Below are 55,374 nucleotides of genomic sequence, written 5' to 3'. Positions count from 1 at the left end.
GAGATTCCGCGGCTAATAGAGGAAGCGCTGATCTATGACGATCGTGTTTCCTCTGTATCAGATTTTGAAATAGAAAAACAAGGTGATTCGTTCCATGTTTCCTTTACAGTCGAAACGGACGAGGGAAAATTGGAGATCGAGGAGGTGCTTGGTGAGGATGTTTGAAGATCAAACCTTTGAAGAAATTATGGACCGTATGCTAAACAGCATTTCTGCGGACGTTGATACAAGAGAAGGCAGCGTGATTTATAACGCCTTAGCTCCTGCAGCAGCAGAATTGGCCAAGTCTTATATTTGGCTCGATACTGTGCTGGAACTTGTCTTCTCAGATACAGCACAAGGAGAATTCTTAGATCGACGGGCTACGGAAGCCGGTATTGAGCGTACAGCTGCCACAAAAGCAGTCAGGGCAGCGGAGTTTACTGAAGGTGTAACCATTCCAGTGGGTTCCCGCTTTTTTGTTGACAACCTTTACTTTCAATACACAGCTGACGGAACGCTGGAATGTGAGACAGCCGGAGAAGCAGGGAACGCGAATATTTCCGGTCAGAATCTATTGTCATTAGACACCATTCCGGGACTCCAAAAAGCGATTGTGAAAGAGATTCTGATCCCTGGACGGGAAGAAGAGGATGACGACAGTTTAAGAGAACGCTACTTTACCCGTGTGCGCCGGGAAGCTGTCAGCGCTAATAAAGCACACTACAAACAGTGGGCGGAAGAAGTTGACGGAGTGGGAAAGGCGAAAATTTTTCCGCTTTGGAACGGGGATGGCACAGTCAAAATTGTTGTGACTAATGCTAACTTGGAACCTGCTTCCGATATATTGATTTCTAAAGTTAAAAACTATATTGATCCTGAACCCGGACAAGGCGAGGGACAAGCGCCAATAGGTGCTTTTGTCACAGTGGAGAGTGCGATATGGAAAGAGATTGAGATATCAGCTGAGGTGCTTCCAGAGGTCAATAGCTCTATTGATCAGGTTAAGCAAGAAATCGAATCAGGCGTATTAAATCTATTTAAAAAGATGGCGTTCGAGGACAATGTCATCCGCTTATCTCAGATTAATAATATCGTCTACAATTCGCCTTCGGTAAGTGATTACGCAGATATTAAAATAAACGGTTTGGCTGAAAATTTGGTTTTGAGTGACGTGGAAATCCCTAAATTGGGGCAGGTGAACATCATTGAGCAAACTAGATGAAATGACGGCTTACCTGCCGCCGTTTCTAACCAAGTTGAAGGAAATGGCCGAACTTCTTCAGGCGGAAGCTCCGGAATTTGAAAAGCAAAATAACAGCATCTTTGATCTGACAGATCAGCTGTTTGTTACTACGGCAACCTGGGGGCTCGAACGGTGGGAAAAGATATTAAATGTGCCTCGAGAGTCTGGTGATACGTATGAGATCCGCCGGTTGCGCCTGATTTCGAAAATGTCCAATATTCCACCGGCGACATATAAAGCCATTGAACTGGCATTGAATCGGTTCCTGAAGAATCCGTCCGCTCAGGTCCGGCTGCTTCCCAGGGAATACCGTATTAATGTTGATATTGATATAGATGATATGCAGCACATGAGCGAACTCATAGAGACACTGGAGAACATGAAACCGGCTCACTTGGCGTATACCTTGCGAGCTGCTGTGAATGAGCCACTCCAGATAAAAGATACTGTCATTTTGAATAACAGACGATATCGAAAGGTAAGTGAGCTGATGGTGGGTTATTCCGTCACGCTCAATAATAACGAGGTGGTTTTACCATGATTACGCAAGTTTATAGAGAGCGTACAGCTGCAGATTTGAAAAGTAGAATATCGAAAGTGTTACTGAATGGAAATGAAACAAAGATTGTGGAAATAACCATTCAGGGCGCAGTTGTTACAGTGCTTACCCATCGGGAAGAAGATATCAAACACATTGAGAGTGTTCAGGTCCTTGATGAACAGAACAACGTGATTACGGAAAGAACAACAGATTTAGATGTAAGTAACAATAGAACGCTGGACTTTAGATTTACTTTTGAGGTGGTGTAATAAATGGCATATGAAGCAAAAACAGACTGGCTGCCGGATGATCCGATCAATGAGGATGATGTAAACCGATGGGAGAAAGGGATTGAAGAGGCGCATAAAGATTTAGCTGCGCATAAAAACGACATGAACAATCCTCACAAGATGACAAAGGAACAGCTGGATCTGGGTAATGTTGATAACGTGCAGCAGGCAGCGAAGAAAGATTTTGATCTCCACAATCGAGATAAGGAACGGCATATTACGAATGAAGAGCGAGCTAAATGGAATGGGGCGCAGCTTTCGAAAATGACGAAAGATGATGGATCCATTCTTATTAACATCGGTCAAGGCTATGACTTTCATAGTGTTGCGATAGGGCAGAAAAAGACTTTTACTTTTTACATGTCGAGTGATGCCATTAATGCACCGCCTCAAGCGGTTCGCGGTATTTACTTGTGTTCCTCTTCGACGAGTGGGGAAGCAATGGCCATGGCCGCAGATGGCGGATTTTGGAGAAAGTCCTTAGTTAATGGAACCTGGTCAGATTGGATAAAGTACGAAACTGAAGAAGGATCAATTAAAAGATTGGCTGTTCACACTGATAATAAAGATATCCATGTTACTAAAAGTGATAAAGACAAATGGAATGGAGCTCAGCTTTTTAAAATTACAAATGATGTCGGAGGTGTCTTGGTATCCATAGCTGATACAGACGACTTTCTGGAGAGAATTGTGAAAGCGGGCAAGACCTTCGGAACTTTTTACTCAACAGGGAAGCCGACAAATGCTCCTTCCACCTTATCAACTAGAGGTTTTTTTCACTTCACATCCATTGATAGTAACGGTAACGGTACTTTTGGATATGTCGTGGCTATAGATTATAAGAATAATATGTATTCAAACTATGTTGACGGTAATTCAGGCTGGTCCGGCTGGAATAAGTATGAGACCGAGGTTAACGCCCAGAATAAAGCTGATAAAGCTCTTTCGGATGCAAAAGCCTTTGTTCAAGAAAACTTTACTAATCAAAAACTGACCGTTCTTACAGGAACAAACGCAATTCAGGACGCGAGAACAAGCGGAGAATCATATCCACTCGGTCTTACTCTTATGGATATTGGCCAAGGTAACACGACCGGATATCCTTTGCGATACGGAATTGTAAAAAACGAGAAATATAATAATTCCCGCTTCACACAATATTTTTACGGTACAGGCAATGAATCGGGAACCTATATTGACAGTACAGGGGTATGGGTTCGCCATTGGTGGAGCGGTTCTGGCTGGACTCCTTGGGAAAAAATATCTGGATTTGCACATGCCAATGTTGGTACAACTGGAAAACAGCTTCTTATCAAAGGGGAACAGCAGAAAGTTCGGTTTAATAGAAAGATAAAAGACAGTCATAATGCTTTTGATGTCACTAATAACCGGTTTATCTGTCCTAATAGCGGTATGTTTTTAGTCAATGCAGGTTTATATATAGAGAACGTTCAAAGATATGCCAACTATGAGATGGAGATTTATCTTAACGGAAAGATTTATAAAAATATAGCGCATTACAGAAACAGTCCAGCAAATCCTTCTGATACAACACAATTCAATGTAGGGGTTTATGGAGCCGCCACTGTTCCGGCTAATGCGGGCGATTATATAGAGATTTATCTCTATGTTGGATATGACGGGGATGTTCAACGTTACATTACTGACAACTCAGGATGGTATAACTATTTTGATATCACTGAAATGGGCGGCAGAAATTATCCGAGATTATAGGAGGTACTTTTATGATTTTGTATGATGCGATTATGTACAAGTACCCTACTGCGGTACCGAGAAAGGATTTTGAACTGCGGAACGACGGGAACGGCTCATATATTGAGAAATGGAATCTCCGGGCGCCATTACCTACTCAGGAGGAATTGCAAGCCTGGTGGGAAGAATCGAAAAGCAAACCACCATATGAGCCTCCTGATCAGGTCGATTTGCTTGCACAAGAATTGTCGCAAGAAAAGCTGGCCCGCAAACAGCTTGAAGAATTAAACCAAACTTTAGGAAATGCGCTGTCTGAAATAAAGCTGCAGCTGCTTTCCTTAGAAGGAGGGAATGAAGAATGAATTATTGGGTACTGGCTTTATATTATAACTGGGCTACCCCTGAAATGGTGAAGCAGGCAATCCACTATAAAGATTGCTCGCGCGAAGATTTACAGGAAGGAATAGAAAAAAATCTAATCACTGCAGAACAGTATAAAGAGATCACAGGAGAAGCCATGTAGGGCTTTTTTATTTTGCCTGAAAGGGGGTGGGTACGATGTAACGCCCATGTTAGACCGCTAAAGACTAACAAAAGCAAGGAGGAATTTTAAAATGACGCAGTATAGTTTTCAATTTCCAACAGATGCAGCCGGTAAGCCGGGGGCAGCCAAGCCATACAGAGAAGGGAACAGAGATTTTGTGGTGCCGATGGCTGCCATTTCAGGTAATGCTGAGCTGTTGACAAATGCAGTCTTAAAAGCGACTGAAGTGTATACACAGTATGGCCAAGATCGATTAGGTCAGGTTTTAATTTCAAAAGTAAAAGGACATGCTTATTCTGATCGTGAAGGTACATTATTTATCGAAGAAAGTAACGATCAGAATACATGGACCACAGTATCTTCCTTAGTGGTTAAGGCGGGGACACTTGGCGAGACTGAATGGATCCACTTAACACAACGATATTTCCGCTTCAGGTATGCAAATGGTAACCTGCAGCAATCTGAATTCTTACTTTATCAGTCGCTTGGCGCAGGCGAAGAAGATATAAACATTAAACAAGCCGTTCCAATTACGACATCTGCTCCGCTCACTATGCAAATGGATAAGAGCAGTTTAACCGATGAAGGTCGTTTAAAAGTTCAGACTGAAGGCTTGAATCTCGGCTCATTAGACACTCAAGCAAAAACGATAGATGTTATTTTTCACGATAAAACAGAAACGATTGGGGAAGGTACTCCGTTCACTGTTGGATCATTTAAAACGTTGCTTATTGAGGTTTATGGAACAGCTGAGACAAGTGAATTGAAGTTCTGGGGTAAATCCCTATCAGGAACAAAAAGAGCCCTGAGAGGACAGAAAGTAGATGACGGAACGTATGCCACTAGCACAAAAGGAAAATCGGAAGCCTGGTCTTTTGACATTACCGGTTTTAAAGAAATAATGATGGAGCTCACGGCGTTAACAAATGGAAACTTTTCAGTAAGAGGGACGGCCGTCTCATAAAATCCGGCTGTCCTTTTATTTTGCCTCTAAGGAGGTGATAAAGAAATGGAGGAAACGAGTGTGTTTATTAACTTTGAAACGTTGGATTTAGCAAGGATTTATCTATTCGGTGGTGTGAAATACCTTGATTTATTGTTAGTTCTCAGCATTCTTGACGTAATAACAGGCGTGATTAAGGCATGGAAATTCAAGAAGTTACGTAGTCGGAGTGCTTGGTTTGGTTATGTCCGAAAAATGCTTAGCTTTCTAGTGGTCATCTTGGCAAATATCGTCGATACTATTCTCAATCTGAACGGTGTTCTAACATTTGGAACCGTTCTTTTTTATATTGCAAATGAGGGACTTTCAATTACTGAGAATCTGGCACAGATCGGCGTTAAAATTCCGGCTGCTATCACGGACCGGCTTCATGTAATTGAAGAAGACAACGAAAAAACAACTAAAAACAAAGAACAAGCTGCTGGGTAACTGGCAGCCTTTTTTATCTAAAAAAGAATAGGAGAGGAAGTATTATGGCCATAAAAGTGGTGAAAAATTTAGTTTCTCAAGAAAAATACAGTTTGAAATGTCCGAATCCTATGGTTCCGGAATATATCACTATTCACAATACGGCAAACGATGCTTCAGCGAAGAATGAAATTTCTTATATGAAGAACAACACAAGCTCAACAAGCTATCATTTTGCCGTTGATGACAAAGAGGTTATTCAAGGGCTACCGTTAAATCGCAACGCATGGCACACAGGAGACGGCACAAACGGCACAGGGAACCGCAAGTCGATTGGTGTCGAAATTTGTTATAGCAAGTCGGGAGGTGCTAAATACTACACTGCTGAAAAGCTAGCAATCAAATTTGTGGCGCAGCTCCTTAAAGAGAGAGGCTGGGGAATTGATCGTATTCGCAAGCATCAAGACTGGAACGGCAAGTATTGCCCGCACCGTATTTTAGATGAGGGTAGATGGGATGAAGTGAAGGCGGCTATCGCAGCTGAATTAAGCAAAATCGGCGGTAAAAGCTCAGCGTCTTCAGGCGGCTCTTCAGGATCCGGAACAACATATACTGTGAAAAAAGGTGATACTCTTTCTGAAATAGCAAAAGAGCACGGAGTGAGTGTGGCAAATCTTCAGAGCTGGAATAACATTAAAGACCCGAATAAAATTACAGTTGGCCAAAAGTTGAAACTAAAAGGATCCAGTTCATCCAGCAGCACTAAAACAAGCGGCAAAAAGACATCATACCCGCTTCCTTCCGGAATTATTAAAGTGACAAGTCCGATGACGAAAGGAACGAATGTCAGACAAGTTCAAAATGCTCTGGCTGCTCTTTATTTCTACCCGGATAAAGGGGCGAAAAATAACGGCATTGATGGCGTATATGGGCCGAAAACAGCAAATGCAGTCAAACGGTTCCAGTCAGTAAATGGTCTGACTGCTGATGGCGTTTATGGACCTAAGACAAAAGCGAAAATTGAATCACTTCTAAAATAACAAAAAGCCCTCCCTAACAAGGGGGGCTTTTTTAAAAATTCATTGAAGAAAGTCTGTCACCTGTTCTTTAGTAGACTGATGATTTCATTGTTTTGTTCAATCTTCTTGAAAGAATTTTTTCTAATCGTGAGTAAATACCGCACTACCCACCAAATAACGCTAACTCCAATAAACAAAAAGATAAAAGGTATAATCGTTGTGATCCAAGTTAGAAACATTTCCACTTTAGTTCCTCCTTTTATAAATCACTAACTCCAGCCAATAAACCTATAAGACTCAAAACAATTGTTATAGCAAGGAAAGCCCAGACTAATGCTGCGAATGGAGTGTTAATTCCCATGCCTTCTTTCCATTTGGAAATTCGACTTGTTCTGAATTTTCCTAGCTGAATACATAAAATTACGTTTAATAATACTGATATTACAAGGGCTGTTACTAAATATAAGTTCAAACCCATCAACCTTTCTTTTTAGGCTTTCTCCTAGTGTAACCTAGAAGCAGTTGTAGATTTCAAGTGTCATTATACATGTTTTTTTCGTAGGGATAAATATAGAAAAGTATGTATTTATTTGTATATTTGTGTTAATATGGCATTGTTTCGAAAAAAGTTTGATAGGAGGAGTAGCATGAAAAAGTTTGTGACAGTCGTTATTGCCACGGTTTTAGCTCTCGTTTTGTCAACAACATTTGAAAACACATCAAAGGCTGCGGAAATGCCACAGCAACCGGTTTTACCTGAGAAAGAAGTCGCATTTAACATGGATTCGACCAAACCTCAGGAGCAAAAAATTTATGACGATAATGGAAAGTATGTTGGAACTATGGGGATTATTCCAGAAAAGACTGAAGATGAATTCAGTACTATGGGTACATACCCTGTTCCGGTAGGTACAACAACCTTTAAAATCTACTGGAATACTGGAGTAATAAATCTAAGCTACCGTATCAAAGTAAGTAGACCAAAGCCGAAGAAAGTAATTTCCTACAGCAAAATCACAAAGGCATGGGATGAATGGCATTTTGTCGCGCCGCCATTTACTGTGCAAGGTGATGAGCTAAAGATAACTCGTGCACAAGAAACTTCTAAAGCTTCTGCATCTGCTCGGTATCGATTGAAATATGGTGTTATTGGACAAGGGTCTATCAACTACGATTTAAAATCAAGAGTAAGTAAACATTATTTATATACGTCTGTTTCTAGTTTTGGATAAAAAAAAGGGCCCATGTTGGGCCCCTTTTTTTATATCCATCTCCAGTTTATAGCACCATCAGGATAAACAGCCGGAACAATAATGCCTCTTTTATTCCCATTATCCGAAACGAACCAGTTTTCGTCATTTAGCCATTCTTCGTCGTATTTCGTTTCATCGAAGTCACCATCTTCGTCAATAAGGTCATTAAAAAGGTCTCGAAAGGTCTCAATGTTTTCATATGGGCTGAGAATACCGTACATCCACATACCTTCTCCGCTAACGTCGTGAATTTCGCCTAACTTTTCATCTTTATAGTAAAGGAACACTTATTTTCCCTCCTTTGATTGCAGTTTGAAATACTCGCTTGGTATCTCGCCTCTTATTAAATATTCAGTATCTCTTTTTGTCCAACTAAGAGCTCTTTTCTTCCAATAATCTGAATGCTTATCATTCTTTATTAGACGTTCAATTTTTTTGGGAGATAAAATAGCTACTCCTTTTACTTCTCCTGACTGGATGGCCTTTCGCAAAGCCGGCAAATTTAATTCAATAGAATTATCACCATAATTAGTGATTATATTTTTATTCATTGTGAAACTGGTGTACGGACTATTAGACTTTTGGGCTCCTCTAAATCCGCCTAAAATATGTTCTGTTACTGTGACTTGTCTACCTTTATACATTCCTTCTTTATTTATTGGCACAAGATTTCCGGTGTCCGGATCAATATGTGATTTTCCTAAGCCATTAGCTGCTTTGGTGGAATATAAATCTTTATCCCCGCGATAGAGATTTGAAGATTTTCCGGCTCCTGCGGTTGCTTTCAATACTTTGCCGGTTCCGATTGCTCCTATAGGCCCGAGAGCAGCTAGAGCACTATTAAAGCTGTTTTCACGTCTCTCCTCAGAAATTTTATTCCCGAACATATCTCGACCGGTTATTGCTTCACTAAAACCATTCGCTGACGCAAGACCGTAGAGTCCTTTACTGGAGTTTTGAAGGGCAGGGAATGTCTTAGGTGTTTTATAGATATCAAGCGCTTTGTCTGCCTTATAGATGGCTTTGCTCGTTGAGTAGACAGCCTTTCCGCCTTTGGCTAACTTCCCGGCCCAGCCAACTATAGGGATGTATCCTGCCGCAGCCATTGCGCCAGCTGCCACCCGTTGCCCATTAGTTAATTTTTCACCGGTGACTGGATCGACGCCATCAGCAGCTCTCTTATAATCATAATATCCGGAGACTTCCCCCGTAAAATTACAAACGACATCCCAGGTCTTTTCATACCATGGCCTATTTGCGAGCTCCTCTTGTTCCTTCGCAATTCTTCTTTGTTCGGCCTGCTGATCTTTAAAGGAAATATAGTCAGTAGTTTGTTTTTTTACATCCTCGGTCATCTTATGAATTTCACTGTCTCTATAAGCTTTTGCATTATAGTGGATAGGGGAGGCGTTTTTACCTTTTGCTGTAGCGTTCATGAGTGCTTGATAATCAGCCTGAATCATTTGTTCATTTGCTTCTGAGAGTGCATATTCAGATGTTAAATTTTCATCGACTTCATGAATTTTTTTGATGGTCTTGGTACGTTTGTTGTCGGCTGAAGAGAGTTCGTCTTTAAAAGTTTCTGTGGAGAATAAATCTAGTGGTAGTATATCGTTGATGTCATTTAGAATGTCTTTTATTGCTTTTTTCTGTTCTGACATGATGGATTTTGATTTAGTATAAGCGTTGGCCAGCTCGTGTTCTAAAAAAGATTCTTCTATGTAGGCATCGGATAAGCTTGCGTCTTCCAGGATGCCAATAATACTCGTGAGAAATGCGATTTTCATGTCGATCAAATCAATCCACTGGTCAGCGATCCCTGCTTGATCTTCATAAAATGCCTTTATGTTATTGGCGCCTTTACCTGAAAACTCACTGTCATCAAGATCAGCAACTGATTTGAAGGCATTCTTTAATTTGACCATTTGGTTCCTTGTATCTTTGTATTCCTTTGCACGGTTTTCAGCTTCAGAAAGCAATGATTTAGCTTCAAATACCTTCATGATCATATCCTTTCTTGTTAAGCTTTGTGATTCAATAACTAACAAAATTTTACCATAAAAAGAAAGTGAGAAATACAAAATATCCTTTTATTTGAAATGTGATCAATCAACGAAATGAACCGAAGAAAAAGTTTGCGGTTTTTTTGCGGTTCAAACACCTTTTGGAAATGTTAGAATATTACATAAAAAGAAACAAAAAGGAGGGATCCTGTGAATCCGGTTTTACCTTCCTCACATGTAGGGGTTAAGATTACCGAATGGTATAAGATGATACGTCAGTTTAGTGTTCCGGATGCTGAAATTTTAAAAGCAGAAGTTGAAAGAGAAATTAAACAAATGGAAGAGGATGAGTATTTACTAATTTATTACTCACTAATGAGCTTTCGACACCAACTTATGCTCGACTACTTAGAGCCGGAAAAAAAGTATAGAACAGCACGTCCAACCATCTCAGAATTACTTGAAAAAATTGAAGCTCCCCAAAAGAAATTAACCGGTCTCCTGAAATATTACTCACTATTTTTCCGCGGTATGTATGAATTTGATCAGCAAGAATTCGTGGAAGCTATTAACTATTACCGTAAAGCTGAAAAAGAACTTTATGCTGTTACTGATGAAATCGAACAAGCTGAATTTCATTTTAAGGTGGCAGAAGCTTATTACAACATGAAACAAACTCACGTTTCCATGCATCACATTTTAAAGGCATTAGAGATTTATGATCAGAATCCGCTGTATACTGTAAGGAAAATTCAAAGCTTGTTTGTAATCGTAGGTAACTATCTCGATTTTAAACATTATGAAAAAGGGTTAAAACATCTTGAAGAAGCCCTGAAGCTTTCTAAGGAATTAGGGCACGACAGACTAATAAGTTCTGCTTTGTATAATTTAGGTGAATGTTATCATTACATGGGACAACCAAGTAAAGCCGAAGGATATTTGAAAGAAGCAGCTGAGGTTGCAGAAAAAGCAAAATTAAGGACACTTCCTCATACGCTCCATTCGTTGGCCACAGTTTTATTCAAGCAGGAAAAGTTTAATGAAGGACAGAAGGTTTTACAGCAAGGGATCGAAACAGCACAAAAATTCAATGATGAACTTTTCCTATCGATGAATCAGTTTCTGAATGCCCTATATATTGAGTCTGTTGATAAACAGGGTATCCTCAATATATTGAATCATCTTAATGAAAGTCACATGTTCTCATTTACGGAACACATAACGCTGCTAACTGCAGAATATTATAGAGAAGGCGGAGAATTTGAAGAATCCAGTTTTTTCTATGATAAAATGGTTGAAGCGCAGCTTCAAATTCAGCGAGGTGACTGTTTATATGAGTATTAAAAAAGGTGTTTGTGTATTTCTCTCTGCTGTTATTGTTACCACTGGTTTATTTGCGTTTACTGCAGCTCCTGAGCAATCCAACCAGCATATTGAGGCTCATACGACTAATGCTGAAATGCAGATGGCAGGAATTAGATTACAGACTTGACCGATATTAGACCCTCTCATATAAGAGAGGGTTATTCTGTTTTTACAGCTGTTAGAGAGTCAAACGCTATAAAGTTTGTATCCCCCTTTAAATCCTTCACATGTAACTGTTGTTTGATTTCATTTATGTAATGAACATGCCCGATTATGTCCTCAATAAAGCCATTTCTATAAAAACTAATGGTTATAGCCGTATTGTTCTCCATTGCTTCAGAAATAATCCGCGCCATTTCTTCGAGTTGGTATTCATCAAGAACAGGCTTTTCAATTTTTTTAGTTTCAATCTTTCTATGTAATAAAGCTTCTCTGTGTTCGGGCAGAATAAATTTTTGTTCCCAGCGTTTATCATAAATTCCTTCAGACATGTTCATCACTCCTTGAGTAAATAATACCAGAACAAACATTCGTTTTTCAACTTGAAATAGAACTAATGTTCGTATAAAATAATGGTAAAGAAGGAGGAGGAAAGCATGGAATCGATTTTAAAACGTTCTTTAACAGAGAAAACAGTCCTAGAGATGATTTATATGAGAAATGACGGTTTTATTTCAAAGAGATCAATAATTGTACGGCATATAAATGAGAAATACATACGAGCTTTTTGTTTTAAAAGCCGTCAGACAAAGACGTTTACTATTGAGAATATCCTTGCTGTCTCTCCTACAACATATAAAAGAGGGGTCAGGAATTATGCGTAAAATTACAGCGAGACAGGCAGAGGTTCTTATAACAATTTCTAATTTCATTGAAAAGAATGGTATTCCTCCTACCTATCGGGAGTTAATGACGGAATTAAATTTATCATCTACAGCTTCAATTAAATCTCTACTGGATCGATTAAAGCAAAAAAATTACATAACGTGGCAGGAAGGGTTGCCTCGAACATTAAAAATTATAGAGAGAGCCTATCAAATTTGATAGGCTCTTTTTTGTGTTTTAAAAAAGTAATGCCTTTCAAAACAACGGGAGATCCTGTGGTGGGCGGCCATTTCCTCTACTCATTTGGAGCGGCTGCCGTTGAGGTGGAGGTAGATCTGTTAACAGGCGATGTCAAATTGATAGATTGTGAGCACGCTATTGCGGCAGGTCCGGTTGTCAGTCCCCAGGGTTATCGAGGTCAAATTGAAGGCGGCGCTGTCATGGCACTCGGCTATACGCTGATGGAGGAAGCGAAAATGACGGACGGCCGTTATGCCGCGGAAAATCTAGATCACTATTTGATCCCCGGAGTCAAAGACGTTCCTAACATGAAGGTGATCGCAATAGAAGAACTAATGAAGGGTGATGCATATGGACCGCGCGGTGTTGGCGAAATTGGAACGATCGCCATCACTCCGGCGATTGTAAAGGCAGTACATGATGCGGTCGGATGCTGGATAAACAAGCTGCCAATTTCAAGAGAAGAGCTGCTTGAAGCGATAGACAGAAAGGGGCTGAAGCAATGGACGTAAAAGAGGCCGGGCCATTTCCTGTAAAAAAGGAACAGTTCCGGATGACCGTGAATGGGCAGGAGTGGGAGGTTGCTGCCGTTCCTACGACACATCTGAGTGACCTGCTTAGAAAGGAATTTCAGCTGACCGGGACAAAGGTGTCCTGCGGAATCGGCCGCTGCGGAGCCTGCTCTATTTTAATCGACGGAAAACTGGCCAATGCGTGTATGACCATGGCTTACCAAGTGGACGGCCATTCCATTACAACAATCGAGGGCGTACAAAAAGAGGAACTGGATATCTGCCAAACCGCTTTTCTGGAAGAAGGAGGCTTCCAATGCGGCTACTGTACCCCAGGAATGATAATTGCGCTTAAAGCACTGTTTCGGGAAACCCCTCAACCTTCTGACGAAGATATAGAAGAAGGGCTGGCGGGGAATTTGTGCCGGTGTACCGGGTATGGCGGGATTATGCGGTCAGCTTGCAGGATTAGAAGAGAGTTGAACGGGGGTAGACGGGAGTCCGGCTTTTAAAAGCCGGACTTTTTTAGCCTCAGTCAGACAGCGCGATCAAGACGCAGAAGCGTTGTGGGAAAACATCAAGATAAATCTCGTAGAACTTGACAGCTTCATGATTAGAAAATGATTAGTGAATCCATAGCAAAGACGCCATAAAAACTTCTTATGGCGTCTGTCGGACAGGGAGGTGTTGGATACGGCGGAGGCAAGGAAAGTTAAACTTAATAATTAAAGATAGCTGCTCCAACAATGATCAACAAAATGAATAGCACCACGATCAAAGCGAAGGAGCTCCCGAAACCGTTTGAGTAACCAGAGTTTCCATTGTATCCACCAGAATTGTAGAATCCCATAATGTCACCTCCTTTAGTGGAGATAGTATAAGATATGCCAAACGATCATTTTCGACATAGATTTAAGTCTAAAAAAGAAAAAATGGATATTTTGTCTAAAGGTGTAAGAGAGAACGCATTATCAAAACGATTAAAACCGCAGCAATTGTCTTCAGAGTATTTTTTCGAGAAAAAACGCGGTCTGTTTATAGGATTGGAAAAGGGAACTCGGCTGCTAAGAGCTGACTTATTAGTTTGAAACCCCGATTTATAAATGAAAGGACTACAGGATGTTTTTCTCGTAGGCAATTATCCTGAAAAATATTGGTGAATGTTTATTCAAGCTGTTGTTTCACTAAGCGTGGGATTACTGCAAGTACTGTCCTAGGATCAAAAGTTTACTGAAGTGCAAATAGAAACCCGCCTCACCGGCGGGCTTCCTTCTTAACTCCCCCTATACACCTGATAACCAAACGGCGACAGCAAGAGCGGGATATGATAATGTGCATCTGGATCTGCAAGCTGAAAACGGACGGTGACTATGGTTAAAAACGGCTGGTCGATCGTATTTACGTTTTTATTCGCAAAATAGTCTTCTGCATGAAATTCCATCACATACTCTCCGGAAACCAGCTCTTCACCAGCCAGCAGAGGGACATTGGCTCTGCCGTCATTGTTAGTGTAAACCTCTTTCAAAATACTTTCGCCCAGCCGCTTCACTTCAATTTTTACGTTCGCCGCTGGTTTGCCGCTGGTTAAATCTAAAATATGGGTTGTCAGTTTTCCCATCAGGCTTTCAGGCTCCGACATTTTTCAGCGGCTTTCTGTTTTTCTTTCTCGGCGTCTTCTCTTGTCACGGTAAAATGTTGGAAACCGTATGGCGGGCGCGGTTCGGTGTAGACTTTTCCTTGTGAGCCCGGGATTTCTTCGACAACCGCATCCCACGTGTGATTTTGAGATTGGAAGCTGACATCAGTGAGCTGCGGGAACCTTGCTAATATTCTGCAGCCGATATGATAGATTAAGTTTTGGATTGAAGGGGTTTCGAGCTCGTGAAAAACGGTGCTTGCCAAGTCGCGGACTTGTTCAGCCGCGACGTAGCGGGCTGGATCAGAAGCGTATGCGTCATTTGTATTTTCATATTGCCAGCTGATGTTTAAATAGACAAACAGCGGGCGGTTGCCGTCTTCGGGAAGAGTCGTATATTCGTCCCGGATGAAGCCGACGAAGGAGTTGCCGCTCACCTTGACGAGCTGAAGATCCATGATTTCGCTGTATTGCTCTGTAATCGTTATGGTATTCCCGCTTCGTTCTGCTTTCAGCACAGAGCGGCTTCGTTCATTACGCGATCTTCTGAAGACGAGGCGGCTTGTGCTGAGCTCTTTCTCCTCGTATGCAGGCATTGCTTCAAACGGAATGTCTTCGCCAGTCAGAGTGATCTTGTCCATATGAGAATAGGTATCTAAAAATCGGTGAGCTACATAGTGTAGGAACCCCTCGGTTGTCGTTCCTTCATAGGATGCGAGATGGCGCTGGATAAAGTTTTTCATTGAATCCGTTGCCACGACGAGAGTATTGTCTCCGTCTGTAAATGATGGCAGGAAGGCTTCTCCGCCAATTTCGCATGTCACATCAACGCCGACAACGGTATTGCTTCTCCCGGCAAAAGATGATTCTGGGATTTGCTTCACTCCAGTGAGCGGTTTTAAAAACGTTCGGTATGCAAATACATTTCCTTTGCCATAAGACATGGTTCTTTTCATTTGCGTCTCTCCTTTTTCAGTGATGATGTCAGCCAGACGAAAGCGGGCGATTCGGTAAATTTCTATAAGGGCCTGCTGGAACTCCGTTTCTCGTTCGCTCTCAAGCCTTGCCAGCAGGGCTTGGTGAATGTCCTGTTTCGTCTTTCCTTTCACCGCTAAAATAAAAGGAAAGCCGAAGCGATCATAATAGTGTTCATTCAGTTTGAGAAACTCCTCGTATTCCTGCTGTTCTAATTTGCTGAGCCCCGCGTTCTGCTGCTCTCGTACCGAGTCATTGCTCATTGTTTTCTTTGTTCCGAGCCGGGGATGCTTTTTGATTAAATCAAGCTGTGTCTCGCGATCCGCGGCTTTTACAATCCCAGTCATTTTGCGGTGAAGATCAGAAAGGGACGAAAACGGCCGTAGTGCTGCGGATCTCTCCGCAATCCATGAAGAGTGTTCAAAAATAGAGCCAAGTGTGTCTGTCAGTGTTTGTGTGTCCATTTGGTTCAGGTCATCCATTGTGAACATTGGCATCTTCCTTTACGTTTTTATGTCTGTGCCATTCGGCTGTTTGGTTTGAAAAAAAGCGTGCAGTGCAAAGGCCGTCAAACTGCCGATCACAATTCCGCTTCCTGCCAAGACAGAGGCCGCGCCCGGAAGAGATGAAAACAACGCGGGAACTGTTGTAGCGCCAAGCCCCAAGCTGACGGAAGAGGCGATAATCAGCAAGTTGCCTTGCGAATCAAGGTCAACACTGGATAGCATTTTGATCCCGTAAGAAATGACCATGCCGAACATGACGATCATTGCGCCGCCGAGAACTGGGGTGGGGATCACTGTTGTCAGGGCCGCTGCTTTTGGAACCAGCCCGATCGCGCCCAGTATGATTCCTGTGATGGCGATGACGTTGACACTTTTCATCTTTGAGAGCTGAACGATGCCGACATTCTGCGAGAAAGCTGTATAGGGAAACGCGTTAAATAAGCCGCCCAGCAAAATCGCAAGGCCTTCTGCCCGGTAGCCCTTTTCCAGATCCTTCTCCGACAGCCTGCGGTTTGTGATATCAGCGAGGGCAAAATAAACGCCTGTCGATTCAACGAGGCTGACAATCGCAACGAGAAGCATCGTGACAACAGCCGGCAGCTCAAAGGTTGGCGGTCCGAAATAAAACAGAGACGGAACATGAAGCCAAGACGCCTCCAAAACCTCAGAAAAATCGACCTTTCCCATGAAATATGCAGCCGCTGTTCCTGCGATAAGACCGAGTAAAATCGCTATGGAGCGGATAAAGCCTTTAAAGAAATAAAACAGCAATAAGATAAAAGCTGTGACGCCAAACCCGAGGAGCACGTTGTCGAGTGAGCCGAATTCTTTGCTTCCTTCACCTCCGGCCAGGTTATTCATTGCCGTTGGAATCAGGCTGATGCCGATGATCATGACGACTGATCCGGTTACGACAGGCGGAAAAAAACGGACAAGCTTCCCGAAGAAGCCCGCGGCTAAGACGACAATCAGTCCTGCGGCGATAATGGCACCATATATCGCTGGGACACCGTAAGTGCTTCCGATGGAAATCATCGGGCCGACTGCGGTAAACGTGCATCCGAGCACAACGGGCAGGCCGATGCCGAAATATCGGTTTCTCCAGAGCTGCAAAAGAGTTGCCGCCCCGCACATAAACAAATCAATCGCGATTAAATACGTCAGCTGCCCCGCATTCAGCCCGATCGCCGCTCCGACAATCAGCGGAACGAGAATGGCTCCCGCATACATGGCAAGCATGTGCTGAAGCCCCAGAATCATCAGCTGTAAGGCATTGTGCTGTTCCTTCATCTTTTTTACACCTCTTTTTCTAATGCGAGTGTATGTTCTAATACCGTAAGTTCTGTTTTCTGAGCTGTTTTGTCTTTTTTGCCGCGCAAGCTGAAAAATAGATTCAAAAAGATAGCGGTCAGGCTGCCAGTGATGGTGCCGTCACTGACCAGAATCCGGATCGGAGCGGGGAATTCAGCAAAAATCCCGGGGGCCGTGCTGGCGCCGATGCCGAGTGCGATTGAGCATGCGATGGTCAGGAGGTTGTATTGATTTTTGAGATCCGCTGTGCTGAGCATTTTGACGCCGGAGGCAATCACCATGCCGAACATGACGACGGTCGCGCCGCCAAGTACAGCAGCAGGAACGGCAGATGCAAGGGCGGCAATCTTCGGAATCAGTCCGAGACAGACAAGGATACAGCCTGCGGTAACGACGATGTTTCTTGTTTTCACTTTGGTCAGCTGCAATAAGCCAGCGTTTTGCGCAAAGGTATTATAAGGAAAGGCATTGAACAGCCCGCCGATGAGAATGGCGATTCCTTCCGCTCGATAGCCTTTGACGAGATCTTTTTCAGTTAAAGGTCTGCCGCATATCTTTCCGATTGCGTAGAAAACGCCGGTTGATTCCACAATAATGACGATTCCGACGATCAGCATCGTTAAGATCGGACCGATTTCAAACGCGGGGGCTCCGAAGTAAAAAGGCTTCGGGATTTGGAAGAACGGTGCTTCTGTAACAGAAGAAAAGCTGACTTTGCCCATGATCGCTGCTGCCGCTGTTCCGGCGGCTATTCCGATAAGAACGGACAGTGTTCGGGCAAATCCTTTGAGAAAGCGGTTGAGGACTAAGATCAGAACAAGGACACTGACAGAGAGAAGAAGGTTTTCGAGCGAACCGTATTCGGGGTTGGCACTGCCGTTTATTTTTTCGCCGCCAGCCATATTTTTCACACCTGTCGGAACAAGTGAAAGGCCGATCAAGGTCACAACGGTACCTGTTACGACAGGAGGAAATAACACAGTCAGCTTGCCGAAAAAACGCGCAAACAAAAAGATGAACACACCGGCCGCGATGATGGAACCATAAATCGCGTGAATGCCGTAATTGCTGCCGATTGCAATCATCGGGGTGACGGCCACAAATGAACTGCCAAGCATGACGGGAAGCCCGATGCCGATGTATGCTCCGCGCAAGGTTTGCAAAAGCGTCGCGATGCCGCATGTTAACAGGTCAATCGCCAATAGGTAGGACAGCTGTTCAGTTGTTACATTCAGCGCTCTGCCGACAAGCAGGGGCACCAAAATCGCACCTGCATACATGGCGAGCACATGCTGCAGGCTAAGCGTAAACACCTTAAACGATCTTTTTTTCACTATAGTCCCTCCTTGTATGTGAACTTTAGTAACATGATATCGTGCCGATCGAGGGGTGTCATTGGATACAGTAGCTGAAAAAGACAGGTGTGATTGCTGAAAGTGACGAAAAACGATTCATTTTGTAAGAAAATGTAACAAGCATTAGCTGATCAGCCGCTGCATACGTAAGGCAAGCCGCAAACGCATCGTTGTTTCAGGATCTTTTAAGCTTTTCCCCAGCAGCTCTTCGCATTTTTCAAGGCGGTATATGACCGTATTGCGATGAACGTACAGACGCTTTGCCGTCTCTGAAATTTGGCAGTGTGTCTCTAAATAGACGGAAAGCGTATGAAGCAGGCTTTGATCCTCCTGCTGTTTTTCAGCGAGGCTCTGAAGCGTGGAGTTGTAAAATTTCTTCAAATCCTCAACCGGGAGCAAGCGCAGAAGCTCAGGCACATCTTTGGCGTGATACACCTGGATAAATGCGGTGCTTCTTGACAAATGCCCCGATTGCAGGGCATCAGAAGCTTCTGTGAAAGCGTCGGGAACATCAATGAGCTTTTGGCAGATATTGCTGATGCCAAAGGACACGGTTCGTTTAAATTGAGCGCTGACCTGTGTTTGAAACTGTTCTAAAAAGCTGATCACCGAGGCGTGCATTTCACTCCAGCTGTCTGTCGCCTCGATTAGAATAATGCCGACATTTCCTTTCATAAAGAAGTGAGGCGGAAACGGGAAGGCTGATAATTCACCTTCAAGAAATTCGAATACGCTGTCGGAAGCGAGCTGATTTTCTGTAAAGCTGATTGATTCGTCATTGCGATCGAGTTTGCCGGCAATGCACATGTATTTTTGATCCCAGCGCAGCTTGAATTCTTTCGCCCGGTTTTTGATTTCGTCATCTGAAGAAAAGGACCGCTCAATAAAATTGTTGAAAAACTCATTGCGGGCCCGCCGGCTGAACTGTTTCAGCGCATTTTCCTTCAGCAGTTCAAAGGAAATGACGTTGGCCGCTTGTTCAATAGTGAGGATCAATCCTTTATCGCCGGCCTGCACCATGTCCGGTATCAGCAGGTAGCCGCAGTTTTTTTCGTGATTATAAATAGGCAGGACAGAATATGTTTTCTGATCTGAGATTGTAGAGAAACAAGTAAAAAACGGCCCGGATACGGTATTCAGGGTGCCTTTCAGCTTTTCGGTCTCAACTGAAATCTGATGAGAAGCAGACAGCATTTTGGCATGCTGGTCAAGCAGCAGCACGGGAAGCTGAAGGAGGTCTGACACCTTTTTGAGGAGGGATTGCAGCCCCTTGCCGCTCATAATGTGGTTTGTGAATTTTTTATGCGCGTAAATGGCTTGCTGCAGCTCGTTAGAACGCATATCGAGAATATGGCTGAGTGTGGCATTCACAATATCGCCGAGTCGGATGTGTTCCGGAAGCTCAATGATCGGAAACGCACATGAATCGGCCAGTTCAATGATTTCCTTCGGGATATCTTCCAGATAGCGCTTTGTTTTAATGCCGAGGCCCGCGCAGCCGCGTTTTGCCATTTGCCGAATCAGTTCAGATAATTGATGCGGGTGATCCTTCAGGTGATAGGCGGTGGTGACGAGCAATTCATTCTTATGCAAAAAGTCTGCGATATCCGGAGCGTCCATCATATTGACATGCTGAACCTCTCTTTCCCCTCCTGCTTTTCCAGCGATTAAATTGGCGTTTTCAAAAGCCGGTATTTTCATCACATCAAAAATATTCATAGCGCATTCTCCTTTTCTATAAAAACATTGGTTAAGGTGAATAATTTTCAATAGGAATTCTAGCGGTTTTGCTGATGTAATACGATCATAGTAGCAGTAAACTGTGGAAAATAGAACTGATTGTGTGACATAAACTGACATGAAAAATCATTATCCTTATATGGGGGGATCAATATGGCTTACGATATGGTGATAAAAGGTGCGAAGGCAGTTACGCCAGATGGCGTTATAGAAGCTGATATTGCAGTTCAAAACGGTGTCATTGCCGAGATAGGTTCTGACATTGAAGCAAGCGGGACGGAAATCATCCAGGCAGACGGGAAATACGTGTTTCCTGGTGTGATAGACTGCCATGTTCATTTTAATGAACCGGGCAGGGAGGATTGGGAGGGGTTTGAAACAGGTTCTCAAATGATGGCCGCAGGCGGCTGCACCACCTATTTTGATATGCCGCTCAACTGTATTCCATCAACCGTGACGGCAGAGCATCTTCTCTCAAAAGCTGAGCTAGGCAGGCAAAAATCTGCCGTGGATTTTGCGCTATGGGGCGGCCTTGTGCCAGGCCATATCGAGGACATCCGTCCGATGGCTGAAGCGGGAGCGATCGGGTTTAAAGCGTTTTTATCAAAGTCAGGCACTGATGAGTTCCGCTCTGTTGATGAACGGACATTGCTCAAAGGCATGGCAGAAATCGCGGCTGCAGGAAAAATCCTCGCTCTCCACGCGGAAAGTGACGCGATCACAAGCTACTTGCAGATGGTTTTGGCCAATAAAGGAAAGGTGGACGCGGATGCGTACGCCGCCTCCCGCCGGGAGGAAGCAGAAGTTGAAGCGGTGTATCGCACGATTCAGTATGCGAAGGTGACAGGCTGTCCGGTTCATTTTGTCCATATCAGCACGGCGAAAGCGGTCCGGCTGATCAGAGAGGCGAAACAGGAAGGTCTTGATGTTTCGGTTGAAACATGCCCGCATTATGTCTTGTTCAGCCATGACGATTTACGGGAAAAGGGCTCTGTTGCAAAATGCGCGCCTCCGCTCCGGTCACGGCAATCAAAAGAGGCGCTGATCGAGGCGCTCATTGCCGGGGACATTGACATGGTTTCCTCAGACCATTCCCCCTGCCGTCCATCCTTGAAACGGGAGGATAACATGTTTTTATCATGGGGCGGAATCAGCGGCGGGCAGTTCACTTTATTAGGAATGCTGGAACTGGCGCTTGAGCATCAGATTCCGTTTGAAACCATCGCAGAATGGACAGCGGCGGCCCCTGCAAAACGATTCGGCCTTCAGAAAAAAGGGCGGCTTGAGGCGGGGTGTGATGCAGATTTCGTGCTCGTCAGCATGGAGCCGTACACTGTTACAAGAGAATCGATGTTTGCAAAGCATAAAAAAAGCATTTACGAAGGACATACATTTCCCTGCAGCATTTCGGCCACTTACAGCAAAGGCCGGTGCGTGTACAATGATGGGGAAAAAGTCACTGAAATTGACGGAGCTCTGGTCGTTCCTTCGTAAGCCCGGCGGATTTTACCGCCGGGTTTTTTGATTTCCTCCGTTCTAGTTTTTAAAATCTCATCAACGTGGTATCTTTTTTTAAAGGAGGCGGAGGCAATGGAGCATGTCAAATACATACTTAAGCAATCCTGGTCGCGCCATTCGAGCTCTAAATGGACGGAAGAATGCCCGTCATGCGGCCAATGCGGCGTGACGGCATTGGTGATTCAAGACCATTTCGGCGGCACGATTTTCAAAACAAAAGTCGGTGAGAGCTGGCATTTTTACAACAGCATCAATGGTGTGATGTTCGATTTTACGAGTGAGCAGTTTCATGCGCCTATTGATTATCAGCATATTCCTTCCTCAAGAGAAGAGGCGTTTTTAGATACGAATGAGGAACAATATCAGCATCTTCGCTCTGCATTTTCCCGCCATATGAACAGCATTTCCGAGGAAACCTGAAAACACGTGTGATAAACTGGAAGAGAGGTGAATGAGTGTGATTTATATCGGACTGACGGGGTGGGGGGATCATGACAGCATCTATCCGCCGAAAACGGCCAGCCAGAAAAAATTGCAGGCCTATTCCTCCCATTTTCCGATCGTGGAATTAGACGCGAGTTTTTACGCGATTCAGCCGGCGCGCAATAATGAAAAGTGGGTGAAGGAAACGCCCGAAACCTTCCAATTTATCGTGAAAGCATATCAGGGCATGACAGGGCATCAGCGCGGCGAAATTCCCTTTGACTCAAAAGAGGAGATGTTTGATGCGTTTAAGGTGTCTTTAACGCCATATTTACATAGCAATAAGCTCGCCATGGTGCTGTTTCAATTTCCGCCGTGGTTTGACTGCAAGAAGGAGAATGTCGCCTATTTGAGATGGTGCAAGCACCAAATGGGAGATATCCCTTGTGCGCTTGAATTCAGAAACCGTTCCTGGTTCTCGCCGCCATTTTATGAGCAGACGCTTTCATTTATGAAAGCGGAAGGCTGGATTCACAGTGTCTGTGATGAACCACAAATCGGAGAAGGCAGCGTTCCGACTGTGCTGCGCGCGACCGATGAAAACAAAACGCTCGTCAGATTTCACGGACGCAACAAGCAGGGCTGGATGAAGCCTGATGGCGGGAAAAACTGGCGGGAGGTCAGGTACTTATACCGCTACAACCAACAGGAGCTGGAGGATTGGAAAAAGCACCTGAATGAATTGCAGCAGCAATGTAAGGATGTTTTTGTTCTGTTCAACAACAATTCCGGCGGTGACGCCGCGGATAACGGCAAGCAGATGCTTGAACTGCTTGATATCGAGTACAGCGGACTTGCTCCGAGACAGCTCGATTTATTTTAGAAAAGAGGTTTTTACTGATGTCGTTTGTGATTTTGGTCGTCCTGGGATTAATCGCAGGTACGGTAGGAAGTCTGATCGGGCTTGGCGGCGGAATTGTCATTGTGCCGTCTCTGATGTTTTTAAGCACAGTGACGGAGCTGTTTCAGGATGTGACGCCGCAGGTTGCGATTGGAACTTCGCTTTTGGTCATTATTTTTACGGGTCTTTCTTCAACTTTGGCTTATATTAAATATAAAACCGTTGATTATAAGAGCGGGCTCATTTTCTTTATCGGTTCAGGTCCCGGCAGCATGATCGGGGCTTACGTGTCAAAGCTGTTCAATTCAAACTCGTTTTCCGTTTGGTTTGGCATTTTTATGATTCTGATTTCATTATCCTTAATGCTGAAAGCGAAAGCCCGGCCAATCAACAAAGCGCACAAAGGAATTATCCGGACATTTCAGGATGATGCCGGTGAGCCTTATACGTACTCATATCAGGCCCCTGTCGGTATTGCCATTGCCTTTGTTGTCGGTTTTTTAGGCGGACTTTTCGGTATAGGCGGCGGATCACTGATGGTTCCGGCGATGATGCTGTTATTTCTGTTTCCGCCGAAGGTTGCGGTGGCAACGTCCATGTTTATTATTTTCCTGTCTTCTATGACAGGGTCTGTTTCACATATGATTTCCGGGCACGTCAATTGGCTGTACGCCCTCGCGCTTGTGCCCGGCGCTTGGTTCGGCGGAAAGCTTGGCGCCGCCATCAACAGAAAAATGCAGACGAAAACGATCGTTATGATCATGCGGATCGTATTGATTTTGATCGGCTGCCAGCTCATTTATGAAGGCATTTTCAGCTGAACGATTAGGGAGAGATATTATGAAGGAGAAGCTCCGCTTATATCATACAAATGATTTGCACAGCCATTTTGAAAACTGGCCGAAAATTGTAGATTATATCGAGCAGAAAAGAAAAGAGCATCAGTCAGACGGCGAAGAGACGCTCGTTTTTGATATTGGCGATCATCTAGATCGTTTTCAATTCGTGACAGAGGCGACATTCGGAAAAGCGAATGTCGATCTCTTAAACCGCCTTCACATTGATGGAGCGGCGATCGGCAATAACGAAGGAATTACGCTTCCGCATGAAGAGCTTGCTGCCTTATATGATCAAGCTGAATTTCCTGTCATCGTCTCTAATCTGTTTGATAAAAATGGAAACCGTCCGTCCTGGGCGGTGCCTTACCATATCAAATCATTGAAAAACGGTATGTCCATTGCTTTCTTAGGTGTAACTGTGCCGTATTATCCTGTATATGACAAGCTGGGATGGACAGTAACGGATGCCCTTGAAAGCATAAAGGAAACCATTCAGGAAGTGAAAGGGCAGGCTGATATTATCGTTCTGCTGTCACATTTAGGCATTCTTGATGATCAAGCAGTGGCTGAAGCGGTGCCTGAGATTGATGTAATCCTCGAATCACATACCCATCATTTGCTTGAAGATGGACAAGTGGTTAATGGGGTACTGCTGGCCAGCGCCGAGAAATACGGGCATTATGTCGGCTGTGTAGAAATCACGGTGGACAGCGTACAGCGAAGCATCATCAGCAAAACGGCTTCTGTGCAGAACATGGCGAAATGGACAGGAGAATCCGCAGAAACAAAAGCGTTTCTCAATGAAAAAGAACGTGAAGCCGAGGAGAAGCTGTCCGATGCCGTTGCAGAGCTTGCACAAGATGCTGAGGTGAAGTGGTTTGAAGAATCAGAGCTGCCTTTGCTTTTGGCATACGCCTTAAAGGAATGGTGCGAGACGGACATCAGTATGGTCAATTCAGGTGTCATTCTCGGTCCGCTTAAAGCAGGTCCTGTGACAAAACTGGACCTGCACCGCATCTGTCCGCATCCGATCAACCCGGTGGCTGTCCGCCTGACGGGAGAAGAACTGAAGGAAACCATTGTCCATGCCGCTTCCGAACAAATGGAGCAGCTCCGGATCAAAGGACTCGGCTTCCGCGGAGAAGTGATGGGGAAAATGGTGTATGCCGGCGTTGAGGTAGAAACGAAACGGCTCGATGACGGGATCACCCACGTCACCCGGATCACACTGAACGGGGAAGATATTGAAAAACATAAACAATACTCCGTTGCGGTGCTTGATATGTTTACGCTCGGCAAACTGTTTCCGTTGATTCGCGACGCTGCAGAAAAAGAATATTTTATGCCGGAATTTTTGCGGGATCTGCTTGCTTGGAAGCTTGCGCAATAAGGCAGTCAGCCCACAACAAGCTGTGCCCTTCATCATAAAGTGATGAATGAAGGGAGTGGTTGACGTGGTAAACCTGACACCGATCATGATAGAAGGACAGCCTTTTACAGCTGTGACAGTAAAGCTTCCCAAAACGAATTTTATGGCCGTCACCAATGATCACGGATACATTATGTGCGGCGCGCTTGATGTGGCGCTGCTGAATGAAAAATTAAAGGAGCGCGGCATCGTGGCGGGGCGGGCAGTTGGTGTCCGCACCATTGACCAGCTGTTAGACGCACCTTTAGAATCCGTCACGTACGCCGCGGAAGATCTTGGCATTCAAGTCGGCATGAGCGGCAGAGAAGCGCTTTTAAAAATGGTGAAATAAAATAAATTGGCTCCGGCTATTACTATGTCCCCTCTTACAAGCATACATTGTGATATGTAAGGGGGGATTTTCTTGCCAAGATATCGCGGCCCTTTTCGCAAGAGAGGACCTTTGCCTTTCCGTTACGTGATGCTCCTGTCCGTTGTCTTTTTTATCCTGTCAACAACGGTCAGCCTTTGGATGATCAATGGCTCGATCAAACCTGTTTTAATGGACATCGGCGAGATGGAAACGAAGCGTATAGCGACAGAGGTGATCCAGGATTCGATTGAGGACTATATGTCTGACAGTGAAAATATGAAAGATATGTTTCAAATGAATTCTGATGAAAACGGAAACTTAACGACAATCGATTTTAATACACAGGTTGTAAACAGTGTGAAAACAAAAGTGACAAAGCAGCTTCAGGCTCATTTGAAAGAGATGGAAACCCATACCGGACACAGCGGCGCCAGTGAAAACATTATGATCAACATTCCGCTGGGACAGGTAACCGGCAACAGCCTTCTTGGAAACCTCGGGCCGAAAATCCCGGTCCGGTTCAATTTAATCGGTGACGCTTTTACAGATGTCAAAACCAAAATCAAGCCGTATGGCATAAATAACGCACTTATTGATATCAGCATCTTTGTCGAAATTAAAGTGAAGGTCATCATTCCATTTGCCAGCAAAACCGCTGTCGTCACAAATAATGTTCCTGTATCGATTAAAGCAGTGCAGGGCGAAGTGCCGCAGTTTTATAATGGAAGCGGCGGCTCGGGTGTCACGCCTTCTGTCCAGCTTCCGAGCAGCAAAGAAGAAGACGGTGCTGATTCAAAAAAAGAAAAAAGCAGCAAATAAGCCGCCTGTCGAAGAGGCGGCTTTTTGTTACTTCTTTTTTTGGTATTCATATCGCTCCCACGCCCTCAAATGCGGGTATGGATCAAATGACCATTCGGTTCTTCCGTTATCTTTGTACATGCCATAGTGCAGATGCGGCGGGAACTTCCCGGCGGTTCCCGGCGGGCCGTATCCGGAGCTGCCGACTGATCCGATCACTTGGCCAGGCTCAACGATTTGTCCTGTTTTAATCCCTTTGGCAAACCCATTGAGATGGGCAAAATAATGATACGTATTGTTAATGTCCCTGATGCCGATTCTCCATCCTCCGAAGCGGTTCCAGCCCTTCATTTCAACTACGCCGTAACATGTGGATTTGACAGGAAGGCCGTAATGGGCAAAGATATCCGTACCTTCATGAATCCGCCTTCCACCGAAACCGCGGGCATCTCCCCACGTGCTTCGGTAGCTGTAATCGGTTCTGATCGGAAGCGGGAATGCATGCTCGCCCAGATCAATATGGCCGTAGGCTTTAAACAGCTTCATGAATTCAGATATAATCCCCACTGTCTGATCACGCCGGTAATAATTCCAAAGCCCGATCCGGATGTTGTCTTCATCTGTGCCATACGACAGTAAGTATTGGCTGAACGTATACAAGATATCTTCATCGTTGCTGACCTCGGCTTTCCCGTCTCCATCGCCATCCATTCCGATTCCGTCAAACACTTTAATGCTTAACGGCGCATCGTCTTTCGGATTCGGGTTTTCAGGCCCGCTCCAGATATCATCGGGTATATAGATGCTGATGATTCCCGCCTTTTCAGGCAGATCTTTCCGGTTGCTCCGCACGTTTTCTTCGTATTGATCAACAGCGGCGAGCGCATACCAAGGGATCTGCGTCACAGCTTCGATTTTATGATATAATTCCATCCGTTTCGACAGCACTGGATCTGAAAGTTTTTTTCCAGACGCAGAAGGCTCAAATGCAAACAAAAGGAGAAGAAGAGCTGATAACAAAACTTTCACAAAATAATCTCCTTTCATATTGAATACACATAGTTTGCGGCAACCCGGCTTAAAAATGTCAGTAATCATCTTCCCTTGTCGAGAAATTTTTCCTATGTTAAAGTGTCTAAAGAAAAGACTTTCTTTAGTTAGAAAAACATTATTTTTGTTGCAGAACTAAAACCTGCACCTTTCTCGTTTTCAGAATGTTTCGTGTCAGAAATTGAGTATATTGGATATTGGAGATGATGGGAATTGGCAAAGAAAGACGAACACCTCAGAAAGCCCGAATGGCTTAAAATTAAATTAAATACAAATGAAAACTATACAGGGCTCAAAAAACTCATGCGGGAAAACAACCTGCATACCGTATGCGAAGAAGCAAAGTGTCCGAATATTCATGAATGCTGGGCGGTCAGACGTACAGCGACATTTATGATTTTAGGTTCTGTTTGTACAAGAGCATGCCGTTTCTGTGCTGTCAAAACAGGCCTTCCAACTGAGCTTGATCTGCAAGAGCCGGAACGCGTAGCGGATTCAGTCGCGCTTATGAATTTGAAACACGCGGTCATTACGGCTGTTGCGCGTGACGATCAGAAAGATGGCGGGGCAGGCATTTTCGCGGAAACTGTCCGTGCGATCCGCAGAAAAAGCCCGTTCACAACAATTGAGGTGCTGCCGTCTGATATGGGCGGAAACTACGATAACCTAAAAACCTTGATGGATACACGCCCAGACATCCTGAATCACAATATCGAAACGGTTCGCCGCCTGACGCCAAGAGTCCGCGCGCGTGCGACGTACGACCGTTCATTGGAATTTTTGCGCCGTGCGAAGGAAATGCAGCCTGACATTCCGACAAAATCAAGTATCATGATCGGACTCGGTGAAACAAAAGAAGAGATTATTGAAGTAATGGACGACCTCTTGGCGAACAACGTGGATATTATGGCAATCGGCCAATATCTGCAGCCGACGAAGAAACACTTGAAAGTCCAAAAATACTACCATCCTGATGAATTTGCAGAATTAAAAGAAATCGCGATGCAAAAAGGCTTCAGCCATTGTGAAGCCGGTCCGCTTGTCCGTTCCTCTTACCATGCGGATGAACAAGTAAACGAAGCATCTAAAAAGCGTCAAGCACAAGCATAATGCCAAAACGCCAGATCATCTGGCGTTTTTGTCATTCCTATCGATTTTCATGTCCTGACGCGTTTCTCCATTGGCATTTTCATTCTCTGAGACAGGGCTTCCTTGCGGGGAGGTTTTCATTTCTTGAATCGTCCCCGACATGATCTCTCTAATATCCCTTGAACCAGAGCCGAGATTGCTGTAATTTTCGACGGATTGCATATGGTTTGGATTATCGGAAATATACACGTGATAGTATCGCGGTATCACGGAAGCCGCTGTTTTTTTCACCTGATCGGCGGTCAGCTCCCGGTTTTTAGAATCGGTTTTGTATACGACAAGCGCTTCTCGGTCAGTCACCAATGTCGCAGAATCTTGAATATGGGGGAGCTGAACCGTTAAACTTGATATCATGTGAGCGGTTTCTTCCCGGTTCATCACCGGCGTTTTCTGCTGGTCTCCGTCAAATTGTTCTTTTTGATAGCGGACATAGCCAAATTGTTCGTTCTCATTATGCCTGTTAAAAGCTTCGTTGCGGTCCGACACATGAATGGGTTTGGTTTGATTCTGCGTCTGATTCCGGACATTTTGGGCATTATCCAATCCTGCGCCTCCGCACCCGGATAAAAGTCCGGTCAGCAGGCAGAGGCTGACAGCGGTTCGTTTCATTTATAAATCCCTCCTCATGTGTAGGGTAGCCAAATCGCATGATTTATTCTTTAGCAATTGATGGGGACGGGGCAATGAATTATGATAGGAATGAGTGAAAAAGAGGTGAGATCATGATTCTTATTCAAAATGCCGAATTTGAATTGGTGCACAATTTCAAAGACGGCTTCAACGAAGAGGCTTTTAAAGCCCGCTACTCCGATATATTAAATAAATACGATTATATTGTGGGAGACTGGGGATACGGTCAGCTAAGGCTCAAGGGCTTCTTTGACGACCAGAATCAAAAGGCAACCTTCGAAACGAAAATCAGCACATTAGATGAATATATTTACGAATACTGCAATTTCGGCTGTGCGTATTTTGTCTTGAAACGGATCAGAAAATAAATATACACAAAGGGGATGCTGTCATGTATTTTGTTGACAGAAGCAAAATCGAGAAAACACTAGGGTTCTTCGAGCACCAGCTGGCGCTATTTGACTCACAAACAGACTGGCAGTCTGAAATCGGGGAATTGGCACTTCAGCGTATAGGCCATCTGTTAATCGAATGCATTTTGGATACAGGCAATGACATGATTGACGGCTTTATTATGCGGGACCCGGGCAGTTATGACGACATTATGGATATACTTGTTGATGAGAAAGTTGTCACGGAAAAAGAGGGTGCTGAGCTCAAGAAATTGATCGCCTACCGCAAAACGTTGGTTCAACAGTATCTGTTCGCTGACAGCGGCGAGCTTTACAGGCTGATCAAGGCGCATCAAACAGCTCTTCAGGACTTCCCGAAACGGATCAGAAGCTATTTGGAAACAGAGCTAGGACCTGTTTCCGCGTTTAAATAACAACTGGAAAGCCACAGGAGTGTTGGATATGAAAACATATAAAGGGTATTTAATTGATTTAGACGGAACGATGTACAATGGCACGGAAAAAATCGAGGAAGCGTGTGAATTTGTCAGAACGCTGAAAGATCGCGGCGTTCCTTATCTTTTCGTGACAAACAACTCTTCGCGTACACCGAAGCAGGTAGCGGACAAGCTCGTGTCTTTTGATATTCCGGCAACAGAAGAGCAGGTCTTCACGACCAGCATGGCAACTGCCCAGCACATTGCCCAGCAGAAAAAAAACGCGTCTGTGTATGTGATTGGGGAGGAAGGAATCCGCCAGGCGATTGAAGAAAACGGCCTGACATTTGGCGGAGAAAACGCGGACTTTGTCGTTGTTGGCATCGACCGTTCCATTACATACGAAAAATTTGCTGTCGGCTGCCTGGCAATCAGAAATGGCGCCCGCTTTATTTCCACTAACGGAGATATTGCGATTCCGACTGAAAGAGGACTTCTGCCGGGAAACGGCTCACTGACATCGGTGTTAACCGTATCTACAGGTGTACAGCCTGTATTTATCGGCAAGCCGGAATCAATTATTATGGAGCAGGCGATGCGCGTTCTCGGCACAGATGTGTCGGAAACACTCATGGTCGGCGACAACTACGCCACTGATATTATGGCCGGCATTAACGCGGGGATGGATACGCTGCTCGTTCACACCGGCGTAACGAAAAGAGAACATATGACAGACGATATGGAAAAACCGACTCACGCCATTGACTCTCTGACTGAATGGATTCCATACATTTGAAAAAAGGGCGCCCTAAAAGGGTGCCCTTATTCTGTATGCCGCGCGCGGTGTGCAAGTCTGCTTGAAGCCGCGGCGGAAATCGCTCCGACGATGTCATCTAAAAAGGTATGGCATTCACCGGTTGATTTATCATTCAATCGTTTAAGGATTCCGGGTTTTTCTTTGTCGATGTAACCGTAGTTCGTAAACCCGATCGATCCGTAAATGTTCACAATGGAAAATGCCAGAACTTCATCTACTCCATATAGGCTTTCATCTATTTCCAGCATCGTTTGCAGCGGTTCAGACAGTTTTTTCTGCTCAGCAAGAACATCCAATTCAATGCCCGTTAAAATCGCGTTTTGCACCTCGCGTTTTGCGAGAACACGATTGACGTTCAGCGTGCATTCATCAATGGTTAAATCCGGATGATATTTTTTCTGCAGAAAAAAGACAAGCTCGGCAATGTCTGATACCTCAACGCCGCGCTCCTTCATCCGTGCTCTTGCTTTAGCTTCCATCTGACTGAATTGTTCGTTTTCTGACATCAGCTTCACCCAATCTTTTTTACTAGTTTATACAAAATGCTTGAGAAGTTTACGACTTTTTCTTGCGCCTTCTTCGGATTAAAATATGTATTCATAATTCCGGCTGTGTATGACTACGATGTGATGAGCCCTAATTCAACAGGCAGGTGATCATGGTGAAAGGTACAATAAAAGAAAAATACGGCATTCACATCAGGCAGCTTTCCATGTACCAGCACACATATCAATGCTTTCAGACGCCTAATTCATACTTTCTGATTGTCCCCGTTTCCCAATTCTCAGAAACAGAGCTGGCGGAGCTTTATTACATGAGTCAGTATTTACAAGAACAAAGTGACCCATACGTATCGGTTTTTATCTTTACAAAAGAAGGTGAGCTGACATTTGAACATGAGGGAAAAACGTACGCTCTGCTGAAGGCGGCCCCCCCTTATTCAAATAGGGCGTTCTCCATTGGAGCGGAGCTGGCGGAATTTCACCGAAAAGGCCGAGGATATCCGTATGAGGTGAAGGCAGCCGGAAGAATCGGCCAGTGGAAGGATCTGTGGGGAAAACGAATTGATCAGCTGGAAGCATTTTGGAAGAGAAAGGTTCAGACCCCTCCGCATGAGCCATTCGATAAAAAAATGATCGAATCATTTCCCTATTATTTAGGACTGTCAGAAAACGCGATACAATATTTAGTGGACACTGAGCTGGATGACAAGCCCCAAGCCGCTGATTCAGGAACGATATGCCATCAGCGGATGGAAAGGCATACATGGTCACCGGAATCATTGATCAGGATTCCGGCGGATTGGGTGTTTGACCACGCTTCCCGTGATTTGGCTGAATATATGAGGCATACGTTTTTGCATCACAGACAAGATTTTAATCAGCAGGGCTTTCTCTTTTTACAGGAATACGAGCAAGTCACACCGCTGTCTTCATTTTCGAAACGCCTTTTATACAGCCGTCTGCTTTTCCCGCTTCATTATTTTGAAATCGTGGAAAGCTATTACATGTCATCAGAATCAGAAAAGCATTATTTTGAAGAACAACTTGACTTCATTCTTAATGACTGTGGGCGTTATGAACAATTTCTCAATACAGCGCAAGAATTCATGAATATGCGGGCGCAGAAGCTGTTTGTTCCACGCGTCAGCTGGCTCGGCAAAGGCAGCTCAGGGTGAGGAGAAAATCTGACAAAAATAATTAGAAAATAAAGAATCTTGTCATATCAACGCGTTAAGCGTTTACATTCGCAAAATTCAGCCTAGTGCTGTCTTGTCAAAACAGGAGCGGGCTTATATAATGTTTGTAACTTATATGTCTGTGTTGAGTTAACAATTGTCTTTTTCAAGAGGACAATCAAAAGAAAGGTGGAGTTTTTTTGAAAGCGATTCGTGTAGGGCTTTTAGGTTTAGGTACCGTCGGAAGCGGTGTCGTTAAAATTATTCAAGACCATCAGGATAAGCTTATGCATCAGGTCGGCTGTCCGGTTACGATAAAAAAAGTGCTTGTAAAAGATTTAGAGAAAAAGAGAGAAGTAGATTTGCCGAAGGAAGTGCTTACGACAGAAGTGTATGATGTCATTGATGATCCAGATGTTGATGTCGTCATCGAGGTGATCGGCGGAGTTGAGCAGACAAAACAATATTTGGTCGACGCGCTGAGATCGAAAAAGCATGTTGTCACAGCAAACAAGGACTTAATGGCTGTGTACGGCTCCGAGCTGCTTGCCGAAGCGAAGGAAAATGGATGCGATATCTACTTTGAAGCCAGTGTTGCCGGCGGGATTCCGATTCTGCGCACGTTAGAGGAAGGCCTCTCATCAGATCGAATTACAAAAATGATGGGAATTGTGAACGGCACAACAAACTTTATCTTAACAAAAATGATCAAAGAGAAAAGCCCATACGAGGAAGTGCTCAAGGAAGCGCAGGATCTCGGTTTTGCCGAAGCTGATCCGACTTCTGACGTGGAAGGGCTTGACGCCGCACGGAAAATGGCGATATTGGCGCGCCTCGGCTTCTCGATGAACGTGGATCTGGAAGACGTCAAAGTAAAGGGGATCTCCCAAATTACAGACGAGGACATCAGCTTCAGCAAACGCCTCGGCTATACAATGAAGCTGATCGGGATTGCTCAGCGTGACGGCAGCAAAATCGAGGTCAGCGTACAGCCGACACTGCTTCCTGACCACCATCCGCTTTCTGCTGTTCATAATGAGTTTAACGCTGTTTATGTATACGGCGAGGCTGTCGGTGAGACGATGTTCTACGGGCCGGGAGCCGGAAGCATGCCGACAGCGACATCCGTTGTTTCTGACCTCGTCGCTGTCATGAAAAATATGCGCCTCGGTGTAACCGGCAACAGCTTTGTCGGGCCGCAATATGAGAAAAACATGAAATCGCCGTCTGACATTTATGCACAGCAGTTTTTAAGAATTCATGTAAAAGATGAGGTTGGTTCATTCTCGAAAATTACATCTGTGTTCTCAGAGCGGGGCGTGAGCTTTGAAAAAATCCTTCAGCTGCCAATTAAAGGCCATGATGAGTTAGCTGAAATCGTAATTGTCACACATCATACATCAGAAGCTGATTTCAGTGATATTCTGCAAAACCTAAATGATTTGGAAGTCGTTCAAGAAGTCAAAAGCACATATCGTGTAGAAGGGAACGGTTGGAGCTAATGTGGAAAGGACTTATCCATCAATATAAAGAATTTTTACCTGTAACAGATCAAACACCGGGGCTAACTTTACATGAAGGAAACACACCTCTTATTCACCTGCCGAAGCTGTCTGAGCAGCTCGGAATTGAGCTTCATGTCAAAACGGAAGGCGTCAATCCTACGGGATCGTTTAAAGATCGCGGAATGGTTATGGCTGTGGCAAAGGCAAAAGAAGAAGGCAATGACACGATTATGTGCGCGTCAACAGGTAACACCTCCGCTGCTGCGGCAGCATATGCAGCCCGTGCTAACATGAAATGCATTGTCATCATCCCGAACGGAAAAATTGCATTTGGAAAACTCGCTCAAGCTGTCATGTACGGAGCCGAGATTATCGCAATTGACGGAAACTTTGACGATGCGCTTAAAATTGTCCGTTCCATCTGTGAGAAATCACCGATTGCCCTTGTCAACTCAGTCAACCCTTACCGCATTGAAGGCCAAAAAACTGCTGCCTTCGAAGTGTGCGAACAGCTGGGGGAAGCGCCTGATGTTTTAGCGATCCCGGTCGGAAACGCGGGAAACATCACTGCGTACTGGAAGGGCTTCAAGGAATATCATGAGAAAAACGGCACAGGCCTTCCGAAAATGCGCGGCTTTGAAGCTGAGGGTGCGGCGGCTATCGTGCGCAATGAAGTGATTAAAAATCCTGAAACAATAGCGACAGCCATTCGTATCGGAAACCCGGCAAGCTGGGACAAAGCTGTAAAGGCAGCCGAGGAATCCAATGGGAAAATTGACGAAGTCACTGATGGTGAAATCCTTCACGCATATCAGCTGATCGCCCGTGTAGAAGGCGTGTTTGCAGAACCGGGTTCTTGCGCGTCTATCGCAGGAGTGCTGAAACAGGTGAAATCCGGAGAAATTCCGAAAGGCAGCAAGGTCGTAGCTGTGTTAACAGGAAACGGACTGAAAGATCCGAACACAGCGGTCGACATTTCAGAAATCAAGCCTGTCACACTGCCGACTGATGAAGACAGCATCCTTGAATATGTAAAAGGAGCGGCCCGTGTATGAACGAAGCCGACATGCTGTTCTCTGTCACTGTTCCCGGAAGCACAGCTAACCTAGGCCCCGGCTTTGATTCAGTCGGAATGGCGCTCAGCAGATATTTGAAGCTGACCGTCTTTGAAAGCGACAAATGGTCTTTTGAGGCTGAAACAGAAACAGTCGCCGGAATTCCGGCGGGTACAGATAACCTGATCTATCAAGTGGCTAAACGGACCGCAGATTTGTACGGAAAAGAAATGCCTCCTGTCCATGTGAAGGTGTGGAGCGACATCCCGCTTGCACGTGGCCTTGGCAGCAGCGCCGCGGCGATTGTAGCGGCCATTGAACTGGCTGATGAATTATGCGGCTTAAAGCTGTCTGAAGCGGACAAGCTGCATTTAGCCAGTCTAGAAGAAGGACACCCGGACAATGCTGGCGCTTCTCTCGTCGGCGGACTTGTGATCGGCCTGCATGAGGATGACGAGACCCAAATGATCCGCGTCCCGAATGCTGACATTGACGTAGTCGTTGTCATTCCTTTTTACGAAGTGCTGACAAGAGACGCGAGAGACGTGCTTCCGAAGGAGTTTCCATATGCCGACGCCGTAAAAGCAAGTGCTGTCAGCAATATCCTCATTGCTGCGATCATGTCCAAGGATTGGCCGCTTGTGGGGAAAATCATGAAGAAGGATAGGTTCCATCAGCCGTACCGGGCGATGCTTGTGCCTGAGCTGTCAAAAGTAGAGCACGTCGCCGAGATGAAGGGCGCATATGGAACGGCTCTCAGCGGAGCAGGCCCGACGATTCTTGTCATGACCGAAAAAGGAAAGGGAGAAGAGCTAAAAGAACAGCTCGCGCTTCATTTCCCTCATTGTGAAGTAGACGCTTTGACCGTCCCGAAAGAGGGAAGTATAATAGAGCGAAATCCTTTATATCAAGTAAAAAGTGTATAGATCATGCCAAGCGTTCCTCAGCGTCAGCGGAGGGCGCTTTTTTTGCTGGAGATAAAGGAGTTTTTATTTAGAAAAACGAAATACATGTAAAAAGGAGGAGATGAATATGAAAAAGCTGATAACCGCAGACGACATCACAGCGATTGTCTCTGTGACCGATCCTCAATACGCCCCAGACGGCACCCGTGCCGCATATGTAAAATCACAAGTGAATCAAGAGAAAGATTCGTATACATCAAATATATGGATCTATGAAACGAAAACAGGCGGGTCTGTTCCTTGGACACATGGAGAAAAGCGAAGCACCGACCCAAGATGGTCTCCGGACGGGCGCACGCTTGCCTTTATTTCTGATCGAGAAGGCGATGCGGCACAGCTGTATATGATGAGCGCTGAAGGCGGAGAAGCGAGAAAACTGACTGATATCCCGTATGGCGTGTCAAAGCCAATATGGTCCCCGGATGGCGAATCGATTCTGGTCACTGTCAGTTTGGGAGAGAGAGAAAGCATTGATGACCGAGAAAAAACAGAGCAGGACAGCTATGAACCTGTTGAAGTGCAAGGCCTCTCCTACAAACGGGACGGCAAAGGGCTGACGAGAGGTGCGTATACCCAGCTTGTGCTTGTCAGCGTAAAGTCGGGTGAGATGAAGGAGCTAACAAGTCACAAAGCTGATCATGGTGATCCTGCTTTTTCTCCTGACGGCAAATGGCTTGTTTTCTCAGCTAATTTAACTGAAACAGATGATGCCAGCAAGCCGCATGATGTTTACATAATGTCATTGGAGTCTGGAGATCTTAAGCAGGTTACACCTCATCGCGGCTCATTCGGATCAAGCTCATTTTCACCAGACGGAAGGTATCTTGCTTTGCTTGGAAATGAAAAGGAATATAAGAATGCAACGCTCTCAAAGGCGTGGCTCTATGATATCGAACAAGACCGCCTCACATGTCTGACTGAGATGCTGGACGTTCATTTAGCGGATGCGCTGATTGGAGATTCATTGATCGGTGGTGCTGAACAGCGCCCGATTTGGACAAAGGACAGCCAAGGGTTTTATGTCATCGGCACAGATCAAGGCAGCACAGGCATCTATTATATTTCGATTGAAGGCCTTGTGTATCCGGTTCGTCTGGAAAAAGAGTACATCAATAGCTTTTCTCTTTCACCTGATGAACAGCACTTTATGGCCAGTGTGACAAAGCCGGACAGACCGAGTGAGCTTTACAGTATCCCGCTTGGACAGGAAGAGAAACAGCTGACTGGCGCGAATGACAAGTTTGTCAGTGAGCATACGATATCAATACCTGAAGAGATTCAATATACTACAGAAGACGGTGTGATGGTGAACGGCTGGCTGATGAAGCCTGCACAAATGGAAGGTGAGACAACATATCCACTTATTCTCAACATACATGGCGGTCCGCATATGATGTACGGACATACATATTTTCATGAGTTTCAGGTGCTGGCGGCGAAAGGATACGCGGTCGTTTATATCAATCCGAGAGGAAGCCACGGCTACGGGCAGGAATTTGTGAATGCGGTCAGAGGAGATTATGGGGGAAAGGATTATGACGATGTGATGCAAGCTGTGGATGAGGCTATCAAGCGGGATCCGCATATTGATCCTAAGCGGCTCGGTGTCACGGGCGGAAGCTACGGAGGTTTTATGACCAACTGGATCGTCGGGCAGACAAACCGCTTTAAAGCTGCCGTCACCCAGCGCTCGATTTCAAACTGGATCAGCTTTCACGGCGTCAGTGATATCGGCTATTTCTTTACAGACTGGCAGCTTGAGCATGACATGTTTGAGGACACAGAAAAGCTCTGGGACCGGTCTCCTTTAAAATACACAGCAAACGTGGAGACACCGCTTTTGATACTGCATGGCGAGCGGGATGACCGATGCCCGATTGAGCAGGCGGAGCAGCTGTTTATCGCTCTGAAAAAAATGGGCAAGGAAACCAAGCTTGTCCGTTTTCCGAATGCATCGCACAATTTGTCACGCACCGGACACCCAAGACAGCGGATCAAGCGCCTGAATTATATCAGCTCATGGTTTGACCAATATCTCTAATAAAAAAAGCCAGGCTGATCAAATATCAGCCTGGCTGCTTTATTAAAAGACTTGTTCTACTTCAACGACACCCGGCACTTCTTCTAGAAGAGCGCGCTCAATTCCGGCTTTCAGCGTAATTGTTGAACTTGGGCAGCTGCCGCATGCGCCTAGAAGACGAAGCTTAACGATACCTTCATCTACGTCTACAAGCTCACAGTCACCGCCGTCACGAAGTAAAAACGGACGAAGTTTGTCCAGTACTTCCTGCACCTGTTCTTTCATTTCAACTTCAGTCATGACATTCGCTCCTTTCGTCATAAAACCATTATATTCAGTGTAACAATAAAAATCTATTGTTTGGTTTGCAAAGTTGCTCTCCCTATTATAGCACATTCAGACTTCAACACAAAAACGGTTTTTTTCTATAAAAATGTCCTTTGGCTCTGTATACTTAAAAGAAAGGACTTGCATAGGAGAAGGGGGCGTTCACAAGTGATGAAACCAGTCATGCTAAGCGTATATGGGGCAGAAACCGTGTGTGCGAGCTGTGTCAATATGCCGACAGCCAAGGATACATACGAGTGGCTTGAGGCTGCGCTGAAAAGAAAATATCCAAATCAGCCTTTTGAGATGCAGTACATCGATATTTATGAGCCGCCTGACAATGAACATGCGAAAGAGCTTGCGGAAAAAATCAGAAATGACGAGTATTTTTATCCGCTTGTGCTCGTAGAAGACAAAATTGTCGGTGAAGGCAATCCAAAATTAAAAGACGTTTATGAGGAAATGGAGAAGCATGGGTATACAGAAAACCGCTGACTTGATCAGCGGTTCTTCTCAATCATTAACCGTTATGGTGTTTATACATCCACAGCAAGCCGGATTTCAGCATACGCGGAACACGGCCGATCAGCGGACGGTCAGCAACAAGCCCGAAGCCGGCTTTTTTTCCGAGTGAACCGAGAACGCCTTTCAGCTTAAACTGCGGCATTGATTCAGGCAGGGCTTCTCCATTCCAGCGTTTTTGCAAGATTTGGACAATCTGCTCTGCTTGAGCCTCTGCCAGCTGGGCGCTCGGTGCATGAGGAAGGCTGGCGCAATCGCCGACAACGTACAGATGTTCATCACCTGGAAGATTGTGATGAGGCGTTAATACAATACGCCCTTGTGCGTCCTTCTCCACATCTAAGTCTCTGACGACTTTGTTTGGCTGGATGCCGGCTGTCCACACGATGGCGTCTGCAGAAATCGGATCATCGTGGTTATACACAACGCCTTCTTCTACTTTTGTGATATTTGCCCTGTTTATAATGCGGACACCGTGCTCTTCGAACCAATTTTGCACATATTTGCTTAAACGCTCGGGAAAGCTTGATAAAATGAGATTACCGCGGTCGAACAAAATAATGTTCAGGTCATCACGGCTTTCTCTCAATTCACTTGCAAGCTCAACGCCGCTTAAGCCCGCTCCGACAATGGCAACGGTGGCATTAGCGCTCAGATTATTCAGCTTTTGGTAGGTTTCGCGGGACTGATCGATGGTTTGAATACTGTAGGTGAATTCAGGCGCTCCCGGCACGTTGTGATATTTATCCTCACAGCCGAGCCCGATTACGGCGTCATCGTAAGAAATCGGTTCACGATCTTGGAACAGCACTTGTTTTTGTACAATATCAATTGATGTGATATCACCGTATTGGACATCCAGGCGAGGGTGCTCTGGGAATGACACTCTGATATGATGGTCAGAAATTGTGCCTGCGGCAAGGGCATAATATTCTGTTTTCAAGCAGTGATAAGGATTTCTGTCAATTAACGTGATTGAAACATCATCAGGCAGCTGGTTTGGCAATAAGCGATGAAGAACACGCATGTTCCCGTAACCTCCGCCGATCAAGACCAATTTTTTCATTTGAATTCCCCTTTAATCCGAAGAGTATGATAGACACATTGAAGAAAATACGAACTATGTAAAATAACATCTAGAATTATATCGAATTTGATCTAAAATCACAATAATAGTTTCAAAATAACCTACAATTTAGCCTGAAAACACAAATTAGTAAAACGTTATTTGAGAAATAATATGTTACGATAATAAATTTTGAATCATCCGTTGTCTTTGACGAATAGTGAAAAATTCGCGATAATGGACATATGTGAGGTGAAACCGCATGAATCCAATGATTGAATTTTGTGTCAGCAATCTGGCTCACGGCTCTCAGGAAGCCCGGGCGATTTTGGAGAAGGATCCCAACCTTGATGTCCTTGAATATGGCTGCTTAAGCTACTGCGGGACATGCATGGAATCGCTTTTCGCTCTGGTAAACGGAGAAGTCGTCATGGGTGAAACGCCTGCTGAGCTTGTTGAGAATATATATACCTTTATTGAAGAAAATCCAATGTTTTAAAGAAAAGGGCCTGGACAGGCCCTTTTTTATTTTGCCGTACAAAAGAACTAAAAAAATGTGTAGACATCAAAAAATATTATTGTTATCGTATAAAAGATATTTTTTTAAATAAAATTTAAGAGGTGTACGAGTATTCATGAATGTTCTGTGGGGGCTGCTGGGCGCAGTTGCGATCATTGCTATCGCGTTTTTATTTTCAGAAAAGAAAAGCAATATTAAGATAAGAACCGTCATTGTTGGTTTATGCACACAGGTGGCGTTTGGATACATCGTGTTGAAATGGGAAGCGGGACGCGCTGTTTTTTTATGGTTTTCAAGCCGTGTACAGCTTCTGATTGACTATGCGAATGAAGGCATCAGTTTTATTTTTGGACCGCTTCTAAAGGTCGGAGACAGTCCGGCATTTGCATTAAGTGTACTGCCCGTTATCATTTTCTTCTCAGCACTGATTGCAGTTTTATATCATTTGAAAATCATGCAGCTCGTTTTCCGTGTCATTGGCGGCGGATTGTCGAAGCTCCTTGGAACAAGCAAAACGGAATCTCTGGCGGCTGCTGCCAATATTTTTGTAGGACAATCAGAATCTCCGTTAGTGATCAAACCCCTGATTGCCGGGCTGACGCGCTCTGAGTTGTTTACGATTATGACGAGCGGTCTATCGGCAGTTGCGGGATCTACCTTGTTTGGGTACGCGCTTCTCGGTATTCCGATTGAATACTTGCTTGCGGCCAGCTTTATGGCTGCTCCAGCTGGACTAGTCTTTGGTAAATTGATTATACCCGAAACGGAAAAAACGCAAACCGTAAAAAGCGATTTCAAAATGGATGAAGGCGAAGGAGCAGCCAATGTCATTGACGCAGCGGCAAAGGGAGCGTCAACAGGACTGCAAATTGCGTTAAACGTTGGGGCGATGCTGCTTGCGTTTGTTGCGTTAATCGCTGTAGTAAACGGTATTCTCGGCGGGGCTTTCGGCTTGTTCGGTTTAAAAGGCGTAACATTAGAATCCATTCTCGGCTATGTGTTTTCTCCTATCGCCTTTTTGATTGGCGTGCCTTGGCATGAAGCATTGCAGGCGGGAAGCTATATCGGCCAGAAGTTGGTGCTGAATGAGTTTGTCGCTTATTCTAACTTCGGTCCGCACATCGGCGAGTTTTCTAAGAAAACTGCTACCATTATCAGTTTCGCGTTATGCGGATTCGCCAATTTTTCATCAATTGCGATTATGCTTGGTACGCTTGGCGGTTTAGCGCCCAGCCGCCGTTCAGATATCGCACGTCTCGGCCTGAAGGCTGTTCTTGCAGGAACATTAGCCAATCTGCTCAGCGCAGCCATTGCCGGCATGTTTATATAAACGATAAAAGCTCCTTGCGTCAGTGCAAGGAGCTTTTATGTATGAAAAACGGGGGATAATTGTATTGTGTCCGCTTATAATAGCTTTTATACTAAGAAAAAGAAAAAAAGTTGGAGGCACCTATGAACTCATTTCGATTTACCAAAATGCACGGCCTGGGAAACAGTTATATTTATGTGAATCAATTTGAAGAACAGCTTCCAGAAGAAAAACTGTCAGAGATTGCAATTCAGGTTTCTTCTGTTTATACAGGGATCGGATCCGACGGAATGATCCTGATATGCCCATCAGACCAAGCGCCTGTTAAAATGCGGATTTTTAATAATGACGGGTCTGAAGGGAAGAACTGCGGCAACGGCCTGCGCTGCGTCGCAAAATACGCATATGAGCATAAGCTGGTTGAGGAAACATCTTTTCTGATTGAAACTCTCTCCGGGCTTGTGAAAGCGGAGGTTCAAGTCGAAAACGGAAAAGTGAATGTGGTCACTGTCGATATGGGCGAACCGCGCTTGACAAAATCCGAGCTCCCGATGCTTGACGGCGGGGAAGAGCACACAATCAATGAAACGATGGCATTTGGTGAAGTAGAACTAACAGGCACTGCCGTTTCAATGGGAAATCCGCATATCGTTTTTCCGATCGCAGACATTGAACAGGCACCCTTAACGACACTGGGGCCGGTGATTGAGAAAGATCCGAGATTTCCGGAAGGCATCAATGTGGAATTCGTTGAAACCGTGAATGAACAAGAATTGCATTTCCGCGTCTGGGAACGGGGATCAGGGATTACTCAGGCATGCGGGACAGGAGCATGTGCAGCGGCGGTCGCATCTGTATTAAACGGCGTATCAAAGCGAAATCAAGACATCACGGTGCATTTAGCAGGCGGGGATTTGGTGATAAACTGGAAAGATAACGGCCATGTAATGATGACAGGGCCGGCTGAAACCGTTTGTGAGGGTGTCTATTTCTTGTAAAACACCTTGTTTGAGAATTGGGACGATCATGTTTATAATAAAAGACAGCAACCGGTTTTTAAAAGGAGGTTCACAATGATGAGCAACCCGGTAACAATTACAGAAGCAGCAGCTTTGCATATAAAAGATATGATGAAAGAGCATGAAGAAGAAAACGCGTTTCTGCGTGTAGGCGTCAAAGGGGGCGGCTGCAGCGGACTTTCTTACGGCATGGGCTTTGAGCATGAAAAGAGTGAATCAGACAGTGTGTTTGATCAGCACGGCATCACTGTTCTAGTTGACAAAGAAAGCCTTGACATCATGAACGGCACCGTGATTGATTATAAACAATCCATGCTCGGCGGCGGCTTCACCATCGACAATCCAAACGCCATCGCTTCATGCGGCTGCGGTTCTTCGTTCAGAACAGCAACGAATGCAGGCAAGCCTGAAGAGTGCTAAGCACTAAAAACGGATAGCAACTATTACTGACGCTTTTCTTAGCGATAAATCATCGTTAAGGGAGGCGTTTTTATTATGGGTAAATGATGCAGAGAGTACGGGGACTTAGGCAAGAGAAACGCTGCTTTGTTGTTTGGTTTTTTGTTGTAAATACAGCAAAGTTACGCTATATTTAATGCAGAGTATATTTTATTGCATTTACAACAAAAACACGATAGGGAGTTGATGATGAAGAAGATTTTTGGAATGGTAACAAGGTCAGTATCTGTTCCGTGTTTAAATATATTAAAAAGGGACACAAGACAATTGAATTTTTAATAAAGGGGCTGAATCCGAACAATGAGTGTAAAAATGAAAAAATGCAGCCGGGAAGATTTACAAACACTTCAACAATTGAGTATTGAAACATTCAATGACACTTTTAAAGAACAGAACTCACCTGAAAATATGAAAGCCTATTTAGAAAGCGCATTTAACACTGAGCAGCTGGAAAAAGAGTTATCCAATATGTCTTCGCAATTCTTTTTTGTTTACTTTGATCATGAAATCGCTGGATATGTAAAGGTCAATATCGATGATGCTCAGTCTGAAGAAATGGGTGCTGAATCACTTGAAATCGAGAGAATTTATATAAAGAACAGCTTTCAAAAACATGGGCTTGGCAAACATCTGCTGAATAAAGCTATAGAAATTGCGCTGGAACGTAATAAAAAGAACATTTGGCTAGGTGTATGGGAAAAAAATGAAAATGCCATTGCCTTTTATAAGAAAATGGGGTTTGTTCAGACCGGCGCCCACTCTTTTTATATGGGTGATGAAGAGCAAACGGATTTAATCATGGCTAAAACACTCATATAATATTTTTCGAAGGGTGGATGATGATGTATATTCCAAAATATTTTAAAGTCACAAATGCTGAAGAAATTTGGAATTTTGTACAAGAAAACTCCTTTGGTACGGTTGTCACAACAGAACAAGGAAAACCAATTGCCACACATTTGCCGTTAGGATTCAATAAAAAAGATGATCATTACTATATTACGGGGCATTTCGCTTATGGAAATCCTCAGTGGAGAACGTTTGAAGCCTGTGAAGATGTGCTTGTGATGTTTCAGGGACCGCACGCTTATATTTCTTCTTCCTGGTATTCGCGCGAAAATGTTCCGACGTGGAATCATCAGGCTGTCCACATGTATGGAAAAGCAAGTATGTTAGAGAAAGATGAATTAGCAGAAGAATTAACAATCATGCTGGAAAAATACGAAAAACATCGTGACAATCCTGTTTTATGGGATAAGCTTTCTCCAAAACTCTTAGAACGTGAATTGAAAGGTATCGTTGGATTTAAAATTAAGGTGGAAGACATTCAAGCGGCATATAAATTAAGCCAGAACCGAAATGAAACGGATTATATGAACATCATTGAACAGTTGCAAAATGAAGAAAATCCAAATGCAAAACAAATGGCAGAACTGATGGAAGATAAATTCAAAAAGCAAATATAAGCTTACTTTGCTGAAGAAGTAGCAGAAAACGCCAACTCAAGCGGAGAATCGCTGACTTGGCGTTTTTTTATGATTAATATTTATCCCCATTAAAAATGGAATTCTTCACAATCACATAATCCACATTGCGGATGGCGTCAAGCTTTGTTCCGCCTGCATAAGAAATAGAAGATTGAAGATCCTGCTCCATTTCAATCAGTGTATCCTTGATTGAGCCTTTATGCGCTACATGCATTTTTTTGCCTTCGACATTTTTCTTTTCGCCTTTTTGGAATTCAGAGGCTGAGCCAAAGTACTCCTTGTAAAGCTTTCCGTCTTTTTCGATCGTTTGGCCTGGCGATTCTTCGTGTCCGGCAAATAGTGAACCGATCATGACCATCGTTGCGCCGAATCGGATTGATTTTGCGATGTCGCCATGGGTGCGGATGCCGCCATCCGCGATAATCGGTTTGCTGGCAGCCTTGGCACACCAGCGCAGCGCCGCTAATTGCCAGCCGCCTGTACCAAAGCCGGTTTTGATTTTCGTAATACATACTTTTCCCGGTCCGATGCCGACTTTAGTGGCATCCGCTCCCGCATTTTCAAGCTCTCTGACTGCTTCTGGCGTTCCGACATTGCCAGCAATAACAAAGCTGTCCGGCAAATGTTTTTTAAGGTGCTGGATCATTTCAATGACAGCATTTGAGTGCCCGTGAGCAATGTCAATTGTCACGTATTCAGGAGTCAGATTTTCTTCTGCCAGCTGGCGGACAAATTCATACTCCTCATCTTTGACGCCCACGCTGATAGAAGAGAATAACCCGCGTGCGTTCATATCTTTAATAAAATCAATCCGTTTTTCAGGTTCAAATCGGTGCATCACATAAAAGTAGCCATTTTCGGCTAATGAAATCGCTAGTTTTTCATCTATAATCGTCTGCATATTGGCAGGAACGACGGGTAATTTAAATGTACGTCCGCCTAAGCGTACGGATGTATCACATTCTGAACGGCTATTTACAATGCATTTTGCAGGAATTAGCTGAATATCTTCGTAATCAAATACGTTTTCCATTGTTTTCACTCCTAAAAACGAATATTTAAAAGTATAATATATGAAATGTTCGCCTTCTATAATGTACTCTGTTTTATTTAGGATGTCAAACATTATGATTTGCTGGCAGGTGTGGTGCAAGTGCCGAAGCTTGTCATGCAGGGTGAGTTTAGGTATCATAGTTTTAACGAATGGTCTTAGAGAGCGGATCAAAACGCGAATGATATACGTTCAGCAAAGCTTGGTCGTTCAGCACCAGGCTTTCTTTATGGCATGGACATGGGAAAGGAGCGAATAAGATGGCCCAAAACGAAGAAAAAACACCGAAGTCCCAAAAGATTCAGGACCGCATTATTATGGCAATGATCTGGGTAGTCGCAGCCCTTGTGATTGCGCTGGTTGTAGGAACTGCATTGAATTATATAAATATCTTCAAATAAAAAAGGAGCTGTGTCGCAGACACAAGCTCCTTTTTTTATTATTTATTTTCAAAAAGACTTGTTGAGTGAAGAGGCTGTACGCGGGCTTTCGGGTCCATGTAAGCCTTGGCGTTGTTCACTGCTGTCGGTGCCTCACCGAAGCCGCTGGCAATCAGGTTGACTTTTCCTTCGTATGTACAAATGTCACCTGCTGCAAAGAAGCCTTCGATATTTGTTTCCATTGTTGATTTCACGACAATGGAATTTTTCTCGATGTCCAGGCCCCAGTTTTTGATCGGTCCAAGAGATGAAACGAAACCGTAGTTGACGATTAAGTCATCAATTTCTAAAATCTCTTTGCGGTCGCCTTTCACTTCTTCAAGCACAAGCTGTTCGATTTTGTCTTCGCCGATCAGCTCCGCAGGGACGAATGGTGTCAGGACATTAACCTTCGACGCATGAAGGTTTTCCACACTGTGCTCGTGCGCACGGAACTTGTCACGGCGGTGAATGATCGATACTTCTTTTGCGATTGGCTCAAGCATAAGCGCCCAGTCAACCGCGGAATCTCCACCGCCTAGGATCGCAACGCGTCTGCCGGCGAATTTTTGCAGATCATCAACGAAGTAATGGAGGTTTTTGCCTTCATACTGCTCGGCATTTTCAAGTTCCAGCTTTCTCGGTTTGAATGCGCCGTTTCCTGCAGTGATGATGACTGTTTTAGAGTAGTGGGTTTCTTCATTTGTTACAAGCTTAAATACGCCGTCAGCTTGTTTCTCAACAGATTCAACCGCTTGCTCCAGACAAATGGTTTGGTCGAATTTCGCCATTTGCTCTTTTAGGTTATTGATAAGCTCTTGCGCGCGGATTTTCGGGAATCCCGCTACATCATATATATACTTCTCAGGGTATAGGGCGCTAAGCTGTCCGCCGAGCTGAGGCAGGCTTTCGATAATTTTGACGCTTGCCTGTCTCATCCCGCCGTAAAAAGCGGTGAATAAGCCGACCGGTCCCCCGCCTATAATTGTAATATCATAAACCTTTGTATCCTCTCGCATACGAAAATTGCCTCCTAAATGAAAATTGTTATTAATTATACCATATTGCCGTTCAAATTGACGAGTCAGCAGAAAAAATCGTAAGGATCTAACGTGCCCATCCGTTCTTGAAAATATTTCCGCAGGCCGCTACGATAATAACCAAATGAAATGATCTTTTTCTGAATGTTTCTTGGGCCAGCCGGATAAACATGATAATAGTGCTACGGGTAAGGACTTCACAAAAAACTTTTCAATATATTTCATAAAATCCCGCCAATAAGCTGAAGCTAACACAAATGATGATTTTATTATGGGTCTAACAAAAGCAAAAAAAGAGAAGGTGGATGTGATGGCATTGAATAAGCCCAAAATCGTGATTTTAGGTGCAGGATATGGCGGATTGATGACGGTGACAAGGCTGACGAAGTATGTCGGGCCGAATGATGCTGACATTACGCTTGTAAATAAACACAATTATCATTATGAAACGACATGGATGCATGAAGCGAGCGCGGGTACGCTCCATCATGACCGCTGCCGTTATCAGATAAAAGATGTAATCAACCAGTCACGGGTGAATTTTGTACAGGATACCGTAAAGGCAATCAAAATTGATGAGAAAAAAGTTGTGCTTGCGAATGGAGAATTGCAGTACGATTATTTAGTCATCGGGCTCGGCGCCGTGCCTGAAACGTTCGGCATTAAAGGCTTAAAAGAATATGCGTTTCCGATTGCCAACATCAACACGTCGCGCCTGCTGCGGGAACATATTGAGCTGCAGTTTGCGACTTACAATACGGAAGCGGAAAAACGGCCGGACAGGTTAACGATCGTTGTTGGCGGTGCCGGATTTACGGGAATTGAATTTCTTGGCGAGCTGGCTGCTCGCGTGCCGGAGCTCTGTAAGGAGTATGACGTTGACAGAAGCCTTGTCCGCATCATTTGTGTGGAAGCAGCGCCGACCGTTTTGCCGGGCTTTGATCCGGAACTTGTTGATTACGCCGTACATTATCTTGAGGAAAACGGAGTTGAGTTCAAGATCGGCACGGCTGTACAAGAATGTACCCCGGAAGGAGTCAGAGTCGGCAAAAAAGATGAGGAACCAGAGCAGATCAAATCGCAAACCGTTGTTTGGGCGGCAGGTGTCCGCGGCCATCCGATTGTGGAGGAAGCCGGTTTTGAAAATATGCGCGGCCGAGTCAAAGTCAACCCTGATCTCCGCGCCCCGGGACATGACAATGTCTTTATTCTCGGCGACAGCTCGCTGTTTATGAATGAAGATACAGAGCGTCCGTATCCGCCGACTGCGCAAATTGCAATGCAGCAGGGCATAACGGTCGCTAAAAACCTTGGCAGGCTTATTAAAGGCGGAGAGCTTGAGGAATTCAAGCCGGACATTAAGGGAACAGTGGCTTCTCTTGGCGAGCATAACGCGGTTGGGGTTGTTTATGGCAGAAAGCTGAAAGGCACGCCCGCTTCGTTTATGAAAAAAGTCATTGATAACCGCTCGCTGTTTATGATTGGCGGACTCGGACTGACACTGAAAAAAGGCAAGTTCAAGTTTTTCTAAAAACCCGCGGAAGCGGGTTTTCTTTATTAAAAAACGCCAAAATAAAAAGAGAACGAGAGGAAAACAAGTATGTTTCCGCTTACATCAAAAGATTTGTCACATGATCTGACTTTATTGTTGACAGCTTGATATGGTATATTATCAGAAAATTAAGAAAAAGGGTGATGATTAGATGAAAACTGCAACGACAACCGCTTCACATGCATGCCCATTTTGTTCAGGGAAAGGATATTTTCAATTGATTCTCGGCGGTTCAGAGACTTGTCCGTCTTGCCAGGGGACAGGAAAAGACAGTCATTCTTTTTCCAGCCGTTGACTTTATTTCAGCCCCCGCGTTACACTAAAAACAACGCAGGGGGGTGGAATAGGTTGATTAGTCTGCCAGTCGTAATCATCTCAATTGTTTTGTTTTTTGTCTTGTTTTTTGGAATCGGTTTCTTATTAAACATGCTGCTGAGAATGTCTTGGATTATGGCTGTGATTTATCCGATTGTATGCCTTTTCATTATCAGCAAAGAAAAGCTGATCAGCTATGTCCAGTCGCCGGGAGAATCCTTTGCCAGCCTGTTTCATCGTGTCTTATCATTAGCGGCTGCCGATGTGCTGATTTTAGTCAGCGGTTTGGCCGGCGCCATCGTGTCCGGTATAGCGATCAACATGCTCAGAAAAAGAGGATATCAAATGTTTTAAATGCCGCTTTCTTCTAAAGAAAGCTTTTTTTATGCGTTCAGCTCATTCATCATTTTGAATAATGCTCTCTCCACTTGGGAACAATGATTCGGAGGAGAGGTGAATGATGTTGAATATGATCAGACGTTTGCTGATGACCTGTTTATTTCTGCTTGCATTTGGCACGACATTTTTATCAGTGTCAGGAATTGAAGCGAAGGACTTGTCAAAATGGGTGCAGGAACATCAGGAAAAGCACTTGAAGCATGCAGGACTGACATTAAAAGCATTGCAGCAGAAACAAACACAAACCACGTCCGCGGCTGAGGATAAAACAAAACCGTTAGAAGAGGCATTTGATTGGGATGAATATCCGGTCCAAAGAGTAACAGCAACAGGCTACACAGCAGGAGCTGAGTCGACGGGCAAAAATCCCGGTGATCCATTATACGGGCTTACATATTCAGGTGTGAAAGTGAAACGGGATTTATATTCCACGGTTGCTGCTGACCCGTCCGTTTTCCCGATCGGAACAATTTTATTCATTCCGAACTACGGTCTCGGAGTTGTGGCCGACACAGGATCAGCTATTAAGGGAAACCGCCTTGATCTGTACTTTGAGACAGTCAAAGATGTATACAATGAATGGGGCAAAAAAACCCTTGATGTATATGTGATTAAAAAGGGAACGGGAAAGATTACCGAGGATGAGCTTGAGAAGCTCAATGAAACAAAATCTTTGCAAGTGTTCAGAAATCAATATAAAACTGTGAAAGAATAAAACGCTCCAGCGAAAGCAGGAGCGTTTTTTTACATGAAAAAGTAAGCGAGTACCAATGTCAGTAAAATACCTGTTAGGCCTCCGAAAAAGACTTCGATCGGCTGATGTCCGAGAAGCTCTTTCAGCTTTTTTTGCTTTTCTTTCTCTGCAGCCTTAGGGAAGTCCTTCGCTTCATTTACGAAACGGTTAAAATCAATGACAAGCTTATTAATGACTGTTGCCTGCTCACCGGCGTGGCGTCTGACGCCAGTTGCGTCAAACATGGTTATGACGGCGAAAATGGCGGAAACCGCAAAGAGTGAGGAGTCTAATCCATGCTCCAAGGCTACGCCTGTTGAAAGTGCAGTGACCGCTGCGGAGTGAGAGCTGGGCATGCCGCCTGTGCTTGTGACCAGCGACCAGTCCAGTTTTCTGGACACGATAAACTGTATGGGCACTTTGATGACCTGAGCAAAAATAATTGCGGCCAGGCTTGATAATAAAGGAAAATTCGTTAAAAGTTCCATCGGCGACATCCTTTCTATTTGAAAAATCCTTCGTGTTTCAAAAGAAAAAAGCAAGTCTTAGACTGTTGTTTGTTAAAATAAGTATAGTGGAAAGAATGTTTTTCCTATTATACCATTGTTCATTACAAATACCCATTACGTTAGGAGTGTAAGCCTCATGTTTTATGCGGTTCAACAATCAGAGCATACAGAAACCCTTGTGGTCGGGCTTTTTCAAAAAAGCCAGCTGACAGGAAAAGCGTTGGAAATTGATGAAATGCTCGAAGGCCATCTGACACAGCTTTTAAAAGAGGGTGATGTCTCTGCAAAACCGAATCAAGTATCAAAAGTATTCCCTCCATCTTCTGCGGGTATGAAACGGATTTATTTCGTTGGTCTGGGGAGAGAAGCAAATTATTCGTTTGAACAGGCGAAGGAACGTTTTGCTCATGTTTTTCAAGCCATTCATAAAGATCGAAAACAAGAAACTGCTGTCCTGCTTGATACATTTATTTCGGAAGACGTGCCTCCAGCCGATGCCGCTCATGCTTTAGCTGAGAGCTGCCTGCTTGCTTCCTATGAGGTGCAGGATTATAAGCACAAATCAAATGAGCCTGACAAACAAATTGAAGCCGTGTATGTTGTAACAGATGAAGATACACAGGAAGTGCAGGCGGGGCTTCGCGTCGGCCAGGCATACGGACAAGGGACAAATTCGGCTAGAACGCTTGTGAATATGCCGGGAAACATGCTGACAGCGACTGACCTCGCTTCGTATGCTGAAGAGCTTGCGGCGAAATATGATTTTGAGTGTGAGATATTGGAGAAATCAGAGATGGAAGAGCTCGGTATGGGCGGAATACTTGCGGTAAACCAAGGCTCCACCGAACCGCCGAAAATGATTGTGTTGAAATATCAGGGCAAAAAGGAATGGGAGGACGTCGTCGGACTAGTCGGGAAAGGAATTACCTTTGACACAGGCGGCTACTCCATTAAAACGAAATCTGGAATTGTCGGCATGAAATCAGATATGGGAGGAGCAGCTGCGGTTCTCGGTGCTATGGAAACGATCGGAGAGCTTCGTCCTGAGCAAAACGTGCTGTGCGTTATTCCATCAACCGATAATATGATCTCCGGCGGGGCCATGAAGCCGGATGACGTGATCGTATCTTTAAGCGGAAAAACAATAGAAATCCTTAATACGGATGCTGAAGGAAGGCTAGTGCTTGCAGATGGCATTACATACGCGAAACAGCATGGCGCATCAGTTCTTGTCGATGTAGCTACGCTTACCGGCGGCGTCGTTGTGGCATTAGGAACAGAAACAACCGGTGCAATGACAAATGATCAAAGCTTTTACCAGCAGGTAGCTGATGCTGCACAAGAGTGCGGCGAGGCAATCTGGCAGCTGCCGATAACAGAGAAGGATAAAAAACGCGTGAAAAGCAGCCAAATGGCGGATCTCAACAATTCACCGGGACGCGAGGGACATGCGATTATGGCAGGAACGTTTCTTGGTGAATTCGCTGAGTCAACACCTTGGGTTCACCTTGATATTGCAGGCACAGCGACTGCCAATAAAGCAACCTGCTTCGGGCCGGCCGGGGCTACCGGCGTTATGGCAAGAACACTGGCTACACTTGCGGAGCGATTTACATTGGAAGAAGATAAAAACGAGTAATGAAAAATCCCTGCTGTATGATGCGGCAGGGATTTTTTTCTTCCGGAATCTTTAGTTGACTAAAGTGGATCGGTTATGATACGATACGTTCGTACTTTATTTATCTACTACATTAGCAAACTAAAGGATTTTTGGAGGGGTATCATCATGAATGCAGTCGTCATCGCAGTCCTGCTTATGCTTGTATTAAGCCTGCTGCGTGTCAATATTGTTATCGCATTAATTATAGGCGCCTTGGCCGGCGGGTTAACAGGCGGGCTCGGTCTTGGCGAAACGGTTAAAGCTTTCACAGATGGTCTCGGCGGAAATGCCACCGTTGCAGTCAGCTATGCCATGCTTGGCGCGTTTGCCGCCGCTTTGACGAAAACGGGTCTTCCGGACGCAATGGTGGAAGCCTCCGTTAAATTAATCGGAAATAAAGAAGATTCTCGAAAAAAAGCACTGTCTAAGGTGCTGATTGTGCTGATTATTTTAATTGTATCTTGTTTTTCGCAAAACGTCGTTCCGGTTCACATCGCGTTTATTCCGGTGCTGATTCCGCCGCTTTTGAAAATCTTTAATGAACTTGAAATGGACCGCCGTCTGATCGCGTGTGTAATTACATTTGGCTTAACGGCTCCTTATATTTTGCTTCCGGTCGGTTTCGGCCAAATCTTCCAAGGCATGCTGAAGGACAATATGGCGGATGCCGGGTTAAACGTTCCGCTTGCTGATATTCCGTACGCACTGATTATTCCAGTTGCAGGTATGGTTGTCGGCCTTATTTTATCAGTGATCGTATACCGTAAACCGAAACAATATGAAACAAAAGACATTTCAGGTGCAGAAGCATCGCCATATACGAGAAAAAGTATTGGTATCGCGGTTCTAGCCATTGTTGTGTCACTCGGCGTCCAGCTTTACTTATCTCAGACTTTGGGAGTAGAAGGAATGATTATGGGGGCGCTCGCTGGTCTGATTGTTCTGTTTGTCAGCGGTGTGATGAAGCGTGATGAAGCGGACTCACTGATTACTGATGGAATGGTTTTAATGGCCTTTATCGGCTTTGTCATGCTTGTTGCAGCCGGGTTTTCAAACGTATTGACGAAAACCGGGGATGTCGAGTCACTGGTCAAAACGTCAGCTGGTTTTATCGGACACAGTCAGTCCTTGGGCGCATTGCTGATGCTCATTGTCGGCTTATTAATTACAATGGGAATCGGATCTTCTTTTGCGACGATTCCTGTTATCACAACCATCTTTGTGCCTCTATGCATGCAGCTAGGATTCAGCCCGATGGCAACGATTGCGATTATCGGAGCTGCTGCTGCCCTCGGCGATGCCGGTTCACCTGCCAGTGACAGTACGCTTGGGCCGACTTCAGGTTTGAGTGCGGACGGCCAGCATCACCACATTTGGGATACTTGTGTGCCGACATTTATATTTTATAATATTCCGCTTGTCATCTTTGGCTGGATTGCAGCGCTTGTTTTATAGGAAAAAGGCTCCCCTTTACTGGGGAGCCTTTTCTCGTTATGATAAAAAAACCGTCCAATAGAACGGCTTACATGGACGATATGTGATTTCTGTTAAAGCCGGTTGCTTTATGAATAGAGCGGTAGATTGCTGGTGCGATAAACGACAGTATCACAGCCAGCGCTGTATCTTTTACCATAAACCAAATCATAAAGCCCCAAGCCGTGCCGTAGCTCACTGGCGTATGAATCCACAGCTTCAGTGCAAGATACATATAGGTAGTGCCGATGAGATACATGATCGCCGTTCCGATAAGTGAAGCAATGAGAAATCGAATTTTACTTGGCTGAATGTTTCGTTCTAAAAACCATCCCGCTGCAAATGCTGCCGGGATGTATGAGATAATAAACCCGCCGCTTTTCCCTGCAAACGGTGCGAAGCCTGCTGAAAATTGAGCAAACACAGGCGCTCCGGCCAATCCGACAAGTGCATATACAATCATGGCAATCGCTGCTCGTTTGCTGCCAAGAAGCAAAGCAGCCAAGAGACAGAAAAACGGCTGCATCGAAAGCGGAATGCCGGCTACTTGTAAAAAGGGTGCTACTGATGTAATGTTGGCCCCGACAGCCATAAGTGCGGCGAACATGCCAATCAGCGCCATATCTCCCGCACGAAGTTTACGTTGTTTCATCGTTGTTCCCCCTTAGGTTGACATACACAATCATAGAGTAATAAAGAACAAAAAGATTGTCAACATGATTTTGAATTAGGTTAACAAAAAGGAGGCCCATATGTATTTCGGAAAAACAAGACAATCCGATCAATCTGGAAGAGTGCCGCCAAATCAAAACGTCACCACTTCATTTCCTGTGCTTCATACCGGAGATGTCCCATATTACGAAGATATGACGAAATGGAATCTTCAAGTATACGGTTTGGTTGACCATCCGATGCTGCTAAGCTTTGAAGATGTCAAAGCCTTTCCACGGTATGAATCGAAAAATGACATTCATTGCGTCACGGGATGGTCAAGGCTTGATAATGTGTGGCAAGGCGTGCGGGCTTGTGATATAGCGGAAAAAGCGGGTGTAAAAGAAGAAGCGGGCTACGTCATTTTACATGCTGAAGAGG

Annotated in this window: 66 protein-coding genes and 1 pseudogene (2 of these 67 running past the window's edge); 49 read left to right on the top strand and 18 right to left on the bottom strand. The window is 44.6% G+C overall.

Translation table 11 applies throughout. From position 1 onward, the window contains the following. From ACZ07B_RS12820 to ACZ07B_RS12770, 11 genes are all read left to right on the top strand, one after another. A protein-coding gene (locus tag ACZ07B_RS12820; RefSeq protein ID WP_464877267.1) for a DUF2634 domain-containing protein crosses the window boundary here: on the top strand, positions 1–165 show its 3' portion. It extends 261 nt beyond the left edge of the window; 165 of the gene's 426 nt are visible here — the last part of the coding sequence; its start codon lies off the left edge, out of view; the stop codon is at positions 163–165. After that, entirely contained in the window at positions 158–1,204 is a 1,047-nt protein-coding gene (locus ACZ07B_RS12815) for a baseplate J/gp47 family protein (protein ID WP_464877404.1), read from the top strand. Before ACZ07B_RS12820 ends, ACZ07B_RS12815 begins: the two co-directional genes overlap by 8 nt. Beyond that, positions 1,188–1,766 (top strand): YmfQ family protein, encoded by a 579-nt coding sequence (locus ACZ07B_RS12810; RefSeq protein ID WP_464877266.1) that lies wholly within the window; start codon positions 1,188–1,190, stop codon positions 1,764–1,766. The genes ACZ07B_RS12815 and ACZ07B_RS12810 overlap by 17 nt, the downstream gene beginning before the upstream one ends. Then, positions 1,763–2,035, top strand: a complete 273-nt coding sequence (locus ACZ07B_RS12805; RefSeq protein ID WP_010330114.1) for a hypothetical protein — start codon at positions 1,763–1,765, stop codon at positions 2,033–2,035. Before ACZ07B_RS12810 ends, ACZ07B_RS12805 begins: the two co-directional genes overlap by 4 nt. Before the next feature lie 3 nt (positions 2,036–2,038). Further along, complete coding sequence (locus ACZ07B_RS12800; RefSeq protein WP_464877265.1) at positions 2,039–3,790, top strand: terminase; 1,752 nt, start codon at positions 2,039–2,041, stop codon at positions 3,788–3,790. An 11-nt stretch (positions 3,791–3,801) separates the two neighbouring features. Next, a complete protein-coding gene (locus ACZ07B_RS12795; RefSeq protein ID WP_017696797.1) occupies positions 3,802–4,131 on the top strand; it encodes an XkdW family protein in 330 nt (109 codons plus the stop codon). Continuing rightward, entirely contained in the window at positions 4,128–4,292 is a 165-nt protein-coding gene (locus tag ACZ07B_RS12790) for an XkdX family protein (RefSeq protein WP_017696798.1), read from the top strand. The genes ACZ07B_RS12795 and ACZ07B_RS12790 overlap by 4 nt, the downstream gene beginning before the upstream one ends. A 91-nt stretch (positions 4,293–4,383) precedes the next feature. Further along, positions 4,384–5,277: a phage-like element PBSX protein XepA gene (xepA, locus tag ACZ07B_RS12785; RefSeq protein WP_464877264.1), complete on the top strand. Its 894-nt coding sequence runs from the start codon at positions 4,384–4,386 to the stop codon at positions 5,275–5,277. Between the two features lie 45 nt (positions 5,278–5,322). After that, on the top strand, positions 5,323–5,745 hold the full coding sequence (locus tag ACZ07B_RS12780) for a phage holin family protein (RefSeq protein ID WP_010330109.1): 423 nt from the start codon (positions 5,323–5,325) through the stop codon (positions 5,743–5,745). Between the two features lie 44 nt (positions 5,746–5,789). Beyond that, positions 5,790–6,764 carry an N-acetylmuramoyl-L-alanine amidase gene (locus ACZ07B_RS12775; RefSeq protein ID WP_464877263.1) on the top strand — a complete coding sequence of 325 codons (975 nt, stop codon included), beginning with the start codon at positions 5,790–5,792 and terminating at the stop codon, positions 6,762–6,764. Between the two features lie 626 nt (positions 6,765–7,390). Further along, positions 7,391–7,975, top strand: a complete 585-nt coding sequence (locus tag ACZ07B_RS12770) for a DUF5626 family protein (RefSeq protein ID WP_464877262.1) — start codon at positions 7,391–7,393, stop codon at positions 7,973–7,975. A gap of 29 nt (positions 7,976–8,004) precedes the next feature. On the opposite strand, the gene ACZ07B_RS12765 is transcribed toward ACZ07B_RS12770, so the two are convergent. Further along, positions 8,005–8,283 carry a hypothetical protein gene (locus tag ACZ07B_RS12765; protein ID WP_251233650.1) on the bottom strand — a complete coding sequence of 93 codons (279 nt, stop codon included), beginning with the start codon at positions 8,281–8,283 and terminating at the stop codon, positions 8,005–8,007. Beyond that, positions 8,284–9,999 carry a ribonuclease YeeF family protein gene (locus ACZ07B_RS12760; protein ID WP_464877261.1) on the bottom strand — a complete coding sequence of 572 codons (1,716 nt, stop codon included), beginning with the start codon at positions 9,997–9,999 and terminating at the stop codon, positions 8,284–8,286. 267 nt (positions 10,000–10,266) lie between these two features. Between ACZ07B_RS12760 and ACZ07B_RS12755 the strand changes: the two genes are divergently transcribed. Both ACZ07B_RS12755 and ACZ07B_RS12750 read left to right on the top strand, forming a co-directional pair. Beyond that, positions 10,267–11,343 carry a tetratricopeptide repeat protein gene (locus ACZ07B_RS12755; protein ID WP_464877403.1) on the top strand — a complete coding sequence of 359 codons (1,077 nt, stop codon included), beginning with the start codon at positions 10,267–10,269 and terminating at the stop codon, positions 11,341–11,343. Then, positions 11,333–11,491 carry a hypothetical protein gene (locus ACZ07B_RS12750; RefSeq protein ID WP_208561548.1) on the top strand — a complete coding sequence of 53 codons (159 nt, stop codon included), beginning with the start codon at positions 11,333–11,335 and terminating at the stop codon, positions 11,489–11,491. Before ACZ07B_RS12755 ends, ACZ07B_RS12750 begins: the two co-directional genes overlap by 11 nt. A gap of 31 nt (positions 11,492–11,522) precedes the next feature. On the opposite strand, the gene ACZ07B_RS12745 is transcribed toward ACZ07B_RS12750, so the two are convergent. Beyond that, complete coding sequence (locus ACZ07B_RS12745; RefSeq protein ID WP_087961654.1) at positions 11,523–11,855, bottom strand: YolD-like family protein; 333 nt, start codon at positions 11,853–11,855, stop codon at positions 11,523–11,525. A 105-nt stretch (positions 11,856–11,960) separates the two neighbouring features. Here ACZ07B_RS12745 and ACZ07B_RS12740 point away from each other — a divergent pair, with 105 nt between their 5' ends. The 4 genes and pseudogenes from ACZ07B_RS12740 (at position 11,961) to pucE (ending at position 13,453) form a co-directional block, all read left to right on the top strand. Beyond that, the gene (locus ACZ07B_RS12740) at positions 11,961–12,188 is read left to right on the top strand and encodes a hypothetical protein (RefSeq protein WP_464877260.1); all 228 of its coding nucleotides are present in this window, start codon (positions 11,961–11,963) and stop codon (positions 12,186–12,188) included. Then, entirely contained in the window at positions 12,181–12,408 is a 228-nt protein-coding gene (locus tag ACZ07B_RS12735) for a LexA family protein (RefSeq protein WP_464877259.1), read from the top strand. The genes ACZ07B_RS12740 and ACZ07B_RS12735 overlap by 8 nt, the downstream gene beginning before the upstream one ends. A gap of 35 nt (positions 12,409–12,443) precedes the next feature. Beyond that, positions 12,444–12,941: pseudogene (locus tag ACZ07B_RS12730) on the top strand (molybdopterin cofactor-binding domain-containing protein); the annotation flags it as partial. Further along, positions 12,932–13,453: a xanthine dehydrogenase subunit E gene (gene pucE, locus ACZ07B_RS12725; protein ID WP_032722466.1), complete on the top strand. Its 522-nt coding sequence runs from the start codon at positions 12,932–12,934 to the stop codon at positions 13,451–13,453. The pseudogene ACZ07B_RS12730 and the gene pucE, both read left to right, overlap by 10 nt. Positions 13,454–13,659: 206 nt before the next feature. On the opposite strand, the gene yuzJ is transcribed toward pucE, so the two are convergent. Beyond that, positions 13,660–13,791, bottom strand: coding sequence for a YhzE/YjcZ family sporulation protein YuzJ (gene yuzJ / locus ACZ07B_RS12720; RefSeq protein WP_038829787.1), 132 nt, complete (start codon positions 13,789–13,791; stop codon positions 13,660–13,662). 34 nt (positions 13,792–13,825) lie between these two features. Here yuzJ and ACZ07B_RS12715 point away from each other — a divergent pair, with 34 nt between their 5' ends. Beyond that, positions 13,826–14,029 carry a hypothetical protein gene (locus ACZ07B_RS12715; protein WP_464877258.1) on the top strand — a complete coding sequence of 68 codons (204 nt, stop codon included), beginning with the start codon at positions 13,826–13,828 and terminating at the stop codon, positions 14,027–14,029. Positions 14,030–14,214: 185 nt separating this feature from the next. Here ACZ07B_RS12715 and uraH read toward each other — a convergent pair whose 3' ends face one another. The 5 genes from uraH to pucR form a co-directional block, all read right to left on the bottom strand. Continuing rightward, a complete protein-coding gene (gene uraH / locus ACZ07B_RS12710; RefSeq protein WP_464877257.1) occupies positions 14,215–14,559 on the bottom strand; it encodes a hydroxyisourate hydrolase in 345 nt (114 codons plus the stop codon). Next, positions 14,559–16,043, bottom strand: coding sequence for a factor-independent urate hydroxylase (gene pucL, locus ACZ07B_RS12705; protein ID WP_130572819.1), 1,485 nt, complete (start codon positions 16,041–16,043; stop codon positions 14,559–14,561). The genes uraH and pucL overlap by 1 nt, the downstream gene beginning before the upstream one ends. 12 nt (positions 16,044–16,055) lie before the next feature. Next, positions 16,056–17,348 (bottom strand): uric acid permease PucK, encoded by a 1,293-nt coding sequence (gene pucK / locus ACZ07B_RS12700; protein ID WP_464877256.1) that lies wholly within the window; start codon positions 17,346–17,348, stop codon positions 16,056–16,058. Positions 17,349–17,353: 5 nt separating this feature from the next. Further along, on the bottom strand, positions 17,354–18,703 hold the full coding sequence (gene pucJ, locus ACZ07B_RS12695; RefSeq protein WP_464877255.1) for a uric acid permease PucJ: 1,350 nt from the start codon (positions 18,701–18,703) through the stop codon (positions 17,354–17,356). Between the two features lie 144 nt (positions 18,704–18,847). Then, positions 18,848–20,443 (bottom strand): purine catabolism transcriptional regulator PucR, encoded by a 1,596-nt coding sequence (gene pucR, locus ACZ07B_RS12690; protein ID WP_128738194.1) that lies wholly within the window; start codon positions 20,441–20,443, stop codon positions 18,848–18,850. Positions 20,444–20,617: 174 nt separating this feature from the next. Here pucR and ACZ07B_RS12685 point away from each other — a divergent pair, with 174 nt between their 5' ends. The 7 genes from ACZ07B_RS12685 (at position 20,618) to yunB (ending at position 26,745) form a co-directional block, all read left to right on the top strand. Further along, positions 20,618–21,958: an allantoinase gene (locus ACZ07B_RS12685; RefSeq protein WP_464877254.1), complete on the top strand. Its 1,341-nt coding sequence runs from the start codon at positions 20,618–20,620 to the stop codon at positions 21,956–21,958. 96 nt (positions 21,959–22,054) lie between these two features. Next, positions 22,055–22,402, top strand: coding sequence for a YunG family protein (locus ACZ07B_RS12680; protein WP_216995485.1), 348 nt, complete (start codon positions 22,055–22,057; stop codon positions 22,400–22,402). A 37-nt stretch (positions 22,403–22,439) separates the two neighbouring features. Beyond that, on the top strand, positions 22,440–23,288 hold the full coding sequence (locus ACZ07B_RS12675) for a DUF72 domain-containing protein (protein ID WP_003243895.1): 849 nt from the start codon (positions 22,440–22,442) through the stop codon (positions 23,286–23,288). Between the two features lie 17 nt (positions 23,289–23,305). Continuing rightward, entirely contained in the window at positions 23,306–24,127 is an 822-nt protein-coding gene (locus ACZ07B_RS12670) for a sulfite exporter TauE/SafE family protein (RefSeq protein WP_024572475.1), read from the top strand. A gap of 19 nt (positions 24,128–24,146) precedes the next feature. Continuing rightward, a complete protein-coding gene (locus ACZ07B_RS12665) occupies positions 24,147–25,535 on the top strand; it encodes a bifunctional metallophosphatase/5'-nucleotidase (protein ID WP_464877253.1) in 1,389 nt (462 codons plus the stop codon). Positions 25,536–25,599: 64 nt separating this feature from the next. Further along, the gene (locus ACZ07B_RS12660; protein ID WP_014665249.1) at positions 25,600–25,905 is read left to right on the top strand and encodes a YunC family protein; all 306 of its coding nucleotides are present in this window, start codon (positions 25,600–25,602) and stop codon (positions 25,903–25,905) included. Between the two features lie 72 nt (positions 25,906–25,977). Then, positions 25,978–26,745, top strand: a complete 768-nt coding sequence (yunB, locus tag ACZ07B_RS12655; RefSeq protein WP_015483652.1) for a sporulation protein YunB — start codon at positions 25,978–25,980, stop codon at positions 26,743–26,745. Between the two features lie 27 nt (positions 26,746–26,772). On the opposite strand, the gene lytH is transcribed toward yunB, so the two are convergent. Next, a complete protein-coding gene (gene lytH / locus ACZ07B_RS12650; RefSeq protein WP_003243462.1) occupies positions 26,773–27,753 on the bottom strand; it encodes an L-Ala--D-Glu endopeptidase in 981 nt (326 codons plus the stop codon). A 234-nt stretch (positions 27,754–27,987) separates the two neighbouring features. On the opposite strand from lytH, the gene lipA reads away from it, so the two are divergent. Continuing rightward, positions 27,988–28,884, top strand: coding sequence for a lipoyl synthase (gene lipA / locus ACZ07B_RS12645; protein WP_003222888.1), 897 nt, complete (start codon positions 27,988–27,990; stop codon positions 28,882–28,884). A 15-nt stretch (positions 28,885–28,899) separates the two neighbouring features. Here the strand turns inward: lipA and ACZ07B_RS12640 are convergent, their stop codons facing one another. After that, entirely contained in the window at positions 28,900–29,532 is a 633-nt protein-coding gene (locus ACZ07B_RS12640; protein ID WP_464877252.1) for a YhcN/YlaJ family sporulation lipoprotein, read from the bottom strand. A gap of 113 nt (positions 29,533–29,645) precedes the next feature. Here ACZ07B_RS12640 and ACZ07B_RS12635 point away from each other — a divergent pair, with 113 nt between their 5' ends. Genes ACZ07B_RS12635 through nucF form a run of 3 tightly spaced genes read left to right on the top strand, consistent with a single transcriptional unit; the run spans position 29,646 to position 31,178 of the window. After that, on the top strand, positions 29,646–29,921 hold the full coding sequence (locus tag ACZ07B_RS12635; protein ID WP_003228682.1) for a YutD family protein: 276 nt from the start codon (positions 29,646–29,648) through the stop codon (positions 29,919–29,921). 23 nt (positions 29,922–29,944) lie between these two features. Then, a complete protein-coding gene (locus ACZ07B_RS12630; RefSeq protein ID WP_464877251.1) occupies positions 29,945–30,379 on the top strand; it encodes a DUF86 domain-containing protein in 435 nt (144 codons plus the stop codon). 28 nt (positions 30,380–30,407) lie between these two features. Then, positions 30,408–31,178 carry a 5' nucleotidase NucF gene (gene nucF / locus ACZ07B_RS12625; RefSeq protein ID WP_024573449.1) on the top strand — a complete coding sequence of 257 codons (771 nt, stop codon included), beginning with the start codon at positions 30,408–30,410 and terminating at the stop codon, positions 31,176–31,178. Positions 31,179–31,204: 26 nt separating this feature from the next. On the opposite strand, the gene ACZ07B_RS12620 is transcribed toward nucF, so the two are convergent. After that, positions 31,205–31,705, bottom strand: coding sequence for a phosphatidylglycerophosphatase A family protein (locus ACZ07B_RS12620; protein ID WP_003243814.1), 501 nt, complete (start codon positions 31,703–31,705; stop codon positions 31,205–31,207). 152 nt (positions 31,706–31,857) lie between these two features. Here ACZ07B_RS12620 and cotNH point away from each other — a divergent pair, with 152 nt between their 5' ends. The 5 genes from cotNH (at position 31,858) to ACZ07B_RS12595 (ending at position 38,443) form a co-directional block, all read left to right on the top strand. Beyond that, on the top strand, positions 31,858–32,877 hold the full coding sequence (gene cotNH / locus ACZ07B_RS12615; protein ID WP_464877250.1) for a spore coat-associated protein CotNH: 1,020 nt from the start codon (positions 31,858–31,860) through the stop codon (positions 32,875–32,877). Positions 32,878–33,077: 200 nt separating this feature from the next. Further along, positions 33,078–34,379 carry a homoserine dehydrogenase gene (locus ACZ07B_RS12610; RefSeq protein ID WP_003228694.1) on the top strand — a complete coding sequence of 434 codons (1,302 nt, stop codon included), beginning with the start codon at positions 33,078–33,080 and terminating at the stop codon, positions 34,377–34,379. Next, entirely contained in the window at positions 34,379–35,437 is a 1,059-nt protein-coding gene (gene thrC / locus ACZ07B_RS12605; RefSeq protein ID WP_464877402.1) for a threonine synthase, read from the top strand. Before ACZ07B_RS12610 ends, thrC begins: the two co-directional genes overlap by 1 nt. Further along, a complete protein-coding gene (gene thrB, locus ACZ07B_RS12600) occupies positions 35,434–36,363 on the top strand; it encodes a homoserine kinase (protein ID WP_130572810.1) in 930 nt (309 codons plus the stop codon). The genes thrC and thrB overlap by 4 nt, the downstream gene beginning before the upstream one ends. A 106-nt stretch (positions 36,364–36,469) precedes the next feature. Beyond that, entirely contained in the window at positions 36,470–38,443 is a 1,974-nt protein-coding gene (locus ACZ07B_RS12595) for a S9 family peptidase (protein WP_464877249.1), read from the top strand. Between the two features lie 42 nt (positions 38,444–38,485). Here ACZ07B_RS12595 and ACZ07B_RS12590 read toward each other — a convergent pair whose 3' ends face one another. Next, positions 38,486–38,818, bottom strand: coding sequence for a NifU family protein (locus tag ACZ07B_RS12590; protein ID WP_464877248.1), 333 nt, complete (start codon positions 38,816–38,818; stop codon positions 38,486–38,488). 99 nt (positions 38,819–38,917) lie between these two features. On the opposite strand from ACZ07B_RS12590, the gene ACZ07B_RS12585 reads away from it, so the two are divergent. Next, entirely contained in the window at positions 38,918–39,244 is a 327-nt protein-coding gene (locus tag ACZ07B_RS12585) for a YuzD family protein (protein ID WP_014477874.1), read from the top strand. A gap of 25 nt (positions 39,245–39,269) precedes the next feature. Here ACZ07B_RS12585 and ACZ07B_RS12580 read toward each other — a convergent pair whose 3' ends face one another. Continuing rightward, the gene (locus ACZ07B_RS12580; RefSeq protein WP_024571863.1) at positions 39,270–40,337 is read right to left on the bottom strand and encodes an NAD(P)/FAD-dependent oxidoreductase; all 1,068 of its coding nucleotides are present in this window, start codon (positions 40,335–40,337) and stop codon (positions 39,270–39,272) included. A gap of 262 nt (positions 40,338–40,599) precedes the next feature. Between ACZ07B_RS12580 and ACZ07B_RS12575 the strand changes: the two genes are divergently transcribed. The 6 genes from ACZ07B_RS12575 (at position 40,600) to paiB (ending at position 45,110) form a co-directional block, all read left to right on the top strand. Beyond that, positions 40,600–40,836 (top strand): YuzB family protein, encoded by a 237-nt coding sequence (locus ACZ07B_RS12575; RefSeq protein WP_003222913.1) that lies wholly within the window; start codon positions 40,600–40,602, stop codon positions 40,834–40,836. Between the two features lie 136 nt (positions 40,837–40,972). After that, positions 40,973–42,187, top strand: a complete 1,215-nt coding sequence (locus tag ACZ07B_RS12570; protein ID WP_003228710.1) for a NupC/NupG family nucleoside CNT transporter — start codon at positions 40,973–40,975, stop codon at positions 42,185–42,187. Positions 42,188–42,309: 122 nt separating this feature from the next. Continuing rightward, positions 42,310–43,164 carry a diaminopimelate epimerase gene (gene dapF / locus ACZ07B_RS12565; RefSeq protein ID WP_003243745.1) on the top strand — a complete coding sequence of 285 codons (855 nt, stop codon included), beginning with the start codon at positions 42,310–42,312 and terminating at the stop codon, positions 43,162–43,164. Positions 43,165–43,242: 78 nt separating this feature from the next. After that, complete coding sequence (locus ACZ07B_RS12560; RefSeq protein WP_003244166.1) at positions 43,243–43,605, top strand: HesB/IscA family protein; 363 nt, start codon at positions 43,243–43,245, stop codon at positions 43,603–43,605. Between the two features lie 339 nt (positions 43,606–43,944). Then, on the top strand, positions 43,945–44,463 hold the full coding sequence (paiA, locus tag ACZ07B_RS12555; protein ID WP_014477872.1) for a spermidine/spermine N(1)-acetyltransferase: 519 nt from the start codon (positions 43,945–43,947) through the stop codon (positions 44,461–44,463). A 23-nt stretch (positions 44,464–44,486) separates the two neighbouring features. Further along, positions 44,487–45,110: a protease synthase/sporulation negative transcriptional regulator PaiB gene (gene paiB / locus ACZ07B_RS12550; protein WP_464877247.1), complete on the top strand. Its 624-nt coding sequence runs from the start codon at positions 44,487–44,489 to the stop codon at positions 45,108–45,110. Positions 45,111–45,183: 73 nt separating this feature from the next. On the opposite strand, the gene guaC is transcribed toward paiB, so the two are convergent. After that, the gene (gene guaC, locus ACZ07B_RS12545) at positions 45,184–46,164 is read right to left on the bottom strand and encodes a GMP reductase (RefSeq protein WP_014480732.1); all 981 of its coding nucleotides are present in this window, start codon (positions 46,162–46,164) and stop codon (positions 45,184–45,186) included. 278 nt (positions 46,165–46,442) lie between these two features. Between guaC and ACZ07B_RS12540 the strand changes: the two genes are divergently transcribed. Beyond that, positions 46,443–46,583 (top strand): hypothetical protein, encoded by a 141-nt coding sequence (locus ACZ07B_RS12540; protein ID WP_003228723.1) that lies wholly within the window; start codon positions 46,443–46,445, stop codon positions 46,581–46,583. A 38-nt stretch (positions 46,584–46,621) separates the two neighbouring features. On the opposite strand, the gene yumC is transcribed toward ACZ07B_RS12540, so the two are convergent. Next, the gene (gene yumC / locus ACZ07B_RS12535) at positions 46,622–47,620 is read right to left on the bottom strand and encodes a ferredoxin--NADP reductase 2 (protein WP_003220618.1); all 999 of its coding nucleotides are present in this window, start codon (positions 47,618–47,620) and stop codon (positions 46,622–46,624) included. Positions 47,621–47,951: 331 nt separating this feature from the next. Here yumC and ACZ07B_RS12530 point away from each other — a divergent pair, with 331 nt between their 5' ends. From ACZ07B_RS12530 to spsC, 4 genes are all read left to right on the top strand, one after another. After that, on the top strand, positions 47,952–49,172 hold the full coding sequence (locus tag ACZ07B_RS12530) for an NAD(P)/FAD-dependent oxidoreductase (RefSeq protein WP_010886605.1): 1,221 nt from the start codon (positions 47,952–47,954) through the stop codon (positions 49,170–49,172). Positions 49,173–49,344: 172 nt separating this feature from the next. Next, positions 49,345–49,488 carry a YuiA family protein gene (locus tag ACZ07B_RS12525; protein ID WP_003243733.1) on the top strand — a complete coding sequence of 48 codons (144 nt, stop codon included), beginning with the start codon at positions 49,345–49,347 and terminating at the stop codon, positions 49,486–49,488. Between the two features lie 53 nt (positions 49,489–49,541). Then, a complete protein-coding gene (locus ACZ07B_RS12520) occupies positions 49,542–49,862 on the top strand; it encodes a YuiB family protein (protein WP_003243877.1) in 321 nt (106 codons plus the stop codon). Positions 49,863–49,965: 103 nt separating this feature from the next. Next, the gene (gene spsC / locus ACZ07B_RS12515; protein WP_072175151.1) at positions 49,966–50,622 is read left to right on the top strand and encodes a stationary phase survival protein SpsC; all 657 of its coding nucleotides are present in this window, start codon (positions 49,966–49,968) and stop codon (positions 50,620–50,622) included. A 29-nt stretch (positions 50,623–50,651) separates the two neighbouring features. On the opposite strand, the gene ACZ07B_RS12510 is transcribed toward spsC, so the two are convergent. Further along, positions 50,652–51,128 carry a divergent PAP2 family protein gene (locus ACZ07B_RS12510; RefSeq protein ID WP_003244337.1) on the bottom strand — a complete coding sequence of 159 codons (477 nt, stop codon included), beginning with the start codon at positions 51,126–51,128 and terminating at the stop codon, positions 50,652–50,654. Between the two features lie 157 nt (positions 51,129–51,285). Here ACZ07B_RS12510 and ACZ07B_RS12505 point away from each other — a divergent pair, with 157 nt between their 5' ends. After that, positions 51,286–52,788, top strand: a complete 1,503-nt coding sequence (locus ACZ07B_RS12505; protein WP_015251314.1) for a leucyl aminopeptidase — start codon at positions 51,286–51,288, stop codon at positions 52,786–52,788. Between the two features lie 147 nt (positions 52,789–52,935). Continuing rightward, the gene (locus tag ACZ07B_RS12500; protein WP_003228736.1) at positions 52,936–54,264 is read left to right on the top strand and encodes a Na+/H+ antiporter family protein; all 1,329 of its coding nucleotides are present in this window, start codon (positions 52,936–52,938) and stop codon (positions 54,262–54,264) included. 67 nt (positions 54,265–54,331) lie between these two features. Here ACZ07B_RS12500 and ACZ07B_RS12495 read toward each other — a convergent pair whose 3' ends face one another. Next, a complete protein-coding gene (locus ACZ07B_RS12495; RefSeq protein ID WP_029318475.1) occupies positions 54,332–54,934 on the bottom strand; it encodes a biotin transporter BioY in 603 nt (200 codons plus the stop codon). Positions 54,935–55,034: 100 nt separating this feature from the next. Here ACZ07B_RS12495 and ACZ07B_RS12490 point away from each other — a divergent pair, with 100 nt between their 5' ends. Then, positions 55,035–55,374, top strand: partial view of a sulfite oxidase-like oxidoreductase gene (locus ACZ07B_RS12490; protein WP_003228739.1) — the 5' portion only. Its footprint extends 257 nt past the window's final position; 340 of the gene's 597 nt are visible here — the first part of the coding sequence; the start codon lies at positions 55,035–55,037; the stop codon falls past the right edge of the window.

The sequence above is a fragment of the Bacillus sp. 9.4 genome (assembly GCF_055486415.1).
Note: the sequence above shows the minus strand (reverse complement) of the source record. Positions and strands in the feature narration are given on the sequence as shown.

Bases quoted from the DNA above. Each gene is read 5' to 3' on its own strand.
- cotNH (WP_464877250.1), top strand. From the start codon at position 31,858: ATGGTGAAAGGTACAATAAAAGAAAAATACGGCATTCACATCAGGCAG.
- ACZ07B_RS12670 (WP_024572475.1), top strand. From the start codon at position 23,306: ATGTCGTTTGTGATTTTGGTCGTCCTGGGATTAATCGCAGGTACGGTA.
- ACZ07B_RS12795 (WP_017696797.1), top strand. From the start codon at position 3,802: ATGATTTTGTATGATGCGATTATGTACAAGTACCCTACTGCGGTACCG.
- ACZ07B_RS12775 (WP_464877263.1), top strand. From the start codon at position 5,790: ATGGCCATAAAAGTGGTGAAAAATTTAGTTTCTCAAGAAAAATACAGT.
- ACZ07B_RS12715 (WP_464877258.1), top strand. From the start codon at position 13,826: ATGCCAAACGATCATTTTCGACATAGATTTAAGTCTAAAAAAGAAAAA.
- yuzJ (WP_038829787.1), bottom strand. From the start codon at position 13,791: ATGGGATTCTACAATTCTGGTGGATACAATGGAAACTCTGGTTACTCA.
- ACZ07B_RS12805 (WP_010330114.1), top strand. From the start codon at position 1,763: ATGATTACGCAAGTTTATAGAGAGCGTACAGCTGCAGATTTGAAAAGT.
- ACZ07B_RS12620 (WP_003243814.1), bottom strand. From the start codon at position 31,705: ATGTCAGAAAACGAACAATTCAGTCAGATGGAAGCTAAAGCAAGAGCA.
- pucK (WP_464877256.1), bottom strand. From the start codon at position 17,348: ATGAAGGAACAGCACAATGCCTTACAGCTGATGATTCTGGGGCTTCAG.
- ACZ07B_RS12505 (WP_015251314.1), top strand. From the start codon at position 51,286: ATGTTTTATGCGGTTCAACAATCAGAGCATACAGAAACCCTTGTGGTC.
- ACZ07B_RS12800 (WP_464877265.1), top strand. From the start codon at position 2,039: ATGGCATATGAAGCAAAAACAGACTGGCTGCCGGATGATCCGATCAAT.
- ACZ07B_RS12770 (WP_464877262.1), top strand. From the start codon at position 7,391: ATGAAAAAGTTTGTGACAGTCGTTATTGCCACGGTTTTAGCTCTCGTT.
- pucL (WP_130572819.1), bottom strand. From the start codon at position 16,043: ATGTTCACAATGGATGACCTGAACCAAATGGACACACAAACACTGACA.
- ACZ07B_RS12595 (WP_464877249.1), top strand. From the start codon at position 36,470: ATGAAAAAGCTGATAACCGCAGACGACATCACAGCGATTGTCTCTGTG.
- pucE (WP_032722466.1), top strand. From the start codon at position 12,932: ATGGACGTAAAAGAGGCCGGGCCATTTCCTGTAAAAAAGGAACAGTTC.
- ACZ07B_RS12755 (WP_464877403.1), top strand. From the start codon at position 10,267: ATGATACGTCAGTTTAGTGTTCCGGATGCTGAAATTTTAAAAGCAGAA.
- dapF (WP_003243745.1), top strand. From the start codon at position 42,310: ATGAACTCATTTCGATTTACCAAAATGCACGGCCTGGGAAACAGTTAT.
- ACZ07B_RS12570 (WP_003228710.1), top strand. From the start codon at position 40,973: ATGAATGTTCTGTGGGGGCTGCTGGGCGCAGTTGCGATCATTGCTATC.
- xepA (WP_464877264.1), top strand. From the start codon at position 4,384: ATGACGCAGTATAGTTTTCAATTTCCAACAGATGCAGCCGGTAAGCCG.
- guaC (WP_014480732.1), bottom strand. From the start codon at position 46,164: ATGGAAAACGTATTTGATTACGAAGATATTCAGCTAATTCCTGCAAAA.
- ACZ07B_RS12745 (WP_087961654.1), bottom strand. From the start codon at position 11,855: ATGTCTGAAGGAATTTATGATAAACGCTGGGAACAAAAATTTATTCTG.
- ACZ07B_RS12735 (WP_464877259.1), top strand. From the start codon at position 12,181: ATGCGTAAAATTACAGCGAGACAGGCAGAGGTTCTTATAACAATTTCT.
- ACZ07B_RS12575 (WP_003222913.1), top strand. From the start codon at position 40,600: ATGAATCCAATGATTGAATTTTGTGTCAGCAATCTGGCTCACGGCTCT.
- ACZ07B_RS12590 (WP_464877248.1), bottom strand. From the start codon at position 38,818: ATGTGCTATAATAGGGAGAGCAACTTTGCAAACCAAACAATAGATTTT.
- ACZ07B_RS12665 (WP_464877253.1), top strand. From the start codon at position 24,147: ATGAAGGAGAAGCTCCGCTTATATCATACAAATGATTTGCACAGCCAT.
- paiB (WP_464877247.1), top strand. From the start codon at position 44,487: ATGTATATTCCAAAATATTTTAAAGTCACAAATGCTGAAGAAATTTGG.
- uraH (WP_464877257.1), bottom strand. From the start codon at position 14,559: ATGGGAAAACTGACAACCCATATTTTAGATTTAACCAGCGGCAAACCA.
- ACZ07B_RS12815 (WP_464877404.1), top strand. From the start codon at position 158: ATGTTTGAAGATCAAACCTTTGAAGAAATTATGGACCGTATGCTAAAC.
- ACZ07B_RS12740 (WP_464877260.1), top strand. From the start codon at position 11,961: ATGGAATCGATTTTAAAACGTTCTTTAACAGAGAAAACAGTCCTAGAG.
- yumC (WP_003220618.1), bottom strand. From the start codon at position 47,620: ATGCGAGAGGATACAAAGGTTTATGATATTACAATTATAGGCGGGGGA.
- ACZ07B_RS12790 (WP_017696798.1), top strand. From the start codon at position 4,128: ATGAATTATTGGGTACTGGCTTTATATTATAACTGGGCTACCCCTGAA.
- paiA (WP_014477872.1), top strand. From the start codon at position 43,945: ATGAGTGTAAAAATGAAAAAATGCAGCCGGGAAGATTTACAAACACTT.
- thrB (WP_130572810.1), top strand. From the start codon at position 35,434: ATGAACGAAGCCGACATGCTGTTCTCTGTCACTGTTCCCGGAAGCACA.
- ACZ07B_RS12540 (WP_003228723.1), top strand. From the start codon at position 46,443: ATGGCCCAAAACGAAGAAAAAACACCGAAGTCCCAAAAGATTCAGGAC.
- ACZ07B_RS12495 (WP_029318475.1), bottom strand. From the start codon at position 54,934: ATGAAACAACGTAAACTTCGTGCGGGAGATATGGCGCTGATTGGCATG.
- ACZ07B_RS12685 (WP_464877254.1), top strand. From the start codon at position 20,618: ATGGCTTACGATATGGTGATAAAAGGTGCGAAGGCAGTTACGCCAGAT.
- ACZ07B_RS12630 (WP_464877251.1), top strand. From the start codon at position 29,945: ATGTATTTTGTTGACAGAAGCAAAATCGAGAAAACACTAGGGTTCTTC.
- ACZ07B_RS12510 (WP_003244337.1), bottom strand. From the start codon at position 51,128: ATGGAACTTTTAACGAATTTTCCTTTATTATCAAGCCTGGCCGCAATT.
- ACZ07B_RS12560 (WP_003244166.1), top strand. From the start codon at position 43,243: ATGAGCAACCCGGTAACAATTACAGAAGCAGCAGCTTTGCATATAAAA.
- ACZ07B_RS12525 (WP_003243733.1), top strand. From the start codon at position 49,345: ATGAAAACTGCAACGACAACCGCTTCACATGCATGCCCATTTTGTTCA.
- pucR (WP_128738194.1), bottom strand. From the start codon at position 20,443: ATGAATATTTTTGATGTGATGAAAATACCGGCTTTTGAAAACGCCAAT.
- ACZ07B_RS12750 (WP_208561548.1), top strand. From the start codon at position 11,333: ATGAGTATTAAAAAAGGTGTTTGTGTATTTCTCTCTGCTGTTATTGTT.
- ACZ07B_RS12680 (WP_216995485.1), top strand. From the start codon at position 22,055: ATGGAGCATGTCAAATACATACTTAAGCAATCCTGGTCGCGCCATTCG.
- thrC (WP_464877402.1), top strand. From the start codon at position 34,379: ATGTGGAAAGGACTTATCCATCAATATAAAGAATTTTTACCTGTAACA.
- ACZ07B_RS12635 (WP_003228682.1), top strand. From the start codon at position 29,646: ATGATTCTTATTCAAAATGCCGAATTTGAATTGGTGCACAATTTCAAA.
- ACZ07B_RS12500 (WP_003228736.1), top strand. From the start codon at position 52,936: ATGAATGCAGTCGTCATCGCAGTCCTGCTTATGCTTGTATTAAGCCTG.
- spsC (WP_072175151.1), top strand. From the start codon at position 49,966: ATGATGTTGAATATGATCAGACGTTTGCTGATGACCTGTTTATTTCTG.
- ACZ07B_RS12530 (WP_010886605.1), top strand. From the start codon at position 47,952: ATGGCATTGAATAAGCCCAAAATCGTGATTTTAGGTGCAGGATATGGC.
- ACZ07B_RS12580 (WP_024571863.1), bottom strand. From the start codon at position 40,337: ATGAAAAAATTGGTCTTGATCGGCGGAGGTTACGGGAACATGCGTGTT.
- ACZ07B_RS12780 (WP_010330109.1), top strand. From the start codon at position 5,323: ATGGAGGAAACGAGTGTGTTTATTAACTTTGAAACGTTGGATTTAGCA.
- nucF (WP_024573449.1), top strand. From the start codon at position 30,408: ATGAAAACATATAAAGGGTATTTAATTGATTTAGACGGAACGATGTAC.
- ACZ07B_RS12760 (WP_464877261.1), bottom strand. From the start codon at position 9,999: ATGAAGGTATTTGAAGCTAAATCATTGCTTTCTGAAGCTGAAAACCGT.
- ACZ07B_RS12640 (WP_464877252.1), bottom strand. From the start codon at position 29,532: ATGAAACGAACCGCTGTCAGCCTCTGCCTGCTGACCGGACTTTTATCC.